Genomic DNA, 57,671 nt, shown 5'->3' on the forward strand with positions numbered 1-57,671 from the left:
CCTACCCCAGCCCCAACGACAGCTAGTGTTGCAATCAACCAAGCGATTCTAACCGCAACACCAGAAGCCACAACGCCCGCAATAAAGCCGCTCCCGCATACGCTTCATAGCGGTAACCGCTGGCTGAAACTATCACCAGCAACAATTAAATCCGTCAATGATGCGATTGTTGCAGGCGACTCCGCTAAAACAGCTAACAAAGACTCTATTGACCTATTGCTAGCACCTAAAAAAGAACGCATTAGAACGGTTATTTATAAAATTAAATCTAACTCTGGCCAAACAAGCGTCGCAGCGGCACATATACCGAATCCTGACCTCACGCTGCCTAAACAAGAACTGCCGCCTAATCCAACTAAAAGTCAGCTTTTACTGAAAAAAATCATTGCTAAAAAACAAAACAGCGCACAAGCAACCACGGCAAAAACCGTCGATACCACACTTAACGCACCGAAACTTAATAAACAGCCTTATGAACGCGTACAAGCGCAATTAGCGTGGTACGCACAACATAGTGATTACTTAAGCCGGGTTGCTGAACGTGCAACACCTTATCTTTTCCATATTGTCGAAACATTGCGTAAACATCAGTTACCCATGGATTTAGCGTTACTACCGATTGTAGAAAGCGCTTATCAAGCCAACGCAGTATCGCCCAAAAGCGCTGCGGGTATATGGCAATTTATCCCGACAACCGGCTTAGATTTCGCGCTTAACCAAGACGAAGTCTTCGATGCCCGTTATGATATTCCAGCCTCTACCCGTGCTGCTGCCGAATTTTTAGGTCGATTAAACAAGCATTTTAACGGTGACTGGCTTTTATCATTAGCCGCCTACAATTGCGGACAAGCCACTGTTGATAACGCCATAGCCCATAATAAAGCCAACGGTTTAGCCACCGATTATTGGTCACTGACATTGCCCCAAGAAACCCAAGATTATGTCCCCAAATTTCTTGCGGTAACAGCTCTGTTCGCAAATCCAGAGCACTATAAGCTCAGATTACCCAAAGTTAAAAACGAACCTTATTTCATTACCGTCACGTTAAAAGACGAAGCTACGCTGAATTATTTAGCTAAACAACCATTAACGGTCGTTTCAGAATTATCTGGCATAAACCCTCAACACCTGTTAACGCTGAATCCAGGCTATCAAAAACAAGAATTCCCCGAACACAAACCCATACAACTGCATCTACCTATTGCCCAGGCTAACCAACTGCAACAACGCTTACAGCGCATACAACACCCAGAACTCAAGCAAGAAGCGATTGAATTAGTCAAGCAAGTCGATAGACCTAACTTCAACCCCTGGTCTAACGCCAATGACACGCAATTAGATTGGTTAGCAACCATCAATCCAAGCCTACCTTTTTTAAGTTTAGACACCGATAACCCTGTGTCACCCCTCAATACCGCCCCTAAAGATAAAGTGTCAGACCGTGGCGTTATCATTCACTATGTAGACGCTAACGAAACCCTTAGCTCTATTGCGATTAAATTCGGTGTTAGTGAAAAAAGCATACGCTCAGCCAATCAGATACCGGCAAAACAAACCCCCATGATAGGCCAAGAGCTAGTTATCCCAAACGAAAAACAAGCATCTATTTTATTTAACAAACCGGCTAAATTAGACGGTTAAACAAACTCAGGCTATGCTCTTTAGACGGGATAATGCCAAGTAGGGACAGGGCGTTTAGAGAGCAGGTGTTGGCAGCAGGGACGCTGCCACCAAGCCTACAGGGATGTATTTACGGCGTCCTGCGCTCTGAATGCCCTGTTCCTACTTAAGTTGGTAACCCAAACTCATGATGGCTTAATTGCTCAATAAACCAACGTAACACTTTCCCTTTATTCGTTGTTTTCCACGCCATATAAATCGACTCCGGTGCAATCGATTCTTGCACCGGTTTTTCTATCAATAGTTTTTGCTCCAACAAAGCTTGTACTCTATGTCTAGGCACAAAACCTACCCCCAAACCTAACTGTATTGCCGCCACTTTTTCGCCAATACTAGGTACACGCAACATAGGTTTTTTACCGAATAACCTGCAATTTAACGGCGCTTGTTGTCTTGAAGAATCTCTGACCACGACAAACCGATGCAAAGCCATTTGCTCCTGCAAGATAGGACTGTTGAATTCGGCAAGTGGATGATTAGGTGCGCAAACAAACACCCATTCGATTTGCTTAATTAATTGATATTTAATACTAGGGCCGCCCGCATGATTATGCATACCAATACCAATGACTAAATCAGCTCGGTTTAGCAGTATCGCCTCTAGTGTTCCACCTAATACTTCCTCATAAACGTTAATTTCTATATCAGGCATCAACTGATAAAAATTCGCGATATAAGGATAAATAAAATCTAGCTTAAGTAATGAATCTATCGCTAAGGTAAATACCGGTTCGTAGCCTTTATGGGTTTTTTTAGCGGTAATCGCCAAACGCTCGGTAGCCGCTAAAATTTCCCGTCCTTGCTCTAGCAACACCTTACCGGCATCGGTTAATACCGCCTTGCGGCCTACTTTTTTAAATAAAACAATATCCAAATCCTGCTCTAATTTTTGCACAGAATAGGAAATCGCCGACGGTACTTTATATAACTCATTCGCCGCCGCCGCAAAACTGCCTTTGCGATCAATCGCATCGATAACTTCCAGCGCTTCTAGCGAAATTAAATGTTTCATTTCAAATCCCTACTATTATCAATACGTTCGCCTAGAAATCAGGTAGCTTTGTCGGACTGCTAACGTAAGAGACATAGTCTGTAAAACCGTCCCAAATTAATAATGCCAAAAAGCACTAAACCTAAGAAAACTAAAGGCGGCTAGCCAAGCGATTATCGTTGAAATAGCCCTAAGTGGCAAACAAAGTGTCCGCAAAGCGTGTGCTTAAACACGCTGTAATGCTTGATAAATACAAGTCAGCTTTCTATTACGAAACTAAATATGTTGTTAATTTGGGTTTTAAATTAAAACCGCTTAGCGCTTTAATCCCGCTTTGCCTGGCCGAATAACACAGTTTTTGATGGGGATTGGTCCGATAAGTACACAACATATGGGTACCAAGCGTCGGTAGGTAACAGCTATGCCAACGCCCCAGTAAAATAAGGAACGCCGGAGAATCTCATTTTTAGCGGCTTATAGGCATAAAAGTGTTAAATAATTTATGAGCAGTTACTTATTAAGTTTCACGGTTTAATGAAGCAAGTCACTTTATGCAAATGACAGCTAGGAAATAAATATCACTTATCGCCTATGCTGGAGCGAAAACCGGCTTAACTTAAAACCTCGCGATAACCACTCATTAGCTCTTAAAAAACTAGTTTTAACAACCGCTTTTAATATAGCCACATTAAGAGTACCTTACATTTGAATAGTAATTTGCTCATCCCTAAATAAATTTCTGGCAATCAATTCAGCTTTTGCCTCCGTAGGATTTTCAGCAAAAAGGATAATCCGCAAATCTTGTATCGCCCGTGAAAAGCACACATATGCAAGATTAAGACTTTTTTTGCTTTTGGCCTTCTGTCGGTTCCTTCCCCACTGTTCTTGGTGTTAGCAATTTGGAAAAACTGTAATTATGCCAATTTGCTTCGGTATCATCAAAAACCACAAGTACTTTTTTAAACTCATCGCCTTTTACACCATGCTGAGTGCTGTAAGGCGTTAAATCAAGGATGAATTTTCGGTATGCGACAAGCTCATTAGCTTTATGCTTGAAAAACTCATCCATCAGCCAGTCGCCTTTTTCTAACCCATGTTCTACATCATCGTAAACCTCTGAACGGGGTTCTCTCTGAAGATGCTCGGCAAGCGTTTCTGAAAGGCGGACTAATCCATGCTGATTTGCTACGTTTAGAATTTCTTTGATGGTTTCGTTAGGCCAGATAGCAACTAAGGCTTTAATTGCTGTTTGAGCTTTTTCTGTCACAGTTTTAATAGTTAAGTCTTTACTAACACCTTCTGGATCAAGCAAGGGGCTGTGTTCACGCATAACTTGAATGATGGCTGCATGGTCATCAATTCTATGGGCTTCAATCAAAGGTATCAGAACATCGATGAATGGCTTTAGTGCAAAGTGTTCGCCTTCTTTAAATGAATCTTCGACGGTTTGTGAAGCGTAGTTTCCGGTGAATAATTGATTAAGTTTAGAAAAGCCAAGACGATGCGCGATCATCTGCCTAGTCAGAAACAGTTGTTTAATACCATCAGCGTTTTCCCATTGAAAATGGACAAGTGCCATGTCAAATTGTTTTAGTGCATTGGAAAGCTGGTCATCTGTATAAGTATTACGATTGCCATTGCCTGATTCAGCTTGTATCAGCCTGATTTCCACACTACCTGTTACATTGCTTGTGCCCGGCATCTGTTGTAAATCTGGACGGATAGCATTCAGCAGCTTAATGACTTCGGTTGAACAACGATAATTTTCGGTTTTTTTGATTAACTTATAATCAGATGGGCCATTGAATTGTCCTGCGCGTTTTTCATAAATCTGTTGCATTGGATCGCCAAAGTAACCAATGATTGGCAAACCCTCTTCCGAAGCAATTTGATTTAGTGCCTCCATGATATTGCCAAAGGTATCCTGCGATTCATCAATAAAAATATATGGAAACTTTTGCCCGATAATTTTTTGCAAATTAGGCAGTCGCAAAATCATCATCGAAACTAAATCAACTATATCATCGTGATTTAAACTACCTGTTGAATAATCCCGTCTTCCACTGTCGTCATAGTTAAATTTGGACACAAGATGGATGTGATTAAGGTCATGTTCTAATTTAGCCACTTGTTCACGGGCTTGCTTTGCTTTTTGGCTATTCCCTTTAGTATCTGCTTGTTTTTTTGAGATTCGCTTTGGAATAAGTTCATTTTTCAGCGTATTACAAATATCTGATTGATAATTTTCTACCAAACTCCACAAAAAACCGTGAATCGTTGACACGGCAAACAAATCATCTAAATTCGTCCGGCGTTTAATGTTTTCAACCGCAACATTTGTATAAGTGATACAAGCTATCTGTTGATTTGCAGCACGAAGCGATTTTCCATATTTACAGCGAATGTATTCTAATGCCTTTATTAAAGAACCTGTCTTGCCAGAGCCTGCACCAGCAACGACAGCAAAAATTTTTATGCAGATTAATACAAGCTTTTATTTTCAAGTCTGCAAGCGTGTCCTTATGAGTTTTCATGACACGACCTCTGAAAAGATTGCGGACTGTTTTTCCAATTCCAACAAATCACATAGCCATTTTAAGCCCTCAACTATGTAGGCTGGCGTAATCCATTCTTCATCTGTATTTATTTGTTCCAATGCAAATTCAACTTTTTTGTACTCTTTGGCTTTAACGGTTTCATATACTTTTTGGTAATCGACCTCAAAATCAGGGACTGTTTCTAAAGCAACAAAGGCGTTGATTTTTCCTTCTCGAACCTTACTTATATTTTCGTAAATAAAAGCCTCTTCAAAACGTTCTTGGAATCATTTTGGCGTCACTGCCATAATCTGGAACGGGGATTTCCTGCTGAAAAGTGACATATCTATTACATGTGTCTGAACATATTTTGTCTTTTGACGTTAACTTTATAAGCGATGAAATTTTCTTTTCTTCTTTTGTTGACTTCTCTTTAATGCCCAACAGAAGTGATTTTATAGACGCATTGCTAGTTACGGCGTTATCTTCATTTGCTCTGCAAGCACTATGGTTGTTATTTGGATCAACGGAATCTAAATCGGTAATAACGAGCGTTGGCAGCTTTATGAAATCCAATAATTCAGCAAACCGATGTGCATAAGCTCCGCCCAATTCAAGGATAGTCAAATACGCTGACTGAAGTTCAGGTGTTACCTTCTTTATCATTGTTGGCATAAGCAATCTCTCAACCGTGCCTTCAACAAGAATCGCAGCATCTGCAAAAAAGAGATCGCAATGGGTCAGTTTCAAATATTTTTTTAGGAATGTAATATTTTCAGGTACGGCCTCATTTTGAAAATTAGCAATATTAAAAATTTCGCTTGCAATAGCTTTAGGTTTAACTGAGTTTGTATCGTATTTGGAAGGTGAACGGCGAAAATAACGAATATATTGAAAATCAGCCTCGGCAACTATATGGGAAGAATGAGTGGTAATGACTAATTGTGCTAAATGGTCTTTTAAGTCTGTATCAGCAAGCTGGTTTTTCATTACCTCCCTGATTTTACGGATGAATGTCTGTTGGACTTGGGCGTGTAAATGGGCTTCCGGCTCTTCAACAAAAATCAATTGGCACCATGGACGATTGGTTTCTGTATTGACCCACTGAATTTGAAAGTGGGCAATTTGAATTGCCAGATAAATCAAGTTCTTAAACCCCAAACCGTTATAAGCTTCTGGAAGCTCATGGTTCGTTTCATTATCCAGATACGCAATAGCGGTATTACCACTCAGAGCTTTCTCTGGGCTGAGATTAGAAATAACCTTAAGCCCACGATCATTTAAACCTGGAAACCCCAAACCAGCGATAATTTTTATAAGCGGCTTAAATTCCGTTTCATAATGCTGTGTTAGTTCTTCGTTATTTTTATCAATTGCTTGAGCAGAATTTACGTTGTGATTGCGTTGGTTTAGATTATGCGTATAAAACGCTGTAAAAACAGATGATAACCGATTGCTCTGAGCAGAATCCTTGTCATCAATATTGCGCTGTGCGTCCACATAATCGACACGTAATAACATGGATAAACTTTTAGGCCCATTAATTTGCTTATCCATTAACGTTGCTCTTGGTGCCTCTGTATCGGAGAACCTCTCAAGGACAAAATATTTTAATGAAAAATACTTTGTTAAGTTATTGGATTGCGACAAAAAATGAGATAACGGCTTTTGGTTACCGCTTTTCGGGTATATTGCTAAATAAGCATTATGTAATTCGACTGGATCATCCACGGAGAAACATATCCTTATCCCTACTTCTGAATAATTTTCCTGTAATGTAGGTAATAAATGAGCAACTAGACCATAGTTGATTGATGGAGAGACCGTAAACCACAAATCAAGCTGAATGCTGGGGAGTTTTTCACTTAGTTCTTCTTCATCTGGATTAATCTCGGTCTGGCCAAATTTATCAATCTCAGCAATTAATGGGGAAGAAAAATCATGGATTTTAAAACCACGGTCACGCGATACAAAAAGCCTAAATGCGGCTGTAGCGGATGTTTTACCAGCATTGTTGGCACCCACAAAAATTGTTTCAGTTTCTTCAAGATTAATGGTTACATCTTCAAGACGGCGGAAATTGCGTAAGCAATATCGATTTAGATGCATAAAATTTCCTTTAGAATATTTATTGGCAAATGTTTGTGTAGTTTGAAAAACGATAAAACCATATACAAAGTCTAGCATTTAAGCATAGTTTATTTATAAAATACAAACTATTAACTAACAAACTACTGGGACAATCTGTATGCAACTTGATTTATCAGCGTTACAAAATGCAATAGCCAAGTTAGACGAAGCATTGGCGTTTTGTCATTCAGAATTAGCTAACAGCCGCCGCCGAAGAAATGACATTTAACGAGTTGATTCGACGAGGCTATGCACTAGGCCTGTTACAAGCAGAAATTTCAACCTGGCAAGCGTTTCGTAAAGATCGTGGTACAACTAGCCACACTTATGATGAAACTAAAGCCGCCGAAATTTTTTTGCCGCACTACCCACTTTCCTTAATGAAGCGCGCTTTTTGCTGCAACAAATTCAAACACGACAAGAAGGTACAGTGTGACCGCATCACTTGCGATTCGCCCACAAGACTTAGCGATTGTTAATAAGATTTTGCAACAAACGTTACCTAAAGAAGCCAACGTTTGGGTCTTCGGCTCGCGCGCTAAAGGCACAAATAGAAAAGCCTCCGATTTAGACCTAGCTATTGATGCAGGTCGTCCGTTAACACGCATAGAGCGATACGCACTACACGAGGCTTTTGACGAATCTAACTTACCTTATAACGTCGATTGTGTTGATTTATGCAGCGTCAGTGAGGCATTTAAAGCTATTGTTAACCAAGAAAAAGTTTTGTTGTCAACGACTACCCCTGTAAAAGCTTAGTTATCCAAGCCACAGCCCATCATCAGAACCATGTTATACTCACACCGTTAACGCCGTGGCTGACGGGTGAGTGCATAAGGTACGCGTAGCGTACCCTACGAAAGTCGGAACAGCGGTAGCAGCAGGAGTGCAAACCTGGGTTTGCACGAATACAAGCCAAGGCTTGTACTGCAATCACCTAGCTAGCCCCACTACCGCTATAACTAAACGTTGAGAGTAATTGATGGCTTCTTATGACGACAACAGCTTAGACGCTGTGATGCAACAACTGATAGATGCAGAATTAATTCAAGCCGCGCGCGCAACGCTAGCGGCAGACGCGTTATTAAAGCCAAAGCCTAATCCCGCTTCACATTGTAGCTTAGGGGCTTGCGAACAAAGCCAAGCCCCGCTTTCGCCAAGCCACAAGGATGTGGTAAATGCAGAAAACGCATGGAGCGGTTTTTCTGCAACCGGTTCAGAACACCTAACGGAGTTTACTGCCTCGGTGGTCGAGATTGCCGCAACGGTGTTAAAAATCCCACTAGAGCGTATTGATCCTTATGAGAATATGGCGCGTTATGGCGTCGATTCCATCTTAGTGACAGAGATTATTAAACGCATTGCCGAGCTGTTAGACCGCCCCATCGCGCCGACGATTTTTTTTGAAGCTAAGCATTTACACGAACTGGCTGAAATTTTATACCAGCGTTTTCAAGCCTCGGTGTTAAAGCGCTATACCACAACGCCAAGCCAGACCGAACCAGTCGTTACGCATCAAGCACCGACTGAGCCAGACCCATTAGACCAAGAAGTACAATCTTGGCTAGACCGTTTTCAAGCTATTAGTAGCACCGGGCAAACGATTAGCGTCACGCCTGCCATTCATACCGAAGTTAATAGCAGCCTTTCTTATCCCACTGATTCCAGCCTTCACGATAACGAAACCCCAGCCCATTTAGCACCGCCAACCCACGCCGAAACGCTTTATCCACCCATTGCAATTATCGCCATGTCGGGCAGTTTTTGCCCAAAGCCAGACATTAGCCGAGTTCGAGCAGCATTTACAGAGCGGTGACGATTGTATGAGCGAAGTCCCTACCGAGCGTTGGGATTGGCGTTCGGTGTTTGGCGACCCAAAAACCGGTGAGTTTAGCAATGTCAAATATGGCGGTTTTATCCCTCACATAGACCAATTTGACCCGCAGTTTTTTGGCATGTCGCTAGAGAAGCGGAGTTAATGGATCCGCAGCATAGGCTATTTATAGAATGCGTTTGGCAGTTACTAGAAACAGCGGGCTACGCACCCGAATCGTTTTCGGGCAAAAAAAGTCGGTTTGTTTTTAGGTATTAATCTACAAGACTATGCACATTTAATCGACCGTGCCGGTGCGATAGAAGCGCTACATTTAACCAGTTTAGGGCATATGTTTTGTCCTAACCGAATCTCGTTTTTACTCAATATTCACGGGCCTAGCCAAGTCATTGATACGGCGTGTTCCAGCTCGCTAGTGGCTTTGCACAGGGCGGCGTTGAGCATTCAGCATGAAGGCTGTGAATACGCGATTGCCGGTGGTGCTAATTTAATGATTACGCCGGATATGCATATTATGTATAGCAAAGTCGGCATGATTTGTGAGGATGGTCGCTGTAAGACCTTTGCGAATACCGCCAATGGTTATGCGCGCGGCGATGGTATAGGCGCAGTGTTATTAAAACCCTTAGCTCAAGCAGAAGCCGATGGCGATACGATTATAGGCGTGTTGCGCGCCTCGGCAGAAAACCACGGCGGCTTGTCAACCTCACTCACCGCGCCTAACCCTAAAGCGCAAGCGCATTTAATCGTTGAAACGCAACGCTTAGCCGGTATCGATCCGCGCACGATAGGTTTTATCGAGTGTCATGGCACCGGTACGCCATTAGGCGACCCTATTGAAATCAATGGCTTAAAAATGGCCTTTACTGAGCATTTACAGCATTTAGGCGTAGCGTTTAATGGCCAAGCCTTTTGCGGCCTAGGCTCAGTAAAATCGAATATCGGTCATGCCGAAACCGCCGCCGGCATTGCGGGCGTGATTAAAACGCTGTTGTCGTTACAACATAAAACGCTTATATCAAAGCTTACATTGTGAGACGTTAAATCCGTTATTAGAGCTAGAACACAGTCCGTTTTATATTTTGCAACAAGGCTGCGACTGGCTTAAACCGGTTATCGATGGCGTTGAATATCCGCGCCGCGCTGGGGTTAGCTCGTTTGGTGCCGGTGGCTCCAATGCGCATGTGATTATCGAAGAGTATAGCGCCGAACCGTTACCCGTTATGAATGACGGCAAGCATGTAGTGGTGTTATCGGCTAAAACAGCTAATGCATTAAATGCACAGATTAAGCAGTTATACGAGTATTTAACCCAAACTAATCGGGATAATCTTCGCTTAATCGACTTGGCCTATACCTTACAAGTGGGCCGTAGCGAGTACGCTTATCGCTGGGCTACCGTCGTCAACAGCTTAGAACAATTAAGCCACGCGCTGAATGCTAGCTTGACCAATCACACGGCTGGCTACGCGATTTTCCAAGGCCAACGCCCAAAAACCAGCCCAACAGACACGCTATTAACCTTAACACCTCCTGACTCGCCTGAGTATTTAACTTCTTTGGCGCAACGCTGGGTACAAGGTATTCCGGTTGCTTGGCAAAGTTTGTACAGCAATGTTAACCCAAAACCTAGACGCATACCGTTACCGACTTACCCCTTTAATCATAAACGCTATTGGTTGCCTGACCTGTCATTAAGCCATAACCGTCATGCGCTTAAGTCAACGTCATGGCTACACCCGCTATTACAACAAAATACCTCACGCGTCGGCGAACTGCGCTTTAGCAGTCAATTTTCTGGTCATGAATGTTTTTTCACTGACCATGTGATAGCAAACGCCAACGTATTACCCGGTGTGGCCTACTTAGAAATGGCTAGAGCGGGTTATGTGTTAGCGGTTAATAATAGCCAACCCGTACCAGTACGCATTAAAAACACAGTGTGGATTAGCCCTTACCGCTTTAGCGCGAATGCCGCACCGTTACACATTAGCTTATTCACCGATATGGAGGATAGCTTACGTTTTCAAATTTATTCTGAAAACTCAGCCGATACTGAACGCGTGTTACATGGTCAAGGCGTGATCACATCATTAACGCCATGCCAGCCTGAAACGCTAGATTTAACCGCATTAATCTCAGGTTTTGACAGCACGCCGTTATCAAAATCTGTGTGCTATCAAGTATTTCAAACGTTAGGATTAAACTATGGCGCAACCCATCAAAGCATAGACTGGCTGTATTATCGTCAAGGCGACGCACCCGACGTACTCGCTAAACTCAGTCTTCCCAGCGCTATTCCATCGGATTTATCAGGATTTTATTGGCATCCAGGCGTCTTCGATGGCGTGTTACAAACCACGCTAGGCATGTTATTTGCGACAGGCCAGCTTAGCCCGGAACTGGATTTAACTGCGTTAACGGGCTTACCGGCTTCGCTGCCATTTGCGTTAACCGAGTTAGAGATACTCGCGCCTATGCCTAACGAGCTATGGGTTTGGTTACGGCGCACACCAGGCCATGCGGATAACGTTAATGTGCAAAAATTCGATATGGATGCTATTGATGAACAAGGCCAAGTTTGTCTGCGTCTGCGCGGATTTTCTTCACGCGTTATCAGCAATACCGATACTCGCGTAAACCAACCGGCAATGCTTGCTAATGAACACAGTCATCAGTTGTTGCTGTGCGCACCAGACTGGCAAACCGTTACATTAAACCAACCGATTACACCGCCAACGCTTACCCGACATCTCGTCTTATTATTAGGTTTTGCACCTGACCTAGCGCTCAACGGCTTAACAAGCTCAGCCACGCTAAAGCAACTAAAAACCGCAACAGGCTCACCCGCTGAAATGTATTTAGCGTATGCGTTAAATCTGTTTGCAGAAATTAAAACCTTAATGAGCCATGACCAACCTGGGACGCATTTATTACAACTGATTATTTACGAACCTGAACAAGCCTCACTTTATCGCGGTTTAACGGGTTTGTTGCAATCAGCCGCCAGAGAATACCCCAAATTACGTTGTCAATTGATTAGCTTGACCCAAACGCTGAGTACATCAAATTTAGCGGCGTTGATTCATCAAACACAAGCTCATTTTGAATACAGCCAGTTAGTATTTAATGGTCAGTCGTATCAAACCTTAAGCTGGCAACCGGCAACAACTCACCCTCCTGAGCACATTGCCTATCAAACCGGTGGTGTATATTTAATTACAGGTGGCGCCGGTGGTTTAGGTTTGTTATTCGCTGAAGCGATTGCTAATGCCGTACAACCGGTAACATTGGTGTTATTAGGCCGTTCGCCTTTAAGCAGTGCACAACACGCCAAAATATCGGCTATTGAACAAACAGGCGCTAAACTCATTTATCGCCAAGCCAATCTCGCTGATGCGGCGGCGCTCAAGGCCGCCATCACCGATCTTAACCAGTTAAATGGGGTGTTACATTGCGCCGGGGTGTTACGCGATAATTTTATTGCGCGTAAAACCGAAGCTGAATTTAACGCCGTGTTTGCAGCTAAAGTGCAAGGCACGCTTAACCTAGATTTAGCCACCGCTGACTATGATTTAGATTTTTTTGTGCTGTTTTCATCGGTCGCGAGTAGCTTAGGCAGCGCGGGACAAGCTGATTATGCTGCTGCCAATGGCTTTTTAGACGCATACGCAGCTATCGCCAACGCCTAGTCGCCAATGGTCAACGGCGTGGTAAATCGCTAGCCATTAACTGGCCGTTATGGCAAGACGGGGGTATGCAAATGCCTAAAGCCGCCGTCAAACTGATGCAAACGAATACTGGAATGCTGCCATTGCCAAGTTCAGCCGGTTTATCAGCGCTTAGCACGCTGTTAAATCAACCGGGTTGGCTATACTTAGTATTATTCGGCGACGCTGAGCGTATATGCTCGCAGTTATTAACGCCTGCCCCAACCGCTCACCCCCAAGCGCTTATGACTATGAACAATCCGCCAGAACCTAACCATAACGTGTTAAGCGATAAATTAATTAACGTGTTACTCGCACAAATCGCAACAATGATGAAGTTCGAGTTAGCCGACTTAGACCCCGATACCGACATCAGTGAATATGGCTATGATTCGATTTCATTTACTGAGCTAGCCAATCAACTTAATCAGCGTTATCAACTAGACTTAGCACCGACTGTCTTTTTTGAGCAAACCTCGGTTAAACAGCTTGCCCAGTATTTAAGCCAACATTATAGCGAGCGCTTAACCAGTCAATTAGGTATCACGCCAGCGCAGCCTATTACACGCCCTACCCCGTCTTTACCACCGCAACCTAAACAGGTAGTCAATCCCACGCCTAGCCGTGCTAGGCAACCTGAGACTCAAACAACTGCCGCCGATATTGCCATTATCGGCATGAGCGGCCGTTTTCCTATGGCGCAAGACTTAGACGAATTTTGGCAGAATTTATACCAAGGCCGGGATTGTATTAGCGAAATCCTGCCTCACGTTGGGATTGGCGTGAGTATTTTTGGCGACCCCAAAACGGAATCGAATAAGACGAACGCCAAATGGGGCGGTTTTATTGATGGCGTTGAGCAATTCGATGCGGAATTTTTTGGCATTTCGCCGCGCGAAGCCCGCATTATGGACCCGCAACAACGTTTATTAATGGAATATGTCTGGTTAGCATTAGAAGATGCTGGCTATTCGGCGCAAGCCTTAGCCGGTAGCCAAACTGCGTTATTTATCGCTACAGCGTCTAGCGGTTATGGCGATTTAATGGCAAAACATCATGTCGATATTGATGGTTACAGCGCTACGGGAGTCGTTGGTTCGGTCGGTCCTAACCGCATGAGTTATTTTTTAGATTTGCACGGCCCTAGCGAACCGATAGAAACGGCGTGTTCTAGTTCATTAGTCGCAATACATAGAGCGGTATTAGCACTCAAACAAGGCGATTGCGATTTAGCCATTGTCGGCGGCATTAATCTCATCTTAACGCCGGAAACCCATATTAGTTTTAACAAAGCCGGTATGTTATCGCCGGACGGACGTTGCAAAACCTTTTCGCAACACGCTAATGGCTATGTACGCGGCGAAGGTGTGGGCATGTTGGTGTTAAAAAAGCTTGCCGATGCCGAAACCGCAGGCGACCCTATTTATGCAGTGATTAAAAGCAGTGCAGAAAATCACGGCGGACGCGCTAATTCATTAACAGCGCCTAACCCTAAAGCGCAAACGGCGTTATTAAAAGATGCGTATCAACGCGCCGGCGTATCAGTCGATAGCATTAGCTATATCGAAGCGCACGGCACCGGTACTGAGTTAGGCGACCCTATCGAAGTCAGCGCGTTAAAATCCGCATTTAGCGAGTTAACCGGTTCTAGCCCAGAAAACCGTAGCGGCTATTGTGGTCTGGGCTCGGTGAAAACCAATATCGGACATTTAGAATTAGCCGCCGGTGTCGCTGGCGTTATAAAAGTCTTATTACAAATAAAACATAAAACCTTAGTTAAAACGTTACATGCCGAGCCAGTTAACCCGTATATTCGCTTAACCGATACGCCGTTTTATCTAGTCACTGAAAACCGCCCTTGGCTGCCAGACCTTAACCAACCTAGACGTGCGGGCATTAGTTCGTTTGGTTTTGGCGGCGTGAACGCGCATATCGTCTTAGAAGACTATCCAGAAGCCACGCCCACGCCTGATGACGGTCAAGATATTGTATTCGTGTTATCGGCGAAATCCGAAGCGTCGCTAAAAGCCTATGCCCAGCGCTGGCTAGCCTTTATTCAGCAGCAACAACAACTTGAAGCTACCAATACCGATACCGACACGCTCACGCAATCCATTAAGCACTGCGTCGCTGAACTGTTGCAAGTTGACACCGGTGATATTGCTTTAACCGATAGTTTTGCCGAATTAGGTTTAGATAATGTACAGAAAAACCTGTTAAGAACTCGTTTAGAACAGGTGTTAGAACAACCGCTTTCAGCGTACACGTTTGATAAAACCAATACACTCGCTGAGCTATTAGCTTTAATCGCACCGGACAACCTTCAGCATAAACCCATCCAAGCTCGTTTATCGCTAATTGATATGGCGTACTCGCTACAAATCGGGCGCGCCGCTTTGGATTATCGCCTAGGCTTTTATGCGCGTTCATTGACCGACATTGCCGATAAACTGACCACTTATATCCACAACGAAATCCATAACGAAACCGTCAGCAGCGGCATTTATACCGGCTATGCCAAAGCCAATAAAGAACTACTGGCGACATTTAGCAGCGATGACGAGTTACAAGAAGCACTGCAAAAATGGTTAATACGCAAAAAATTCGACCAACTGTTAAATTTATGGAGTAAAGGTTTAAACATTGATTGGCAATTACTTTATCCGACTCATAAACCTAATCGGGTTCGTATACCGACCTATCCTTTCGTGCGCGATAGCTATTGGTTTAGCACCGGTTCAACCACGCCGCTACCGGTCGTTAGCCAAACTAAGCTGCATGAACTACTGCATGAAAATGTATCTACGCTTAAACGCCATAGTTATAAAACCGTATTAACCGGTCAAGAAACCTTTTTACGCGATCATCGTATTAATGGTCAGGCCGTATTACCCGGCGTGGTCTATCCACAAATGGCATTAACCGCGCTTAACTTAGCCTTAGCCGATCAAGCAATAAGCCAAGGTATTGTGCAGTTTAGTAATATTACCTGGTTAAGCCCGTATATCGCGACTTCTAGCCAAGAACCGTTATTCACCGAAATTCAAAACATCATCAGCGGTGGTTTTGGTTATAGCATCAGCTCTAAAACCTCAGAACCTATCATACACAGCCAAGGCCGAATTAAATTATTAACTGAAACACCCGCTATTGAGCCGATACAGCTTGAGACCTTAATTAGCCAAGCACAACACGAGTTACCCGGTGCGGCTTGTTATCAGCGTTTTAATGAGTTTGGTATGGTCTATGGTGCATCGCATCAAGCCATTACCACGCTTTATTTAGCTCAAGACTGGGTACTGGCGAGGCTACAAGCCAACCCAAACGATGCCAAAACCTGGCAACTACCGCATGGTTTAGTCGATTCAGCCTTGCAAGCCGGTATTGGTTTTGCATTCATGACTAACACTGCATCAGCCTCGGTTGCGTTACCGTTTGCCTTAACCGAATTAACACTGCTCAACGCGTGTCCTGAGCAAGCCTGGGCTTGGTTACGTTATCAACCTGCCTCTATCAATGCCAAAATCAAACAGCTAGACATTGATATTTGCGATAACCACGGCGTGGTCTGTATTCGTTTACGCGGTTTACTAGCCCGCTCGCCGGACAAGGCAAAAGTAGACATAACGGCGATTAAACCTGCACCAGTAAGCCAACCGGCAAGCTCTGTACAACAGCAAGCGCAACAATGGCTAATTAACCTACTCGCTGCCACTATTAAGCAAACGCCTGAGCGCATTAAAGCCGATGCGCCGTTAGAAAAATACGGCATAGACTCCATCATGATTGTTGAGTTAACCCGGATCCTGGAAGGCTATTTTGGCACGTTTATCGAAAACCTTATTTTTTGAATACCAAACCTTAGCCGAACTGACCGATTATTTATTAAGCCAACATCGCGCGCGCTTTCAAACCTTGCTTAACACGCCGCCTAGCCTACCTGCGCTTAAACCCGTTGATAAAACACAAGCAGTTAGCACATTACCCCAACCCGCGCCTATACCCGTCAATACGCCACACAGCGGCTGTTTAGACATTGCTATCATAGGCTTAGCCGGTCGTTACCCCAAAGCGCTAGACGTTAACGAGTATTGGCAAAACTTACGCAACGGGCGTAACTGTATTAGCGAAATACCGCCAGAACGCTGGGCTTGGCAGCAGTTTTACAACGCTGACCGCAGTCAGCATCACGGTCACTACAGTAAATGGGGGGGGTTTATTGACGGCGTAGACCAATTTGATGCGCTGTTTTTTAATATCTCGCCACGCGAAGCCGAAGCCATAGACCCGCAAGAACGTCTGTTTTTACAACACGCCTGGTTAGCACTAGAAGATGCAGGCTATACGCCAAGCGATTTACAACAACTGGTTAATACCTTGCAACCTGAGCTACCGGCACAAGTTGGCGTTTATGCCGGTGTCATGTATAGCGAATATCAATTGCTGAGCATAAACCAACCGGATACCGTCGCTAGCGCTAGCTATGCCAGTATCGCTAATCGTGTATCGTATTTTTTGAACTTACACGGCCCAAGTTTAACAGTGGATACCATGTGTTCTAGCTCGTTAACAGCGATTCATCTAGCGTGTCAGGATTTAGCTCAGGGGCGTACCGACTTAGCCATTGCCGGTGGGGTTAATGTTAGCGTGCATCCAAATAAATATTCCATGCTAAGCCGAGGCCAGTTCATCTCAAGCTTAGGTCAATGCCAAAGCTTCGGCGTTGGCGGCGATGGTTATATACCCGGTGAAGGCGTAGGCGTGGTCGTGTTAAAACGCTTAGCCGAGGCTGAACGCGATGGCGATAACATTTATGGCGTGATTAAAGGCTCGGCACTGAATCACGGCGGTAAAACCAATGGCTATAGCGTGCCCAATCCTAAAGCACAAACCGCTGTGATTCGGCAAGCCATGCGACAAGCGCACGTTAAAGCCGATGCGATAAGTTATATCGAAGCGCATGGTACCGGTACGCAATTAGGCGATCCTATTGAAATCACCGGGTTAACAAAAGCGTTTCAACAAGACGGCGTTACCGGCTCTTGCCGTATTGGCTCTGCTAAATCCAATATCGGGCATTGTGAATCCGCCGCCGGTATTGCTGGATTAACCAAAGTGTTATTACAACTAAAACACCATGAAATCGCACCGTCACTACACGCAGAAACGTTAAATCCCAACATAGATTTTGCTGCAACGCCGTTTATCGTCAATCAACAATTAACGGCTTGGGAAAAACCGGTTGTTAACGGCGAAACCTTAACCCGCATCGCCGGGCTGTCGTCGTTCGGCGCAGGCGGTGCTAATGCTCATATCATTATTGCTGAATACGATAGCCCAACCGTAACGTCCGAACCCGTTGCTACACCTCAGCTCATCGTGTTATCGGCTAACACCGAAGCACAACGGACTGCTTATGCGCAAAGCCTACTGGCTTGGTTAGACAATAACGCTAACAACACTGCTTTAACCTTGGCTAATCTCGCTTATAGTTTAAGCACCGGCCGTATGGCTATGTCTAAACGCTTAGCCATCATCGCTGAGGATTTAACCGGCTTACGCCAACAACTACTCGATTTTCTAGCTCAACCAGAACAAGCTCAACCAATACAAGGTATTTATGTCGGTATAGACGATGACATAGAAACGGTTGCACACGAGCAAGTCAGCACTTGGTTTAACAGCCACGAACTCGCCTTATTGGCGGATTATTGGCGGCAAGGCGGTGTTATCGCCTGGCGTGAACTGTATTCGGGCAAACGCTTAACCCGGTTGAATGTGCCGACGTATCCGTTTGCCAACGAACGCCATTGGTTAAGCGTCGCTAACACAACGCCCGACAGCACGCCTATGCTTAGCGAACATGGTTTACTGTTGCTGACACCGATATGGCAAGCCACAGCACTCAACGAGTCTAGCCCTGTGCAACATTATGCTGCTCGCCTACTGGTCACCGTAGGCATCGCAGAATTTGCCGATAGCATTGAATTAAAGATTGATAGCACTGACTTAGTAACAAGCTATCAACAAACCGTCGTTGCATTATCATCTCAGTTACAAAATTTGCTAAAACACAACCCTAACGGCCAACTGTTATGCCAGGTGTTAATACCGGGCTTAGGTTATGCAGACTCACTACAGATTTTCGCAGGGCTAGCGGGTTTGTTAGCAACGGTTTCACAAGAAAATCCAAGGCTGACCACGCAACTTATCGCTTTAGAGCAACAGGCTAAGGCACACGATTTAGTATCGTTACTGGCGCAACACAGTAACTCTGGCTTTATCCGCTGTCAAAATAACCAATTCTTACGACAAACCTGGCAAGAAGCAGCATTAATCCCAAATACCACCCCGCTGTGGCGCCAAGGCGGCGTGTATTTAATCACCGGTGGCGCTGGCGGTTTAGGCTTAATTATCGCCGAAGCCATCGCTAAACAATGTCCTAATCTGGTATTGCTATTGACCGGGCGTCGCTCGCTAGACCACGATGACGCTTGTTTTAAATCGCTAGCCGATTTAGGTACTCATTTTGAATATCATGCCCTCGATGTCGCCGATGAACCCGCCGTAAGCGCGTTCATCGCTGAAATAAAACAACGCTACCAAACGATTAACGGCATTATTCACGCCGCTGGCATTACTCACGACCAAGCCTTCATCACTAAATCAGAGCAAACTCTACTCGCCGTATTAGCCCCTAAAGTGCAAGGCTTAGTGAATTTGGACTTAGCGACACGTGGCTTAGATTTAGACTGGCTGGTGTTATTCTCATCAGTGGCAGCTTTTGGTAATCCCGGCCAAGCCGATTATGCCGCCGCCAACGGCTTTATGGATGCTTATTGCCAATACCGTAACCAACTCAGCCAAGATGCGTCGTTAGCCAGTGAGCAAAAGCCTCACGGTATCACGTTAACGATTAATTGGCCGTTATGGGCCGACGGCGGCATGAGCGTGCCAGAAACCGTGAAACGGCAAATGTGGACGAGTGCGGGCATAACACCGCTTAGCACGGAACTAGGTTTACGCGCATTTAACCAAATAGTAGCGTCAGCACTTACGCAAACCCTAGTATTAGCCGGTGACTTAACCAAGTTACGCGCAGGGTTAGTAACACCAACGCCTAAACCGGTAAGCCCAGCGCCTATTAAACCCAGTACCGAAACACTGGAAAGCCAAGTAGTTAGCTATTTAAAAGCGTTGCTCAGCGAGCTGTTAAAACTACCTGCCCACCGTATTGATGAGCACAGCCCATTAGAGAGTTACGGCGTTAATTCGGTGGTCGCATTAAGCTTAACGAATGAACTGGAAAACCATTTAGGTAGCTTGCCTAAAACCTTATTCTTTGAATACCCAAGCTTAGCGCAAGTCAGCGCTTATCTGGCTAGCACATATCGCCAAGCGTTACACGATGGTTTAGGTTTAACCGACTACACGGAGGATAAGTCAACTATAGCTACGCCCACCGAACCTAAGCCATTAGCAACAGAACAAACGAACGCCGACATCGCCATTATCGGCTTAGGTGGACACTTGCCAAATGCCGACACGCTAGAACAATTTTGGCAACATTTGCTTAATGGCGAGAGTAGCATCACCGAAATACCCGCCAGCCGTTGGGATTGGCAAGTGCTAGCCGATACAGCGCATACCCGTTGTCATTGGGGTAGTTTTATCAATAATGTCGCAGCGTTCGACCCGTTATTTTTTAATATCACGCCTAAAGATGCGCCTTACATAGACCCTATGGAACGACTGTTCTTAGAAACCGTTTGGCAAGTGTTAGAGCGTTCCGGCCAATTAGGCGAGCGCTTAAGCCAGTGTTATCAACAGCAAGTCGGTGTCTTCGTGGGCGCGATGTATCAACATTATCGAGACTGGCTGGCGGATTCTGAGCAGCCTAGCAGCTTATTATCATCGTTTAGCGCTATCGCCAATCGTGTATCGTATTTTTTTAATTTTCAAGGCCCTAGCGTCGCAGTAGACACCATGTGTTCATCGACTGGTATTGCCTTGCACATGGCCTGTACCAGCTTGCTGAATGGTGAAATCAAGCTAGCTATTGTTGGTGGCGTTAATTTATCGTTACATCCAAATAAATACCAAGGCTTAAATCAAGCGCAATTAGCGGCGAGTCGCGCAGACAGTATCAGTTTTGCCGACGGTGATGGTTATATTCCAGCGGAAGCGGTCGGTGCAATCGTGTTAAAACCGTTAACAGCGGCCATAGCGGAAGGCGATGAGATATTAGCCGTGATTAAAGCCACTGCCGTTAATCATGCGGGACAAGGCTCAGGCTTTGCCACACCTAATCCAGCAGCACAAGCCGAGCTGATACAAGCGTGTTTGGACAAAGCCCAAGTTTCCGCCAACACGATAAGCTATGTCGAAGCTGCGGCTAATGGCATGGCCTTAGCGGATGCCTTGGAATTCAGCGCGTTGCGCAAAGTCTTTGCCAATACAACGACACCTTGCGCGCTAGGCTCAGTTAAAGCGCTAATCGGCCATGCTGAAGCGGCTTCGGGCTTTACCCAACTGGCTAAAACTGTATTGCAATTGCAACATCAACACATCACACCGATTCCTGAACCGACTCGCACTAACCCTGCGATAGCGTTAACTGATACGTGTTTTTATTGGCCGCGTCAATCAAGCCCTTGGCCATCTAATGGCACTGAGCCGAGGCGAGTATTAATCAATTCGTTTGGTGCCGGTGGCTCAAATGCCTGCATACTTGTTGAGGAATTCATTAAGCCAGAACATATAATCGCTAACGATGATACCCCCGCACTGTGCCTGTTCTCCGCTAAAACCCAAGCGCAACTCAGCGCAATTATTCAGCAGTTCATCGCTTATTTACAGAAAACAAAGGTTAATCTGGCCGATTTAGCTTATACCTTACAAGCAGCACGTCAGCACATGACGTTGCGCTTAGCCATTATTGCCAGCAATCAAGACGATTTATTAGCCCAATTACACGCGTATTTATCAGGACAAACCGAGGCGTTATTCATAGGCGATATGCATAACGACACGACAGCCATTAAACAAAATATTGCGGTTGACGATGGCTTGGAACGCTTAGCACAAGCGTTTCAACAACAAGACTGGTCAACCTTGGCGTATTACTGGGTGAATGGTGTGGCGCTGCCTTGGCTAAGCTATTACCGCGCTGAACCGCGTGGCTTGCTCACTTCGTTACCGGCTTATCCATTATCCACAGAATGCTATTGGCTAACGTTACCCCCGCCGATTAATGAGCTGTCAACCAATAACACGCCAGCATTACACCCGCGTTTTTGCCTCCCGAACTGCAAAGAAGTTCAGTCTGCATTCCCACGCAAAGCGTGGGAACGATGAAACCGATATTCACCAATTTTTAACCTCGTATTTAACCAGTGAATTACTGATTCCGGCCGAGCAAATACAACCGGCTAAACCTCTAGCAGACTATGGCATTCATTCTATAGCCGCCGTGCAATTATTAAAACGCCGTCAGTGGTTTTATTGGCGTCGCAATACCTGGACGGGCATTATTAGAGCACCCCACGCTAAACGCGTTAGCAGACTATATCGAAGGCTTGCTGCACACCTCTAGCGAAGCAATACAACCTGACGTTAATGAAACCCATGATATAGAGCAGACTGTTGAACAAGCCGCTGTCGATAACCTAACCACACGTCAGCCGTTATCAGAAGGTCAAAAAGGCTTATGGGTATTACAAAAAATGCATCCTGAATCCAGTGCTTACAATGTACCCATCGCATTTAGCTGGCGACAACCGGTAGATATAGCTGTTTTAGCGCAATGCTATCAGTATTTATTAACCACCTTCCCTATTTTGACCACGCGCATTATCGAAGAGCAAGGCGAACTGTATCAAATCACTCGCGCCCCTGATCTAAGCGCTTTCAGGCATGAAAATGCCGACGAACTCAGCGAAGCACACCTACAACAACGGCTACAAACGTTAAGCAAGCAAACGTTTAATCTGGAGCAAGAGTCATTGTTTAGAATGACAGTGTGGACGAGTCGGCAACAGCCAACTACGGTATTACTGGTGTTACACCATATTATTACTGACGGTCGTTCCTCGGCGCTGTTATTATCAGCGCTAGTTAATGCTTATCATGCCTTCATTAATGACGAGCTGCCACAAAGTTTACCGCAGCCGGTAAGCCGTTATTATGATTTCGTCAATGCCCAACAACAGATGCTAATCACTGCCGAGGGACAAGCGCATTTAACGTACTGGCAACAGCAGCTCAGCGAGCTACCACACCTAGACTTAGCCTACGATTATCCAATCACTGCCAACAAAACCAGCAAAGGCCAAAGCGTACATTCATCGGTTCCACCGTTGCTAACGCGCCAGCTAAAAGCGCTCGCCAACGAACATAAGACCTCGCTGTCCGACGTCTTACTAAGCGCCTTTTTTGTCTTATTATTCCGTTATACCGGACAAACCGATATGGGCTTAGGTATGCCTACCTTAGGACGCCACGATAAACGTTATGACGAGATATTAGGCTATTTTGTTAATATGATGGTGGTACGCGCTCAGCTTAAGCCACAACAAACGTTTAGTGAGTTAATCAAAGCGCTACAGCTCACCGTTATCGACGGTTTAGACCATGCAGCCTATCCATTCCCTGCGCTGGTTCGGACATTAACACATCAATCACCGTTGTATCAGGTGGCATTTGCTTACCAAAACTTTGCCCCAGGCCATGACAATGGCTGGTTACCAGAGCTTGAGTTTAATCCTGATATACGGCAAGAAGGCGCTGACGCACTCGGCCTGGAAATTTATGAGCAAGCCGGTGGCTTACAATTAAGCATGGATTTTGATGCGAATATCTTTAATGAATCTTCTGTCTTGGCACTCTTAAAACATTACACCATTCTATTAGCCGAACTGGTGAAAAATCCAGAGCGTGCGCTCAGCGACTACGACGTATTAACACAAGTCGAACAACGTTTAATTCTCAATGAATGGAATCATACGCCTAAACCGAATGACTTAAACGTTACCGAACAAACGCTGCCCGAACTGTTTCAGCAACAGGCCAAACACACGCCTAAGCGTATCGCACTCATCGCCGGCAAACAGTCTATTAGTTATAAAGAGCTACATCAGGCCGTTCGGCAGTTAACACGCCAATTACTAAAACTCACAGTAAAACCAGGCGATGTCGTTGCCGTCAGCCTTAACCGCTCACCTGAAGCCGTTATAAGCTTGCTCGCGGTCTTTCAAGCCGGTGCGATTTATTTACCGATAGACCCAGACTTACCGGCTGCACGCATTGAAGTCATGATAAACCCGTGCTGGCGCGCGCTTATTAGTGACTGATAGCCGTATCGATACCGCTAATGTATTAACGACGCCTATCGAAACGCTCTACTTAGACCTGATACGCTCTGGCATCAACACCGACTTATTCAAAAGCCCTCCGGCTATACAACCAGACCAGGTAGCCTATTTGCTGTATACCTCAGGGACTACCGGCGAACCTAAAGCCGTGGCCGTATCACACGCCGCCTTAAGTCAGCATTGCCAAACCGTCAAACACTATTATCAACTCACAGAGCAAGACCGCATCTTGCATTTTGCACCATTTAGCGTCGATGCCTCATTAGAACAACTACTACCCGGCTTAATCACAGGCGCGACGATTATTTTACGAGACGAAGACTTAGGCTCAGCCCAGCAGTTTTTACAACAACTTAATATACTCAGCGTCAGCGTGCTGGATTTACCACCAGCATTCTGGCATGAATTATTATCAACCAGCCAACCACCGGCATTACCCAAATTACGCTTAATTATCACCGGTGGCGAAGCACTTAAACGCGATACTTATGAGCGCTGGCGTCACAGCCCATACGCCAATATCCGTTGGCTAAACGCCTATGGCCCTACGGAAACCACGATTACGAGCACTCTGCACCAACTAGGCGATGCGCAAGACGAACGTGACACCAAAGCGTTTTTACCGATTGGTCGTCCACTACCTGGCGAAACCGTTTATATCTTAGATGCTTATGGCAATCCGGTTCCGCCTGGCGTCGCCGGTGAATTGCACATAGGCGGTCACAGTCTGGCTTTAGGCTATTGGCAGCAACCCGAGCTAACCGCAGAAAAATTCATCTCGCACCGCTTATGTGAACATGGCTTGTTATATAAAACCGGCGATTTAGCGCATTGGCGTCAAGACGGCGTCATCGTGTACTTAGGCCGTACTGACCAACAAGTCAAATTACGCGGCTATCGCATAGAGTGTGCAGAAATCGAAGCCCGATTAAGTCAGCACACAAGCATCGTAGAAAGCGCTGTCCTACTCGATACGGCTCACCAACTCAGCGCCTATTGTGTCGTCAAACCAGGATTTAACATTAATGCAACCGAGTTAACTGCGTTCTTAGCTGAAACGCTACCTAGCTACATGCTGCCAACTAATTTCATCACAGTAACAGAAATTGCTCGCACCGGCAGCGGCAAAATCAACCGTCAAGCCTTAAGCCAACTCGCCGCTAAGCGCCAAGAATCTACTGTTTTTATTGCGCCACAAACGGCAATGGAGCAACGTATCGCAGAGCTGTGGCAAGAGATACTCAACCTGCCTCAAATCAGCATACATGATGATTTTTTTGACTTAGGTGGTCATTCGTTGCTAGCCGTGCGCTTACTGACAGCCTTACAACAAACTTTCGGTGTTGAATTATCGCTGTCCAAACTCTTGCAAACACCGACCATAAGCGCGATGGCGAAAAAGCTCAATACACTCAAACCTGTAGCCTGGACACCTATCGTCAGCTTACAAAGCCAAGGCCAATATAGCCCAATCTTTTGCTTACACGCAGCGGGTGGTCATGTGTTAGCTTATCGCAAACTCGCTATGCAACTCGGCAAACACCAACCGGTATTTGGCTTAGAATCCCCAGGACTTAACAATCAAGCACTGCCAACCCGTTTTGAGCAACTTGCCAGCTTTCACCTAAATGCGATACGCGGGCAACAACCCCAAGGGCCTTATCATTTATTAGGCTGGTCATTAGGCGGTGTATTAGCGTATGAAATCGCCAGGCAACTACAAAGCCTAGGCGAAACCGTCGCTGTGCTGGCGTTAATCGACGCGTACACACCTAAGGCCTTGCAATTAATCGATACTGATATTAACCAACTACTTTCTGCGCAAGACGACCCGGAGTTAGTGCTCTTGCATCATTTCGCCAAAGAATTAAACGTAAACTTAAGCCTAGAACATTGGCAAAACATTATCTTAAGCGACAACCGCATCGATTGTTTTATCGACCAAATAAAAAGCAAAGACTCGCCAGTACAAGCGCTAAGCAAAAGCAAGCTCACCCAGCAAGTCCATGTTTATCAAGCCCATTGCCAATTACTAAACGCCTACCAACCTAAACCTTATGCCGGCAATGCCCTATTGTTTGGTAACGAACAGCATTTAGACAATCATTGGCTAGAACTCATTACAGGCAATGTCACTATCGTCAATATCAACGCTGACCACTATGCGATGATGTCGGCAGGCAATACCGCCATCATCGCCAGTAAACTCAATGCTATAACGCATAATCGATAATAAGTGGCGCATGATCGGAAAAAACGTTGCTCTTTATAAATCGAGCTAGCTAACACTTTATCTTTTAACGAAGCACTAATCAGATGATAATCAATACGCCACCCCACATTCTTGGCCCACGCTTGACCTCGATTAGACCACCACGTGTATTGCTCAGCATCTTGGTTAACCAATCTAAACGCGTCATACCAAAGCCCGGTGGCAAACAACTGTGTTAACCACTCGCGTTCTTCAGGTAAAAAACCAGAATTTTTTTGATTGCTACGCCAGTTTTTTAAATCGATTTCTTTATGGGCAATATTAATATCCCCGCAGATAATCACATCGCGCCCAGATTGCCCGCGTTGTTGCAAATACGGCGTAAACCTATCCATATATTGATATTTAATCGCTTGACGCTCGTCGCCTGACGTACCTGATGGTAAATACAGCGAAACCACACTGAGATTACCAAAATTTTGCCTCGATAAAACGACCTTCATAATCAAAATCATCCCAACCTATACCGTATTGAACGTCATCAGGTTGCTGTAAACAATATAACGCGACGCCGCTATAACCTTTTTTTTGTGCGCGTCATGATAAAAACAGTGATAACCACGGGGATGAAAACATTCGGCACTGAGTTGGTCGATTTGAGCTTTGGTTTCTTGAATACACACCACATCGGCATGTTGTGCCAACATCCAAGAAAAAAATCCTTTGCGTTCGGCTGAGCGAATGCCGTTTGCATTTAACGTAATAATGCGCATAGTAAAATAAGTTGCGAAAATGTAAGGGAAACCTTATTATACCTGGCTTTTTAAAGCTAAAGCCCGCAGGTAGTGATAACACTATGAAACCAGATATTCATCCTAACTATAAACAAATTACCGTGACTTGCGGCTGTGGTAACACCTTCGTCACTGGTTCTGTCATCGGCAAAGATTTGTTAGTCGAAGTATGCTCCGCTTGCCATCCATTTTATACCGGCAAACAACGCGTTGTTGATACCGCTGGCCGAGTTGATAAATTCCGTAAGAAATACGGTCGTTAATACGCTAACAAGCATTGCTTTCCCTCTCCCTATCGGAGAGGGTTGCTATCAAAACCTCCTCCTGATAGACGGACAACGTCACCTCGCAGAGTAGCCATCAAGGCAGACTCTTGCAACTAATACACGCGGAACAATCATGTTCGGTTAAGTCGTTTGTTTTCGTTGCTATACCATTTACACCGATTCTCGCGTCGTATAAAGCATCACAGTTATATCTTTAATGCTAACATTGAAGCCATAGCTAAACCGATTCAACTGTCTTATTGAAAAATCATCTGAATAGATTAAATTCAGTTAGAATAGCGTTCGGCAATCTTATCACTCTTGCTCCAGCCTTTTTTCAATCCACTGCTAACCTGATGTGTTAATAAACAAGATGCTGGGAAAAAAGCAAGATAGCCATCGCTGTCAACAATAACTTAATCTCTGTAGAAGAGAAGTTTTAGACTTGCAGGAAATGTAATGAACACAAGCAAAATTGGATTTATCGGAGGCGGCAATATGGCCTCTAGCTTAATTAACGGCTTATGCCAAAGTGGTCATAAACCTGAAAATATATGGGTTTCAGACATTAACGCTAATGTTTTAACCACGTTAAACAGCTCTTTAAACGTTAATACGCTAACAGATAATATTGAATTATTGAATAATGTCGATGTTGTCGTCTTAGCGGTAAAGCCACAAGTACTTAAACAAGTAGCACTCACGCTAGCATCGGCGTTATCACAGAAACCTATTTTGGTTATTTCAATCGCAGCCGGAATTTCGCAAGCTAGCCTAAGTCACTGGTTAGGCGAATCTTTGGCTATTGTGCGTTGTATGCCTAATACGCCCGCGTTAGTCCTAACCGGAGCGACAGCGTTACATGCTAATTCAAATGTCACCGCTACACAGCGGGATTTAGCGGAAAATATTATGCGCGCCGTTGGCATCGCATTATGGGTAGAGCAAGAAAGCGCACTGGATGCAGTCACAGCATTATCTGGCAGCGGACCTGCCTACTTTTTCTTAATGATGGAAGCAATGGAAAATGCCGCGTTATCCTTCGGTTTAAGCCATGATATAGCGCGTTTACTGATACAACAAACAGCGTTAGGTGCCGCAAAAATAGCCTTAGAATCAGAAGAGTCACCGGAACAATTACGCTTTCGAGTCACATCGCCAGGCGGTACCACAGAACAAGCCATTGCCGCATTCCAACAAGGTGGTTTTAACGAGTTAGTCGGCACAGCACTGACTGCGGCAAAATAGGCAAATCGAGTTATCCAAACAAATGGAGCAAAGCTAATGGCTAGCAATTATTTCACCGACCCGCTAGTACTGGTTATCGACAGCGTCGCATCGCTGTACATTTTAGCTGTTTTATTAAGGTTTCTGCTGCAATGGTGTAGCGCACCTTACTATAACTCTATCTCACAATTTTTAATTACGCTTACTCATCCGCCATTAAAAATCTTACGCAGATTTATTCCGCCTATTGGCAAAGATAGACAGTGCGTCGTTAGTCTTGGTGTTAAGCTTGCAAATGCTTACTAATGTTTTAATATTGTTATTAAATAAGCATACGATTAATATCGGCGCGCTTGCGGTCTTATCGTTAGCCGACTTAATCTCGTTATCATTTAATATTTTTATCTTTGCCGTGTTTGCCAGAGCTATTTTAAGCTGGATAAACCCAGGCAGTTATGATGCTGTCAGTTCAGTATTAACAAGCTTAACAGACCCTGTGTTGAACTTATGCCGAAATTTTATACCTGTCGTGGGCGGTTTTGACTTATCACCGTTAGCGGCGTTATTAATGTTACAACTTGCTAGAATGATGATTCTTCCACCGTTTCAACAACTAGCGGCAATACTTAGTTAACTAGTAAATAGCTCTAATCGCTCATCTTTACTTTGATTAACCTATGTGCTTAGCAAACAACTTCCACTTTTCGATGACTGCTAAAACCTTTTCACTATTCTTGCTTTTAAGCTGTTTGACCGGGATGCTATTCAGCGAAACTGTATTTGCTAAGCGCATGTACCGCTTAGTTGACCAATACGGTAACACCTTATTCTCTGATCAAGTTCCCGTTGAACAAAGCAAAGATCGTCGAGAATTGCTTAGCCCGTCTGCGCGTATTTTGGAAGTAACAGAAAAAGCTAAAACAAAAGAGCAAATTGAGATAGACAAACACTTAGCAGAATTACGCAAAGAAGAAGAAAAACTGATTGCAAGGCAAAAAGTTAACGATAACGCCTTATTACTCACTTATCATTCAAAAGAAGAGTTATATACGGCGTTAAAATTAAAAATGCAAGTCTTTGAAAATCAAAAGAAATCCTTATTAACTAGTTTAAAAGCGTTGAATAAGCAATTACAAGATCAACAAAAGCTAGCCGCATCCTACGAACGGGATGGCGATAAAATACCGCCAAAATTACTTGAAGACATTAAATCTAGCCAAGACCAAATTCAACGCTTAAACAATAGTTTAATTGCAAACTCTGACAAACAAATTTTAGTTAGAAACGAATTTAATGCCGACATTGAGCGCTATTTATTTTTAACCCAGTCTACAAAAAAACCAGTCCCTTCAAGCAAAGTTCCCAGCATCAGACAAGCAAATGCTCTGGGGTTATTTTATTGTGAAAATGACCATCAATGTAATAAAGCTTGGGAACTTGCAAGAACCTTTGTCAATTTACATTCGACAACGAAACCCGATGTCTACAACGATAAACTTATCATGAACCGGCCACCGGCTGTAGACACCGATATTAGTTTGTCGTTATCACGAATTGCTATTAGCGAAAACGACTATCAATTGTTTTTGGATATTCATTGCCACGATTCATCTGTGGGCGAAGAATTATGTTCTAGCCAGAAAGTTAAAGAGCTACGCTATTCATTTAGATCTTATGTTAATGACGCGTTATCGCGCTCGACTCAACAGTAGCGTACCTACACCTTGATCGGTGAATAGCTCTAACAGCACAGCATGTTCAACACGACCATCGATAATATGCACACTGTTAACACCGCCATTGATCGCATCGACAGCGCATTTTGTCTTAGGAATCATGCCTCCTGAAATCGTACCGTCAGCGATTAACTTATCGATGTCGTGTACGGTTAACCCAGTTAACAACTCACCTTGTTTATTTAAAATACCGGCCGTATTGGTTAACAGCATTAATTTCTCCGCTTTTAAAACCTCGGCAATTTTACCCGCGACTAAATCAGCATTAATATTATACGAATAACCGTCATCACCGACGCCTATAGGTGCAATGACAGGTATGAAGTCACTACGCCCTAGCATGTCCACAACGCTGGCATCAATACTACTCACTTCGCCAACATGACCTAAATCGATAATTTCTGACGCATCGGCATCCACGGCAGACTTTTTCAAATGAATTTTTCTGGCTCGAATAAAATCGCCATCTTTACCCGTTAAACCAATCGCTTTACCGCCATGACGGTTAATCAACGTGACAATTTCTTTATTAACCAAGCCACCTAGCACCATTTCAACCACGTCCATGGTTTCGCTATCGGTAATACGCATACCGTCAACAAATCCTGTTGTTTTACCTAAGCGGCCTAATAACTGACCAATTTGAGGACCGCCGCCATGCACAACAATGGGATTCAAACCCACTAATTTCATTAACACAATATCGCGAGCAAAACTATGTTTTAACTCTTCATCGACCATGGCATTACCGCCATATTTAACAACGACAGTTTTATTTTTAAACCGTTGAATATAAGGCAATGCCTCAGTTAAAACGCTTGCAATTTGATGGGCTGTTGAAGACTGCATGTGTATCACTTTCATTAATTAATTATTACTATAATTTTTTATCGTTAAAAAAACCGTCTAAATTAAAATCCTCATCGTCGGTTACGATGATATTCATATCGGTGTCAAACACATCATTACCGATGCCAAACGCCTGGGCTTTATTTTGATTTTCTAATACGCGCTTAAATTGGATTAGCGTAGAAATAATCGAACTCATTTCAGCCATTTGCACAGGATAATTGCCAGACATACTATTCGTCATCATATCCTTAACAGCTCTGACCAAGCTTTGTAAATCTAGCGTTAAAATCTCCGATGTCTTTCGATAACCCACGAAAAAAGTTAATAGCATAAATAACATCGGAACCGCTATGACGCTTAATATCATAACCATATCGACGATTGAGCCGCCTCCTCTATACTGATAATAAACTTCCCAATCAGTATCGGAAACTTTAACTTTTTCTTCGGTAAACGTACCTGAAATAGGTTTATTGCCTAACGCGCCAACCACAAGGTTAGCTTGACGCAACTCCAAATACACATCGGTTACTGAAATCGCTTTCAGGGTTTTAAGCACTAACGCTTCATCTAAACTGGCTAAAATAACACCCGAGGGCTGGTTATTAAGCATAATTCGTCTAGCTATCGCAAGATGACGATCTAATCCCTTATCGCCTTGTATGCCTGGAGATTGATTTTTAGCCAATGTCTCCCTAACTAAGTCTAAGTCAGCAAATCCCATGCGAGGAGTTGATTTTTCATCAATTTCGTTAACACCAGGTAGTAAGATTCTGATTTTCAAAACGTTAGGCACATGCTTTTCTAATTTTTCTGCCACTAGTGCTAAAAGCTCAGGTTTAGCTAACGTAATCGCAGCTAATACCTCAGGATCTGCCGCCATTTTATCTAAGATGGTATTTAACAAATTAACTTGCGCAGACAATGCCATTGCAGCGCTTTTTGCTTGTGCCGATGCAGCATCATGTTTTGCCTTTGCAATTTCAACATCTGTCAACCAATAAAACGCCTGCGCCTGCGCCAAATACCATTAATAGCGCAATCACCGATAACCAAGAAAACACCCGTGCCATGTTTTACCTCACTGATTTAAATTTAATGCCGCCCCGTGTGACCAAAACCTTGTTCGCCTCTTTCACTAGCTGAAAACTCATCAACCAGCGTAAACTGAGCTTGAACAATAGGCACAAATACAAGCTGCGCAACACGGTCACCGACATGAATAGTGAATGGCTGCTGGCTACGATTCCAACATGAAACCAATAATTGGCCTTGGTAATCCGAGTCTATTAAACCAACCAAGTTACCTAACACAATACCGTGATTATGACCTAATCCAGAGCGAGGCAAAATCAAACCGGCATACTCTGAATCGATATGTATGGCAATGCCTGTAGGAATTAACTGCGTTTCACCTGGATTAAGGGTCAGTTCTTGATTCAAACACGCTCTTAAATCCAAACCAGCCGCACCTAACGTTGCATAAGTGGGTAATGGAATGCTAGTGCCTAAACGTGTATCGAGTATTTTAAGTTGAACATTCATTCTTATTGTCTTGCCATTGTTGATAAATCAATTCTATAAGCTGTTTTGCTATCTCAAGCTTATCGGCCATACTGAAATGCGTTTGACATAGCTTCGCTTTATCGCGCCAAAATACAGTTAACGCATTGTATTCACTATCAAAACCGCCTATCCCATCTCCTACATGATTTGCAGCAATCATATCGGCATTTTTCTCTATAAGTTTAGCTTGCGCATACTGCTCAAGCTCGTGGGTTTCAGCAGCAAAGCCAACGGTAAATGGGCGATGCTCCGTTAATCCGGCAACAGCCGCTAAAATATCCTTTGTTTTTTGTAAAACAATACTCGAAGAGTCAGCTTGCTTTTTTATCTTACGCGGCGCGACTGTCACGGGCGTATAATCTGCTACAGCGGCTGCGCCTATGTATATCTGATGGCTGATAGCTTCTGCGATAACCGCATCATACATTTGCTGAGCCGTCTCAACATGGATAACTCGCATATTTGATGGAACTCTTAACGACACCGGCCCTGTTATTAACGTCACATCGGCACCTAAACGAGAAGCGGCTATTGCCAGAGCAAAGCCCATCTTGCCAGAACTTCTATTACTGATAAAACGAACGGGGTCTAAAGGTTCTCGGGTAGGCCCGGCGCTGATTAAAAAACGCAATCCAGCTAAGCTTTGCGCGTCTATTGGTGTAGACTTAAAAAACGCCGCTATATAATCAAACAAAACCTCTGGCTCTAATAATCGCCCTTGCCCTACTTCACCACACGCTTGCTCACCACTATCAGGCCCTAATATTTTTATGCCATAACGAGTTAAACGTGCCACGTTTTCCTGCAGCACGGGTTTACGCCACATCGCTTGATTCATCGCTGGAGCAATGAAAACCGGGCATTCAGCCGCTAAACAGAGGTTGATAATAAGTCATCAGCTAAACCTACACTAAGTTTAGCAATAAAATTGGCAGTTGCTGGTGCAATCAAAACGACATCCGCCCAGCGAGCTAAACTAATATGATCCATCGCGGCTTCAGTTTCTGAATCTAATCGCTCGCTCAGCACAGGATGACCTGACAACGCCTGTAACGTTAACGGGGTGATAAATTGAGTTGCCGCAGACGTCATCACCACCCGAACGTCTGCACCTTGTTTACGCAATAGCCGAATTAACTCACAGATTTTATAAGCCGCAATTCCACCGCATAGGCCTAGCAAAATATGTTTATCGGTAAAAATCATAGAGAATTAATTGTCGGTAGGATGTGTAGGCGATATATGAATACGAAATTGAACGTCATAGTTAAACAATCTATACTAGGTCGACGCGTTGCCTCTCAATGTTATCATAACCAGAAATGATAATGCGAAACCCACAACTTATTAACGCAGAAAAATCATGATACAAGTTGCTTCATTGCGTTATGGCGTAATTTTTAAAAAAGCCTTTTCTCAGCCCGATATTTTTAAGGCCTTTGTTAAAGCTATTTTAGGTATAGATTTAGAAATAGAGCGGGTTGAAACTGAAAAATCATTTGATCCTTTAATTGGTAAAGTCGATTTGCGTTTCGACTTATTTGCCGAAGATGTTAAAAACCGTATCATCGTCGATATTCAACACGCGCGCTATGAAGACCATTATGACAGATTTTTGCATTATCATTGCGCTGCGTTATTAGATTTAATCGATAGCTCTAAAAGTTATCGCCCTGACACGCGTGTGTTCACAATCGTCGTACTAACCTCAGGCGATAGACACAAAAAAGATGTCTTAACCATAGACTTTGACCCTAAAGATGCAGACGGCCAAGGCATTAACGAAATAGAGCATAAAATCATTTACTTATGCCCCAAATATGTCAATGAACAAACCCCTAAAGCTTACCGCGAATGGCTACAAGCTATCGACGACACCTTAGACGAACAAGTCGATGAGACTCGTTATCGTCAAGCCGCTATCAAAAAAGTCATTACGCTAATTACCAAAGAGTTGATAACGCCTAAAGAACGAGCTGATATGATAGAAGAATACAATCGCGCCGAATTAGCACGTAAAGAAGCGATGGAAAGTTGGTTGCAAGGATTAGAGAAAGGTATAGAGCAAGGCCTTAAACAAGGTATTGAAAAAGGCATCGATGAAGGCATAAAAAAAAGGTAAACTAGCCATCGCTCAAAGCATGTTAGAAAAAGGCTTTGATGTAAATACAATTAAAGAAATTACCGGCTTATCGGAATTTTAGCCCTACCATAACGACACATTGCGCAACATTTAATACCAATCTAAAAGCGATGCCATTGATATTCACTAATAGGTTATTTTCATCAGGCAAAAAGTACTTTACTGCTGCTAAGTATCACTTAGCTTCATAATTAATCAAAATGATAGACAAATTAAACTCTCCATTAGTATCTGTTGTCATAGCCACTTACAACGGCGAACGCTTTATCCGAGAGCAACTCGATAGCGTACTACACCAAAGTTACTCAAACTTAGAAATTATTATTGTTGATGATTGTTCTTCAGATAATACAAGGGCGATTCTTGACGATTATGCAGAGAAGTATCCGCAGATTAAGCTGTTCAAAAACGAATCGAATTTGGGCTATCAAAAAAACTTTGAAAAGGGATTTCTATTAGCAACAGGAGACTATGTAGCCCCCTGTGACCAAGATGATATTTGGCTACCTACAAAAATTGAAGTCTTGCTAAAAAATAGCAACGATTATGCGATAGTTTATTGCGACTCAGCGTTTATCGATAAAAACGGCTTATCGCTTGGCCGAAAAATGAGTGATATTAAGGGCCTAACCGATTTTGACGACCCAATTATGTTCGCGTTAGGTGGTTCTGTTGCAGGCCATGCCATGTTAATAAAAAGACAGCTGATTTTAGATACGTTACCTTTCCCTGATGAATTAATGCCACACGATTACTGGCTAGGTTTTGTTGCAACGTTTAACAGCAAAATTAAATTCATTAATGAAGCACTCGTTCTATACCGGCGTCATGATAAAAATATTTTTGGTGCCATTGACAAAAAAAACAAACAGCGCGAAACAGCAGCTCAGCGCGTAAAAAATGCCCGACAACGTGTGTTTTTACTTTACCAAAAAGTGCCCAGATTATTTACCAGATTCCAAACAAGCTTATCTTCAGCTCCATCAGTGTTATGAAAACTATTCGTTCAACAATAATATGGCAAGAATGTGCTTTTTCTTTAAGCACCAAAAAAAAATCCTTGCCTTTAAAAAAAGGAACGAATTTAGACGTCACCTATTTTGTTTAAAAACCTTTTTTAAAATCCTCTAAGGATATGCAAATTCCTAAAAACGTTATTATCAGTCGCACTGATAGCATCGGTGATATGGTTTTGACATTGCCTATGGCCGCTGTGTTAAAAAGCCACTTTCCAGAGCTAATTATCGGCGTGATGGGCAACGAATACACGCGCCCTGTTGTTCAAGCCTGTTCTTTTGTCGATGTTTTCATTGATAAAAATGATTTCTTAACTAAAAAAATCTTACTTAAAGGGCACTCACCTGAAAGTATTATTCATGTCTTACCACGCCGAGAACTAGCAAAACGCGCGCACGAGCTAAAAATTAACTGGCGTATTGGCACACGCAACCGAGTTTATCATTGGCTTACTTGTAATAAATTAATAGCGCTTAGCCGCAATCAATCGCCTTTACACGAAGCGCAACTCAATCTTAGCTTACTTAAACCTTTTCAAATAAAATCAGACTGGTCTTTAGCCGAAATTGCGCATTTAACAACACTCAACCAACTACCGCTATTATCTAATCAGTGGCGTCAATATCTTGAGCCTAGTAAATTCAAGCTAATTTTGCATCCAAAATCACGCGGTAGCGCCAGGGAATGGGACTTAAGCTATTTTTCTGAGCTAATTAAAATGCTAGATGCCGATAAGTTTCAAATTTTTATTAGCGGTACTGATAATGAAAAGCAAGCCTTACAACCTTTATTACAAGATGTCGGCGACCGAGTAACGGATATATCAGGTCAACTCAATTTAACTGAATTCATTGCCTTTCTTGCCGCATGTGATGGCATTATTGCCTGTAGCACAGGGCCATTGCACCTAGGCGCAGCGTTACAAAAACACGCTTTAGGTATTTACCCACCTATGCACCCTATTCACCCTGGACGCTGGCAACCGATAGGAACTAAAGCGCGGGTTTTTGTCCTAGATAAAACCTGTAATACATGTCGCAACACCCCATCGGCCTGTGCGTGTATGCGAGCGATTAAACCGATAGAGTTAAAACTGGCGCTAGACCAAATCTATAGCGAAGAATTTGTCCGTTAACCCTGATGCCGACCTCAGAAAACAGCCTAAATCAATTGAAGACCCATATTTTAAGATTCTCTACTGAGTCAATCCTGCTACTGCTGATTTCGATTTATTTTTCAACGGCTGTTTCAAGTATCTTATCAATAATCGTCATCCTCGTTTGGCTAGTATTGGGATACTACAAACATTTACCAAACCTATTAAAAACTCATCCTCCAGCGCTATGGGCAACCTTGGTTTATGGCTATTTTTTATTCGCAATAACATACAGCCACGCGACTATTGCTGACATCAGTTATACGTTGACTAAATATATAGAATTATTATTTATCCCGATTTTTATTCCCTTTCTAACCACCCCAAAAACACATCGTCTTGCCTGGCGCGTATTCGTTGCAGCGTCGGTGTTAACATTGCTTGCCTCTTACCTTATGGCTTTTGGCTGCTTTGGCGAAGTCTTAATGCTCAACGCATCCCCTAAGAGTCGAATTACTCATGGCATTCTCATCGCCTATTTTGCGTTTTATTGTTTACATAAGACATCACGCACCAACCTAACCCAAAAAATAGTTTTTGGTGGATTATTTATCCTCTGCTGGCATAATCTGTTTTTTATTGTTAATGGTCGCACAGGTCAGTTTGTATTGGTTGTCTTAGTCTTGTTATTCGTCAATCAAAAATTAAGTTTAAAACAAGGCGGCATAACCGTTCTTACACTCGTAGTGTTTATCAGTCTGTTTTATTGTTATTCGGAAAAAGCACAACGTCTGCACGAAGGCGTCATTAACACGCAAGCCTTTTTTCAACCCATACCCACACAAACCGATTCTTCTATGGGGTTACGTTATACGTTTTGGCGTAATTCATTAAAACTGATTGCGGAGAGGCCTTGGTTTGGCTATGGAACTGGGGGGTTTGTTGAAGCCTATAATCAAGTCAAAGGCATAAGTCCGGTTACTAAAAATCCACATAACGAATTTTTAAGAATTACCGTAGAAACCGGATTAATTGGGCTCACGGTTTATTTAGCTTTTCTGCTCAGTTACATTAAAACAGCATTCAGGTTGCCTGAACCGGAAAAATTACTGGCTCAAGGACTCATCACCTGTTTAGTCATTAGCAGTATTTTTAATAGTCCTATTATGGATCATACCGAAGGCCATTGGTTTGCTTTATTATTCGCCTTAACAAGCTCTGCATTACCTCAACATTCCAGCAAGCTCGCCTTGCCACATTGAACTCATCTTACTACCTCAATGAAAATCAGCTCTTCTCAAGGTGTTCATGCTTATAAGCGCTTATTAGCTTATGTCATGCCTTATCGCCATTTATTCATCATTAGCCTGCTGGGCTTCTTGCTGTACTCCAGCACGCAGCCGATGTTCGCATCACTCATTCAACAAATCATCGATTCGCTGCAAGCAAAATCACGCGAGCAAATGCTGTACTTACCACTGCTATTCAGCGGTCTTGTTATCGTGCGTGGTATAGGCAATTACTTAGGCAATTATTTTTCTAGCGAAAGTGTCCTTAAGCGTCGTGCATAATCTACGCTGTGAAATTTTTTGCCAAATATACTGAATTGCCGACGTCGTTGTTTGACGATAATAACAGCGGTCACATGATTGCCCGTATCACACATAATGTTGGGCAAGTCGCCCAAGCCACTACCGATGCCGTACGCAAAGTCGTGCAAGAAGGCTTTACTGCACTGGGCTTGTTGGTTTATTTGTTTTATATGAATTGGCAGTTATCGCTAGTGTTTTTAATCGTTGCACCTATTATCGCTTTATTAGTGCAATATGTGAGCAAGCGCTTACGCCTATTAAGTCAGCGTATTCAAAACTCGGTAGGTGATATGACGCATATCACGTCAGAACTCGTTAACGGTCACCGTATTGTTAGAAGTTATGGCGGTGAAGCCTATGAAAATCAGCGCTTTATTGAAAGCAGTTTATATAACCGTAGGCAATCGCTAAAACTCATCACCACTGGCGCGGTACATAACCAAGCCATGCAATTCATCATCGCTGTAGCCTTAGCGTTTCTAATGTATATGGCAATGTTTTTAATGGAACAAGCCAGTGTCGGCTCATTTGTCGGCTATTTAACAGCCGCATTTTTACTGCCTAGACCGTTTCGCCAGCTCAGTGATGCCAATAGCGACATACAGCGCGGCATCGTAGCGGCAGAGTCCTTGTTTGAAATATTAGATACTGCTAGCGAACCCGATTTAGGGCACTATGAAAAACCGCGTTGCCAAGGACACATAGAGTTCAAAAACCTCAGTTTTCAATACCCAAATGCTGAAGACTACGCGTTAACGGATATTAGTTTCACGGCTAAACCTGGGCAAACCATTGCGTTAGTCGGTGCTTCAGGCGGTGGCAAAAGTACCTTAGTTAATTTAGTCTCACGCTTTTACCCGCATCAACACGGAGAGATACGCTTAGATGACGTCGAAATTAACGACTATAAACTTGCCAATCTCAGACAACACATCGCCTTAGTTAACCAAAATGTTATTTTATTTAACGATACTATTGCCAATAACATCGCCTATGGTGGCCTAGCTAACGCAAGCCGAGACGCTATTATCAAAGCCGCGACCGATGCTTATGCGATAGAATTCATTAATAAATTAGAGCACGGCTTAGACACACTCATCGGCGAAAACGGCGTAAAACTCTCTGGTGGTCAACGTCAACGCCTAGCCTTAGCACGTGCTTTGTTGAAAGATGCACCGTTATTAATTCTCGATGAAGCCACATCAGCACTCGATACTGAATCTGAACGCTATATTCAAGCGGCTTTACAAACCATTATGAAAAACCGCACCACTTTAGTGATTGCTCACCGCTTATCGACAATAGAAAACGCCGACTTAATCTTAGTCATGGCGCATGGTCGCATCATTGAACGCGGGACACATAACGAACTGCTAGCGCAAAACGGTGCTTATGCCCGCTTACATGCGTTACAATTCAAAGAAAACGAAGCAATAGCTTTTTAAACCTGGTTACACACTTTAGTAGGGGACAGGGCAGGTGTTGGCACCACCAAGCCTACAGGAATGTATTCACGGCGCCCTGAACCCTGAATATCCTGTCCCGTCTTACGTTGGTAGCCATAAACCTTTCTGGAGTACTCTTGAGAACTTTTTTAGCGACGCTAGCTCAGCATCAAACCCTGATAGAGCAGCTCAAATCCGATGCAGAGCAGATTACGCAAGCCGGTCAAGTCATCGCAAACTGTTTAGCACAAAACGGGAAAATTTTATTTTGTGGCAATGGCGGCAGTGCTGCTGATTGTCAACATATCGCCGCCGAGTTAGTCGTGCGCTATGAACAACACCGTAAAGCACTTGCCGCTATTGCAATGACCACTGATACATCGATTTTAACCGCACACAGCAACGACTACGATTTTAGCAGCGTTTTTTCACGCCAAATTGAAGCTTTAGGGCAAACTAATGATGTGTTATGTGCAATTTCAACCTCAGGTCACAGCAAAAACATTATCAGCGCAGCGACTACCGCTAAAGCACAAGGTCTTACCGTCGTCGCGCTGACAGGCGGTGACGGTGGTGAGTTAAAACACCATGCCGACATTGCGATTATTGTGCCCTCATCTATTACTGCCCGCATTCAAGAAGCACATATCCTAATTGGCCACTGGTGGTGCGGTTATATTGAAGATTTACTGACGGAACGCTCGTGTTTCAATCCACATTCGACCTCATCTGTCGAATGACAAAGCCATCGACAGATAGAGGTCGGTGGGTTGCCTCGCCCTCAAGGACGAGGCTACTATAAAACATAACGAGGCTAAACCCTCATTGTCAATTTCAAATCCCCCTGAAGAGGGAGATTTCAACCAGCAAGGAATTTTGATGAAATTACCCAATATCGATTTCAGCGAAACCCATATTCTTGTCGTTGGCGATGTCATGTTAGATCGCTATTGGTCAGGCACAGCTTCGCGCATTTCACCGGAAGCCCCGGTACCCGTCGTGCGTGTTAAAGCACTAGAAGATCGTATTGGTGGTGCCGCCAATGTCGCGTTAAATATCGCTCACTTAGGTGGACAAGTCACGCTAATAGGTGTGATTGGCAACGACCCAGAAGGGCAGATTTTACAAGAATTGCTTGAAGAGCATGGTGTGGCTTGCGATTTTGTCCAAGATAAAAAACGTGCGCAGTATTTGCAAGCTACGCGTCATGGCACAACATCAGCAACTCATTCGTTTAGACTTTGAAGATACGCCGTTACAGTTCAATCAAGACGCATTGATTAAAAAACTCAAACAACACACAGCCAAGCATAGTGTGGTTGTATTTTCTGATTACGGTAAAGGTACATTAGCCAATATTGCGGCACATATTAGTATCGCTAAGCACGCAGGACTCAAAATTCTGTGTGACCCCAAAGGACAAAACTACCAGCCTTATAACGGTGCTGACATCATCACGCCTAATTTATCAGAATTCCAAGCCGTAGTTGGCGCTTGTAGTGATGAAAACGAACTGTTAAGCAAAGGCCGCAGTTTGCTTAACCAACATGCGATTGGTGTGTTATTACTGACACGCGGCGAGGCCGGTATGACGCTGATTCAACCAGAATTCAGCCAATCACTACCGGCCCAAGCCAAAGATGTTTTCGATGTTACCGGCGCAGGCGACACCGTCATCGCCGTGATGGCCGCCGCCGTTGCGTTGAAAATGCCGCTACCTGAAGCCATGTATTTAGCCAACTTAGCCGGGGGCATCGTCGTGGGCAAACTAGGTACATCGACGGTTAGCATAGAAGAGCTGCTACATGCCATGCACGGCGACCGCGACTCGCAATACGGCATTGTTAGCGAAGAACAATTAGTACAGTTAATCGCCGCCGCTAAAGCGCATGATGAAAAAATCGTGATGACCAATGGCTGTTTTGACATTTTACACGCTGGTCACATCGCGTATTTACAAGAAGCCAAAGCCTTAGGCGACCGTTTAATCGTAGCCGTCAACTCGGACGCGTCGGTCAAGCAGCTTAAAGGCGACACTCGACCGATTAACAGCTTACAGCAACGCATGACAGTATTAGCAGCATTAGCCTGTGTTGATTGGGTCGTTGCTTTTGAAGAACAAACGCCTGAACGCTTATATTGCAAGCTGTTACCTGATGTCTTAGTCAAAGGCGGCGATTATTTACCCGAGCAAGTCGCCGGGGGGGATTGCGTCATTAAAGCTGGTGGCGAAGTCAAAATTTTACAATTTATCGAAGGCGTATCCACCACAACCATCATCAACAAAGCAAAAGGTGAAGCATGATAGTCGTAACAGGAGGAGCCGGTTTCATCGGCAGTAACATCATCCGAGGCTTAAACCAACGCGGAGAAAAAAACATATTACTCGTCGATAATTTAGTCAACGGCCATAAAATGAAAAATATCGCCGACTTAGATATTGCCGATTATATGGACAAAAACCAATTTATAGAAAAAATCGACTCACCGCATTTTTTTGATGGTATACGCGCCATTTTTCACCAAGGCGCATGTTCGGCAACGACAGAGTGGAATGGTCAATACGTCATGAGTAACAATTACGACTATTCCAAGCGCTTATTGCATAATTGCATTGCCAGAAATGCCGCGTTTTTATATGCGTCGTCCGCGTCGGTTTACGGTACAGGTGCGAATGGCTTTCGCGTGGATAGAGCCTCTGAGCGCCCGATTAACATGTATGCGTATTCAAAATTCCAATTTGACCAATATGTGCGTGGCTTAATCGCTAAAACCGACATACCCATCGCGGGTTTTCGCTATTTCAATGTCTATGGCCCACGAGAACAGCATAAAGGCAGCATGAGCAGTACAGCCTACCATTTTAACCAGCAAATCATAGCGCAAGGCGTTGCTAAATTATTTCAAGGCAGTGACGGCTATAGCGACGGCGAACAACGTCGGGATTTTGTTTATATTGATGATGTTGTTGATGTCAATTTATGGTTTTTAGACCATCCTGAGCAACGAGGTATTTACAACGTCGGAACCGGACGCGCCGAAAGCTTTAATGCAATGGCTAACGCCGTAATAGCTTGGCATGGTAGAGGTCAAATTGACTACATCCCCTTCCCTGAGCATTTGATTGGTGCGTATCAAAGCTTCACCGAAGCCGATATTAGTGGCCTTCGGGACGCAGGTTATCACAAGGCTTTTTTAACCGTAGCCGAAGGTGTGAAACGCTATTTGGACTGGTTAAATACTCCTTAACGACAGCCTCTTTCGTAAATCAACTTAACAACACAAAATATTTTTCGACGCTTCAAAGCGGCCAAGCTAAACTGTTATAGCGCGTTTGCCAAGATACTAGTTCACACAAAACTTACGCGCCTTTACTGTAACTTTATGACTTAGCCACTTAGAGGTAGCCTAATGAAAACATCTGCATTCTTGCTTTACAGTGTCATCGCCACGATGGGTGTATTATTCAACCCTAATGCGCTTGCTGGCACACCGGTAAAATACTTACGTTCAGTTCATGACGCATCTATCGCGCAAGCTTCTGAAATTGTCACGACGTTAGATGCAATTACTCCTGACAATACCAGCTTAGTCTGGAATCAAGATAAAACACAACTCAAAGTGGTGACGTGGAAATCCCAATCGTCATACCAAAACTATCTGCTACCTTACACACAAACATCAAGTAGCGAAAAAAACGTCGTTTGGGTAACGCTAGCCCCTAAAATGCAAGAATTTTGCCGCGACTATTTGCAAACACACCCTAATGCAACACCATCAAGTCTTGACTATCGCCTCAAACAACGCTTAGGTTTAAATCCAGATTGGCAATATGACGTCTTTGTAGAAATGTGGGTAGCACCTGAAGATATTTTCCGCCCGTGCGTCGACCCTGATACCAGCGACAGCCAATGCGAGCTAGATTTCACTACGCAACTGCCTGTAGTTAAAAACATTCAAGATTACAAGGCGTTTTTATCAGGCTATTTACTACCAAAGTTTTCGTTCTACGCCAGGCGTACCCTGGACCGGGTTAGGCTACACGTACGACTGGCGTAATCTTCATACTGAGCAAGGAGCTAGTGAATTTATCTTATCGCCAAGCACGCCTTATATCATTGACCAAGCAGTCCCTACTTGGGAATATTGTCAACCTTAATGAAAACCGTCATTGATAATAAGACGCAGATAGCCCACATACACTACTAAGACTGATTTTGTAGAAAACGCTATGTGAGATACAAACATCCCTTGCATAGCGAACCTATTGCACTGATAGGTTCGAACAACCAAACTTTAGTGTTGTACTTATAACTTGAATCTGCGCGTATTAAAAGACGATAGCGAAAACAAATAACGCCTCTTAAAAATTTTAATCTGTAAAGCAGCGAGTTATTGTGACTATGGAATTATCGTACCAGCAATTCCGGCCCAAACCATTCCACTATCATGTGGCGATAATGCTCAGCTTTAGCCGTTTGCAAATGTTCTAACGGATTTAAATTATCGGTAAATATAATGCCGTTGGTATCATCCACATTAAACACGCGTTGCTTTAGCCAATCTGTTTGTCCTGGCAATAAGGTCGCTGCTGTTAAATTCACCGATTTATGACCGGCTAAGAAAATAAAGTCATTAAAGTCTTTATCAGGCTCAGAGATAAACACGGTTAACTCAGGGAAAACTTGATGAACGGTTTTTGCTACTGCGGCTAATGCTTTACTCGGCTCACCGTGGGCAAAACCGACAAAATTTAACGCTAACATCCCTTGTTCCGACATTAACCCGCGTAGCTGAGTCAGTGTTTCTACCGTTAATAAATGCGAAGGCTCCGAACCACCGGTAAAGCAATCATGAATAATCAAATCATACGGCCCGGTTAAATGTCTGATTTCATAACGCGCATCACCGACGATGGCACGCCCAGTTGGGTAAAAGCCAAAATAACGGCTTGCGGCATCGGCAACAGCCGGGTCGATTTCCAAGGTGTCGGTTTCAATACCATAGCGGTTGCGCAATACTTTCGCCATGTGTCCGGCACCTAAGCCTATCACTAACGCTTTGGTCATTTTCTTTTCCGCCAATGCTGGCATTAAGCTCACAATATCTTGATAACTCATACGCGTCATGCCATCGTTAATACCTGCAGCACCAATCATAGACGCGTCCGAGGTTAACATGCGTAAATCACGGCCTGGCTCATCAATAACACGCACCCAGCCGTATAGGCTTTCTTGTTCGGATTGAATACGGAACTTGTCGTTGTGTCCATAAGCATGACCCGCGCTGATAATTTTAGGCGTTATTAATAAACCGATTAGCGCTAAAACTAAACTTGGTGCTAACGCTAATGAGCGCTTCACAACTTTTTGCTCATAAATTCCGACTAAAATAGCCCATGCGAGTAAGATTAAGCCCGTATCGACTAAAATCTGCCTAGAACCTACTGCAGGAAACAGAAAAAACCCTAATGTTAATGTACCAATAACACTGCCAATGGTACTTACAGCATAAATCGTGCCCGCGCTATTACCTACGCCGTCCAATTTGTCAGTAATACGCTTAATCGCAAACGGCCCAACCATACCTAATAGGGTTAGTGCGGGGAAAAACAGCACTAAAGCACTGGTAAACGCTCCCATTCTTAAACCTAACGGATCGGTCGCTAATAAAACCGGTCGCGTCAACCAAGGGATGATTAACGTAAACACGCCAGCCAACGCGATAATAACCGACAAACCAATACGCTCGCTGTTGTCTGCTAAACGTCCACCGATAAAATACCCGACGGCTAATGCAATCATGGTGACGGAAATCAACGAGGACCAGACATAAAGACTGGCACCATAAAATGGCGCAATCATTCGCGTTCCCAACAATTCAATGACCATAACCGCAGCGCCCGTCGTAAACACCGTTGCTAATAAACCCATTCGGCCAATCTTGGTCGCTGTTTCATTCATAACCTTATTCCTCGTCATTAAGCCAGTCAGCGCTTAAATGTTGTTTTAAAATGTTAGATATACCAAGATTTAGGCATTTCTTCTTGCGGTAAAGGTTTTACAGTAATGACCCTCGCCATGCCATCGGTACCCACCACTTCAACATCGACTTGCTCGGCTAAGCGACCTTGTCCGAAACGGGCGGTAATACGCGCTGCTAAATGAATATCTTGTGCGTCGGCCTCGCCATCTAGCAATACTAAAGGCCCGTTATGGCTGACTGAAGCTAAATTCACAAATGTATTGGTATACCCTTGCAGAAACCGATTCTCGCCTTCTTCGCGCGCGACAATAAGCTTAAAATGAGGTGCGGGTCTTATGTGTCTGCCTACTTTTAACAACATCACATCATCAAACTCATAATCTTTTTTGCCTTGAGCTTGCCATAAATCGACTAACTTAGCACTATAGTTTTTATCAACTAAAAAACAACAGCCACCTGCCGGTTGCGAATAATCATGTAAGCCAAATTGCTCGGCCATTTCCATTTGCTGTTTACGTGAACGTCCAGTAATGTCATGCAGCTTTTCCCTATCGACCCAACCTTCTCGTTCTGGCAATGTCGGCGCTAAGTTTTTAGCGCATAAAGGCCGCAACAATAAATCATCAGCACCGGATTGTTTAGCAATAATAGGCATGGTGTCTTTGCGTTGCGACATAGGCCGTTGCCCAATCACTTCACCCGTGATAATAAAATCGAAATCGTTTTCCGCCAGCCATTGCTTGGCTTTATTCACCATAAAAATTTTACAATCTAAACAAGGATTTAAATGCGCACCATAGCCGTGTTTAGGATTGATTAATACATTTTTATATTCTTCTATCACATCAATGATATGTAAGCGAATACCTAGCTGCTCAGCCACCCATAAAGCATTATTGCGTTTTGGTTTAGCTTGGTCTTTGGCTCGAATCGCATGAGTATGGCCTTCTACGCAAAAACCGGTAAAAAAAATTGATACCTTCGACGTGTATGCCTTGTGCCATAACGGTTTTAGCGGCTAACATCGAATCTAAACCGCCTGAAATTAATGCGACGGCTTTACGTTGTTTGTTCATGTTTAAAGTAATAGCTCTTAAAAATCGCTATTATACCTAAGCTTAACTGCAGATGGGGTTAGTAAAATTTTGCTTTGAGTGCTAAGGCTTGCTGATAAGCATTGGTTGCTGACGTACCTAATGCAATAGCCGCTTCGGTGCTATGCCGTGCTTGCTCAGAACGCTGGCGTAATAGTGGCAAAATGGTAACCAACATATCGGTGGCAGCCCGCTTATCCTGTGCCGATAAGCTTATTTGGGCGCGTTTATCAACTATCCAGAATAAAGCTTGCATACGATAATCCTGTGACTGTGCAGAATACTGTTCATCGACTTGCTTAGCTGAGGCTAATAATGCTGAAACACTACCTTGACGCACTGATTGCTGTCGCACTTGATAAACAGCGCGTACCGCATCAAATAGCAGGCCTTGATGCGATGTTAACGCCGACATTTGATTAGCCGCTGCCTGTAATGTGTTTAACGCATTATAGTAAGTTGGGTCGTCAGCGATGCGCAAAACAGCATAATCATTTCGTTGAAGCAAGGTATTGAAAAGATAACGTAAGCATTCCAAACGCCGTTCAGGTACAGACACTTGCTGACATTGCTGCACGGCTAACAACAACGCATCGGCACTAGGAATTTTTAAGACTTGCTCTAGCCACGGCAGCACATGGCTATATAGCTCTGTAGGCGATGCTTGCATACTCGCTGTCATTGTTGCCACCCAAGCCGATAAATGTTGGCGCAAAGTGTTCGCTTGCTCATGCCAATCGAAACGGGTTTGTAAAATGTTTAAGGTTGCTTCTGTTGCCAGTAACTCCAACGTCACGTGGCCTGGCCAGTCAGTAAAAATCTGCGTGACAGATTGAGTGAGTAATGCATCCTGAATTAACCAGTTCCGCCAAAACTGTAATTCAGCTACCGGAAACTCAAGCGTGTTCTTTGCATAGTGATGAATGTGTTCAGCCAACACCGTCTTATCACGTTGATTGAAGGCTTGCTTAGGCATTAGCTGCGTTGTATTGCTTGCTATCAAATCCAGAACAGCTCGACCACACTGAATATGTTGGTAGCTTGATAAACGCGAGCAACGTATTAATAAATCAGCCAAATTACCAGGCTGCCAATTCCTTAACGCATACCAAACCGCCGCTTTAATAGTGATTAAGCTTGGAGGACTGCTTTCTATCGCTTGCGCTATTGCATTTAAATCGTCTGAACTGAGCGACAAAGATTGTAACTGCTTAAGGCCAGGCTCAGAAAATAATACAGGTAGCAACCAAGTGCTTGGCCAATCCTGTATTAACTGCATAATCGACCACTGAGATAATGTCGCTAATAACCAGTCACGAAACAGTGGCTGCACAACACCTGAGTTTTCAGACGATACTGTCAATGCCTCTCGTAAAAGCGTTTCAATGACTAATAAATCTTCTGCCGAAAACGAACTGGATACGGTTCGTTGTGCATACTGCTCTAAAAACGCACGCTTTCGAATCTCTCGTGACCCTGATTCAAAATAATTCGATAACGTCTCTGGCGGGATTAACGCGGCTTGTACTAATGCCTGTTGATACAGTGCTTTCTCACTATACGTTGATTGGTAAACTTGATTACCGACCGGGAAGGTTAACAAGGACAGTATTACAAGGCCGCTGACAATACAATAAGCCATGCGCGGTAATACATAGTTTAGCCAAGCTAAAATCCAATACACGACTAGCGCAACAACACCCGACGGAAGCCACCCCATATATAATGCCAATTCTATTGCCGAAGGGGCGATAACATCAGAATGTCTGACGGGTTGATTAAGTCCCCAAATAAGCAAAGAGCAATAACTAGCAATAAATGCCAATGTTGCAACCGAATTAGGTGCGCCGATTCGCCGAGCTTGCATGTACTCGCCTATTTTGACCTACTCGACTGGGTCACTGAATTTCTACTAACCAACCGGCATCAGCCTTACACCGGTTAACACTTTCGGCATTGATTACAATGCGAGCAAATTCTTTACTCAGCTCAGCTGGTAACTGCCCTGATATCAACAAACCTTTATTCTGAACTGTCTGGGTGACTTCTACAGGTCGGCCTTTTACAGTTACTTGTATAGACTCAGCATAAGTATTAGGTGAAGCAAAAAATGAAAAACGCCGCACCTGGTTCTACTTTTGCGTTAGGAGCCGGTTTAAATTCGCTAAACGTGGGTTTTAAACAATCAGTAGCGTTACTACCACTGCTGCTGCCATAAGCCCATACTTGACTAACTGGCAACAACATTAATGCTATTAAAAAAATTTTTTTGTTAATCATAACCTTATCCTTTTATTTAACTTGATGCACCATTAAACTACCAGCAAAACGTATTAAGTAAAGCACATAAATTAATCGTAGTGCATGAATTTGCCTTCCATACTCAATATGTTGTGATAATATATGAGTCATATAACAATATATTGTGTTTATAGTGCACTTTTACGCATTGCGCTAGCGGTATTACAACTCAACTAAACGACAAATCTAAGTGAAAGCCATGGCTTATAAAATCGACCGAAAAATTACCGGCTACAAAGTCTTAAACAACAATACCCCTCTTGTTCCGGTAGATGCAAATACCGCAAAGCAAAATGACGTAGAAAGTATGCATGAAAAAAGTCGAACGCCCTGAGGTTTTATTGGGCTCGACTTATAAAATCAAAACACCTCATTCGGAACATGCGCTTTATATTACGATTAACGATATGATTTTAAACGAAGGCACTGAACATGAAGAACGGCGCCCGTATGAAATCTTCATTAATTCTAAAAACATGGAGCATTTTCAATGGGTGTTAGCACTCACTCGCGTCATCTCTGCCGTATTTCGAAAAGGCGGTGATGCTTGCTTTTTAGTTGAAGAGTTAAAAGCCGTATTCGACCCTCGTGGTGGCTATTTTAAGAAAGGCGGTGTGTTCATGCCCTCGCTGGTTGCCGAGATTGGTTATGCCATAGAATCTCATCTTAAAAGCATAGGCATGATTAAAACCGAAGATTTAAGCGATCAACACAAACTTTTTCTAGCACAAAAAACGCCGTGAATTTGAATCGTTACACGGTCATGCGTCTAACGATAGTGAATTCCCTGAACAAGCCGTGTTATGCGCTAAATGTAGCACAAAGGCTATGGTATTAATGGATGGTTGCATGACCTGCTTAAACTGTGGCGAAAGCAAATGCGGTTAGCCTCTTGTTAGATTTGCCGCGAATAGCGTCGATAAATCTTGCGAAACAAATTTCAATTGGTATAATACACAGCTCGAAGTTACTAAGACTTCAGGCGCGTAGCTCAGTTGGTTAGAGCACCACCTTGACATGGTGGGGGTCGTTGGTTCGAGTCCAATCGCGCCTACCAGATTCAAAGCACTGCATCGCAGTGCTTTTTTTATTGTGCAACCTAAAAACATCTGCCAAACATGCCAGTAATTACCTTGCCGGATGGCTCTCAGCGCGTTTTTGACCAAGCAGTTTCTATTATGGATATCGCTAAATCCATTGGTACGGGCTTGGCTAAAGCTACGCTAGCCGGAAAAGTCAATGGTCAATTGCTAGATGCCAGCACAATAATCGAGCATGACGCAACGATAGAAATCATTACAGCAAAAAGCAACGAAGGCATAGACGTTATTCGCCACTCTTGTGCACATTTATTAGCACAAGCAGTAAAGCAATTATTCCCAGAAGCGCAAGTCACTATTGGCCCAGTGGTCGAAAATGGCTTTTATTATGATTTTTCTTATCATAAATCCTTTAGCCCGGATGATTTAATCGCGATTGAAAACACTATGCAACAACTGGCTGAGCAAGACTTGCCTGTCATACGCTCAGTAATGTCCAGAAACGATGCGGTCAGCTTTTTCAAAGCCCAAGGCGAACTTTACAAAGCCGAAATTATCGCCTCTATTCCTGAAGACCAAGAAATATCGCTATACCAACAAGGCAACTTTATTGACTTATGCCGCGGCCCACATGTGCCTAGTACTGGCAAATTAACAGCCTTTAAAATCATGAAAATTGCTGGCGCATACTGGCGCGGCAATTCAGATAACGAAATGTTACAGCGTATTTACGGTACTGCTTGGGCTGATAAAAAGGAGTTACAAGCCTATTTGCATAGATTAGAAGAGGCAGAAAAGCGCGATCATCGTAAGCTAGCTAAAACACTGGATTTATTTCATACCCAAGAAGAAGCACCTGGCATGGTGTTTTGGCATGAAAAAGGCTGGATTATTTATCAGCAAATCGAACAATATATTCGGCAAAAATTACGTCAAAATGGCTATGCCGAAGTAAAAACACCGCAAGTGGTTGATCGTAGTTTATGGGAGAAATCGGGACATTGGGACAAATTTGGCTCAATGATTTTCACCACCCATTCCGAACATAAAGATTATGCTATTAAGCCAATGAACTGCCCTTGCCATGTGCAGATTTACAACCAAGGGATTAAAAGCTACCGCGATTTACCTATACGCTTAGCAGAATTCGGCTCTTGCCATAGAAATGAACCGTCTGGCACGTTACATGGCTTAATGCGTGTTAGAAATTTTGTGCAAGATGACGCACATATCTTTTGTACAGAAGATCAAATTCAACAAGAAGTCGCCAACTTTATTGACATGCTCTATGCTGTTTATAAAGATTTCGGCTTTGAAGACGTCATTGTCAAATTATCAACCCGACCAGTTAACCGTGTCGGCGATGATGCGGTCTGGGATAAAGCTGAAGCGGCATTAGAGTTAGCCCTGAATAACAAAGGGTTGGACTGGGAATTACAACCGGGTGAAGGCGCATTTTATGGCCCTAAAATCGAATTCTCTTTGAAAGACTGTATTGGTCGAGTCTGGCAATGCGGCACAATACAAGTGGATTTTTCTATGCCTAATCGCTTAGAAGCCACCTATATTGCAGAAGATGGCTCAAGACAAATTCCGGTTATGTTGCACAGAGCCATTTTAGGCTCTCTTGAGCGCTTCATCGGCATTTTAATAGAGGAATTTGCCGGAACATTTCCTTTATGGCTGGCGCCTGTGCAAGTCGTTGTCTTAACCATTACCGACAAACAAACAGAGTATGCACGAGAAGTTTTGCTACACCTTGAAAAACAAGGTATTCGTGCAAAAATTGACTTGAGAAATGAAAAAATCGGATTTAAAATCCGCGAGCACTCAATGCAGCGCGTGCCTTATTTGGTAATTATTGGTGATAAAGAACTAGAACAAAAAACCATTACCGCACGTACGCAAAAAGGTGACGACTTAGGTAGCCTTTCAATCGATGACTTTATCTTGCGCTTACGCACTGAGATTGAAAGCAAAAAATAATTACAAGGTGGAGGATTAAGGTATCGCTGCTAAAAAAGATGAAACGCGCTTAAATGACGCCATTACCGCGCGCAGAATAAGAGTCATTGGACCTGAAGGTGACGCACTAGGGATTATGCCGCTGGATGAAGCCAAGAAAATTGCTTATGAGGCAGATTTGGATTTAGTAGAAATATCTCCTAATGCTGACCCTCCTGTTTGCAAAGTCATGAACTATGGCAAATACCAGTTTGAACAAAATAAAAAACTGGCTATTGCAAAGAAAAAGCAAAAGCAGATTCAAGTCAAAGAAATCAAATTCAGACCGGGTACGGATGAAGGTGATTATCAAGTCAAGCTTAAGAGCTTAATCAAATTTCTTAATGACGGCGACAAAACGAAAATTACCGTAAGGTATCGCGGTCGTGAACTTGCGCATAGAGAAATTGGTATGGATCAGCTCAAGCGTATTGAAAAAGACTTAGAGGAAATCGCTGTTGTCGAGCAATTCCCGAAAATGGAAGGCCGACAAATGATTATGGTGATGGCACCTAAGAAGAAAAAACAATAAGTTAAGCACAACGAACACGATGTATTTTGACTGAATACATCAATTAACAGCTGAAAAGCTGTAGCATCATAATGATGCAAAACTCTTCCGGGCCGTGCATTTTGCCTTGTTGAGTTTTTCCTCAAGGACCTTTAATTATCTTTGGAGCAAAACAAATGCCTAAAATAAAGACTAACCGTGGTGCCGCTAAGCGTTTCCGACGCACCGGCAATGGCGGTTTTAAATGCGGACAGTCGTTCCGTCGTCATATCTTGACTAAAAAAGTCGACTAAAAGAAAAAGACAGTTGCGTAGGCCAGCAGCTGTTCATCCATCAGATTTGCGTATGGCTTTACGCATGATGCCATATAGTTAAGGAGCCGTCATGCCAAGAGTAAAACGCGGTGTTACAGCAAGAGCGAGACACAAAAAAATTCTTAAGCAAGCAAAAGGTTACTACGGTGCGCGCAGTCGCATTTATCGCGTTGCTAAACAAGCGGTTATTAAAGCCGGACAATATGCTTACCGTGACCGTAAACAGAAAAAACGCCAATTCCGCGCCTTATGGATTGCTCGTATTAATGCTGCGGCACGCATGTACGATACATCTTACAGCCGCCTAATAAATGGCTTATCTAACGCAAACGTCAAAATAGACCGTAAAGTTCTGGCCGACATAGCTGTTAGAGACATAGCTGCATTTGGTGAAATTGCCGCTATTGCAAAAGCAAACCAAAGTCCATTATAGGCTTTACCACTCCCTGGCTTGTTATAAGCCAGGGAGTTTATCTTTAGTATTAGAGCCCATTGCTTTTAAACGTTGGTTACTAACTTAAGATGGGACAGGGCGTTTAGAGCGCAGGTGTCCGGCAGCAGGGATGCTGCCGTCAAGCCTACAGGGACGTATTTACGGCGTCCTGTGCTCTGAATGCCCTGTCCGGTCTTAACTGTGTAGCCTAAAGTTAACACATTATTAATTCCCCCATTACAGCGAGTTCTGCCGTGTCCGCAACTTTAGAAGAAATTCTCGCGCAAGGCTTACAAGAACTTGCGCACATTGAAGAGTTAAACCAGCTTGAACAAGTGCGAGTGCACTATTTAGGCAAAAAAGGCATATTTACTCTGCAAATGAAGGAATTAGGTACGCTTCCGCCAGAGCAAAGGAAAGCGTACGGTCAAATCATTAATGATGCTAAAGATAAATTTCAGCTTGAATTAGAAACAAAAAAAGCAGCATTAGAGCAAGCCGCATTGTCTGCGCGTTTAGCCAGTGAACGTATCGATGTGACCTTACCAGGACGCGGTCAAGCCACTGCAGGCCTGCACCCTGTTACGACGACGCTTAGACGCATTAATAAAATCTTTGCCAGCGCAGGTTTTAAAGTCGTTGAAGGCCCGGAAATCGAAGATGATTATCACAATTTTGAAGCATTAAATATCCCGGCTCACCATCCCGCGCGGGCTATGCATGATACGTTTTACTTCGACGCGCATACCGTATTAAGAACCCATACCTCACCTGTACAAATTCGCGTCATGGAGTCATCAACGCCTCCGCTAAAAGTGATAGCACCTGGCCGCGTATATCGCTGTGATTCTGATTTAACCCATACCCCAATGTTTCATCAGGTCGAAGGCTTTTTAGTCGATAACGATGTCAGCTTTGCTGATTTAAAAGGTATTGTCTACGATTTTCTACGCGCATTTTTTTGAAAAAGACATACAAGTCCGCTTCAGACCCTCTTACTTTCCCTTTACCGAACCTTCAGCAGAAGTAGATATAGAATGTGTCATGTGCAATGGTGAAGGTTGTCGCGTATGTGGATTTAGTGGTTGGCTAGAAGTCATGGGCTGCGGATTAATCCACCCTGAAGTCTTCAAATCAGTAGGCATTGATAGCGAGCTTTATAGCGGCTATGCTTTCGGCATGGGTGTTGAGCGATTAACGATGTTACGCTACGGCATTAATGACCTAAGACTGTTTTTTGAAAACGACTTAAAATTTTTACAGCAATTTAACTAAGCAGAGAACCAAAATTATGCAAATCAGCGAAGCTTGGTTACGCGAATATGTAAATCCGCCCATTAGCACGCAAGAATTAGTTGCGCAACTGACCATGGCAGGTTTAGAAATCGATGCAACAACACCTGCTGCTGCCGTATTTAATCACGTTGTCGTCGGCCAAGTACTTACAATAGAACAACATCCTGATGCTGACCGACTCAAAGTATGCCAAGTTGAAGTTGGCGCTGAACAGCCTTTGCAAATCGTTTGCGGTGCAACTAACGTCAGGCCAGGCTTGAAAATTCCAGCTGCACTTATTGGTGCAGAGCTACCTGGTGACTTTAAAATTAAACGCTCCAAGTTACGTGGCGTAGAGTCTATGGGCATGTTATGCTCGGCAAAAGAGCTCGGTTTAGCCCAAGACGCCCAAGGCTTGCTAGAACTACCCGAAACGGCGCCTGTAGGTATTGACATCAGAGAATACTTAGCGCTTAACGACACGCTTATCGAGCTTGATTTAACACCTAATCGCGCTGATTGTTTAAGCATGGAAGGTATTGCACGCGAGCTAGCCGTATTAAACCGCATGGCTTGGACGCCTACACAGTTCACAGCACATACAGCAACACACACAGAGGTTATCGCTGTAGACGTTGAAACGCCTGCTGCTTGCCCTCGTTATTTAGGGCGCTTAATCAAAAATGTTAACGCTAAAGCTGAAACGCCAATGTGGATGCAAGAACGTCTGCGTCGCTCTGGCTTAAGAAGCTTAGGCCCATTAATTGATGTAACCAACTATGTGTTAATTGAATTAGGCCAGCCTTTACACGCTTTTGATGCTGATAAATTACATCAAGGCATTTCTGTACGCAAAGCCCAGCCAGGCGAACAGCTTGCCTTATTAAATGGCCAAACTATTACTTTAGATAGTGACACCTTAGTCATCGCCGATCAACAGAAACCATTAGCATTAGCGGGCATTATGGGCGGTAATGACAGCGCAGTGAGTGATGAAACGTGCACTGTATTTTTAGAATGCGCATTTTTTTACCCCACAAGAAATTGCCGGGAAAGCACGGCGCTATGGTTTACACACAGATTCATCGCACCGCTTTGAGCGCGGCGTCGATCCAAGCTTACAAACTCGCGCTATCGAACGCGCCACCCAGCTAATCGTAGACATTGCTGGCGGTAGCGTAGGTTCGATAATCGAGCAAACCAGCGCAGCTCATTTGCCTGTACGTCCTACGATAAGTTTACGGAAAGCGCGTTTAGCCAAATTGCTAGGCGTTACCATTGACGATGCGTTAGTTGAAGACATTTTGCAACGTCTAGGCATGAAAGTAACAGCGAACGCAGGCAACTGGGACGTTACGGCGCCTGGCGCACGTTTTGATATTGCTATAGAAGCTGATTTAATTGAAGAAATTGCCCGAATTTACGGCTATAACCAATTACCAAAATCAGGCTCACTGATGCGTAGCGAATTACAATCCGCTACCGAATCAGTGTTAGAACTAAACCGGGTTGCCGACACCTTAGTTGACCGAGGCTATCAAGAAACGATTACCTATAGCTTTGTAGACGAGGCTATACAAAAAGCCATAGCCCCCGATGCTGAATTGATTCGCCTACAAAACCCAATATCTTCGGAACTGTCTATTATGCGCACCAGTTTATGGTGCGGATTATTAAAAGCAGCACTGTATAACTTAAATAGACAGCAAAACCGAGTGCGCTTGTTTGAAACAGGTTTACGTTTTGTCAAAGAAAATAACGTAACATTACAACAAAAATCCATAGCGGGACTTATTACGGGCAACACCTATCCAGAACAATGGGGGCTATCCAGTAAACCAGCAGATTTTTACGATATAAAAGCCGATGTACAGGCTTTATTCGCGTTAACAGGTGTTAACGTAAATTATCTAGCGGACACACACCCCGCTTTACATCCAGGGCAAACCGCTAAAATAACGAGTGCAACAGGCGAAACCATAGGCTACGTCGGTATGCTGCACCCTGTTTTAGAGAAGCAACTCGGTTTTGATAATCGAGTCTTTTTATTTGAATTAGACCAAACTCTATTATTGAATAAAAAAATCCCTAAATTTAAACCGCTATCTAAATTTCCATCGGTGCGCAGAGACTTAGCGCTTATCGTTAAAGAAACCATAAACGCAGAACAAATTGTTGCTTGTGTTCATGAAATCAATGAGCCTATATTACAAGACGTTGTAATATTTGACGTTTATAGAGGCAAAGGTGTCACAGAAGATTCAAAAAGTATAGCGTTAGGCTTGTTTTTACAAAATGACAACCAAACTCTGACGGATTCTGAAATTGATGCTATAGTAAATAGAGTGTTAGAAAATTTGACCAACAAAATTAGTGCAAAGCTGAGGGATTAATAAATGGCGTTAACAAAAGCTGATTTTGCCGAAAGTTTGTTCGAGGAATTAGGACTAAACAAACGCGAAGCTAAAGAGATTATTGAATTTATTTTTGAAGAAATAAAAACCTCTTTAGAAC

General features: G+C 43.7%; 39 protein-coding genes, 1 tRNA gene and 10 pseudogenes (1 of these 50 running past the window's edge). 37 read left to right on the plus strand and 13 right to left on the minus strand.

Annotation, left to right across the window (positions count from 1 at the left end):
* Positions 1-1,641: transglycosylase SLT domain-containing protein (locus tag VZ94_RS22180; protein ID WP_052700194.1), on the plus strand; the 1,641-nt coding region annotated here is incomplete at its 5' end.
* Between the two features lie 145 nt (positions 1,642-1,786).
* On the opposite strand, the gene VZ94_RS03930 is transcribed toward VZ94_RS22180, so the two are convergent.
* The 3 genes from VZ94_RS03930 to VZ94_RS03940 all read right to left on the minus strand — a co-directional run bounded on the left by VZ94_RS03930 (position 1,787) and on the right by VZ94_RS03940 (position 7,395).
* On the minus strand, positions 1,787-2,692 hold the full coding sequence (locus VZ94_RS03930; protein WP_045778245.1) for a LysR substrate-binding domain-containing protein: 906 nt from the start codon (positions 2,690-2,692) through the stop codon (positions 1,787-1,789).
* Positions 2,693-3,506: 814 nt separating this feature from the next.
* Complete coding sequence (locus VZ94_RS03935; protein ID WP_082081360.1) at positions 3,507-5,153, minus strand: UvrD-helicase domain-containing protein; 1,647 nt, start codon at positions 5,151-5,153, stop codon at positions 3,507-3,509.
* A gap of 325 nt (positions 5,154-5,478) precedes the next feature.
* Positions 5,479-7,395: an ATP-dependent nuclease gene (locus tag VZ94_RS03940; protein WP_052700197.1), complete on the minus strand. Its 1,917-nt coding sequence runs from the start codon at positions 7,393-7,395 to the stop codon at positions 5,479-5,481.
* Positions 7,396-7,556: 161 nt separating this feature from the next.
* Between VZ94_RS03940 and VZ94_RS32645 the strand changes: the two genes are divergently transcribed.
* From VZ94_RS32645 to VZ94_RS03975, 12 genes and pseudogenes are all read left to right on the plus strand, one after another.
* The gene (locus VZ94_RS32645) at positions 7,557-7,817 is read left to right on the plus strand and encodes a nucleotidyltransferase substrate binding protein (protein ID WP_082081361.1); all 261 of its coding nucleotides are present in this window, start codon (positions 7,557-7,559) and stop codon (positions 7,815-7,817) included.
* A complete protein-coding gene (locus tag VZ94_RS03945) occupies positions 7,771-8,097 on the plus strand; it encodes a nucleotidyltransferase family protein (RefSeq protein ID WP_045778246.1) in 327 nt (108 codons plus the stop codon). The genes VZ94_RS32645 and VZ94_RS03945 overlap by 47 nt, the downstream gene beginning before the upstream one ends.
* A gap of 223 nt (positions 8,098-8,320) precedes the next feature.
* Complete coding sequence (locus VZ94_RS03950) at positions 8,321-9,154, plus strand: acyl carrier protein (protein ID WP_045778247.1); 834 nt, start codon at positions 8,321-8,323, stop codon at positions 9,152-9,154.
* Positions 9,075-9,430: pseudogene (locus VZ94_RS32650) on the plus strand (beta-ketoacyl synthase N-terminal-like domain-containing protein). Before VZ94_RS03950 ends, VZ94_RS32650 begins: the two are co-directional and overlap by 80 nt.
* Positions 9,396-9,797, plus strand: a pseudogene (locus VZ94_RS30165) (beta-ketoacyl [acyl carrier protein] synthase domain-containing protein); the annotation flags it as partial. The pseudogenes VZ94_RS32650 and VZ94_RS30165, both read left to right, overlap by 35 nt.
* A 39-nt stretch (positions 9,798-9,836) precedes the next feature.
* Positions 9,837-10,208, plus strand: a complete 372-nt coding sequence (locus VZ94_RS27940; protein ID WP_239649626.1) for a polyketide synthase — start codon at positions 9,837-9,839, stop codon at positions 10,206-10,208.
* A 46-nt stretch (positions 10,209-10,254) separates the two neighbouring features.
* On the plus strand, positions 10,255-12,864 hold the full coding sequence (locus tag VZ94_RS22195) for an SDR family oxidoreductase (protein ID WP_052700199.1): 2,610 nt from the start codon (positions 10,255-10,257) through the stop codon (positions 12,862-12,864).
* Between the two features lie 65 nt (positions 12,865-12,929).
* The gene (locus VZ94_RS22200) at positions 12,930-16,733 is read left to right on the plus strand and encodes a beta-ketoacyl synthase N-terminal-like domain-containing protein (RefSeq protein WP_052700200.1); all 3,804 of its coding nucleotides are present in this window, start codon (positions 12,930-12,932) and stop codon (positions 16,731-16,733) included.
* Positions 16,702-22,239 carry an SDR family NAD(P)-dependent oxidoreductase gene (locus VZ94_RS03965; RefSeq protein WP_052700201.1) on the plus strand — a complete coding sequence of 1,846 codons (5,538 nt, stop codon included), beginning with the start codon at positions 16,702-16,704 and terminating at the stop codon, positions 22,237-22,239. Before VZ94_RS22200 ends, VZ94_RS03965 begins: the two co-directional genes overlap by 32 nt.
* The gene (locus VZ94_RS32655; RefSeq protein ID WP_109867650.1) at positions 22,136-22,477 is read left to right on the plus strand and encodes an acyl carrier protein; all 342 of its coding nucleotides are present in this window, start codon (positions 22,136-22,138) and stop codon (positions 22,475-22,477) included. Before VZ94_RS03965 ends, VZ94_RS32655 begins: the two co-directional genes overlap by 104 nt.
* Positions 22,461-24,233: a condensation domain-containing protein gene (locus VZ94_RS03970; protein ID WP_045778248.1), complete on the plus strand. Its 1,773-nt coding sequence runs from the start codon at positions 22,461-22,463 to the stop codon at positions 24,231-24,233. The genes VZ94_RS32655 and VZ94_RS03970 overlap by 17 nt, the downstream gene beginning before the upstream one ends.
* The gene (locus VZ94_RS03975; RefSeq protein ID WP_052700202.1) at positions 24,226-26,487 is read left to right on the plus strand and encodes an AMP-binding protein; all 2,262 of its coding nucleotides are present in this window, start codon (positions 24,226-24,228) and stop codon (positions 26,485-26,487) included. Before VZ94_RS03970 ends, VZ94_RS03975 begins: the two co-directional genes overlap by 8 nt.
* Here the strand turns inward: VZ94_RS03975 and VZ94_RS27945 are convergent.
* Positions 26,415-27,239 (minus strand): annotated as a pseudogene (locus tag VZ94_RS27945) (exodeoxyribonuclease III). The gene VZ94_RS03975 and the pseudogene VZ94_RS27945 overlap by 73 nt on opposite strands.
* 83 nt (positions 27,240-27,322) lie before the next feature.
* Between VZ94_RS27945 and rpmE the strand changes: the two are divergent.
* The 5 genes and pseudogenes from rpmE to VZ94_RS04000 all read left to right on the plus strand — a co-directional run bounded on the left by rpmE (position 27,323) and on the right by VZ94_RS04000 (position 30,465).
* Entirely contained in the window at positions 27,323-27,523 is a 201-nt protein-coding gene (gene rpmE / locus VZ94_RS03985) for a 50S ribosomal protein L31 (protein ID WP_045778249.1), read from the plus strand.
* Positions 27,524-27,985: 462 nt separating this feature from the next.
* A pseudogene (gene proC, locus VZ94_RS03990) lies at positions 27,986-28,811 on the plus strand (pyrroline-5-carboxylate reductase).
* Complete coding sequence (locus tag VZ94_RS31575) at positions 28,811-29,059, plus strand: YggT family protein (protein ID WP_338040225.1); 249 nt, start codon at positions 28,811-28,813, stop codon at positions 29,057-29,059. Before proC ends, VZ94_RS31575 begins: the two are co-directional and overlap by 1 nt.
* Positions 29,049-29,387: a YggT family protein gene (locus VZ94_RS31580; protein WP_338040226.1), complete on the plus strand. Its 339-nt coding sequence runs from the start codon at positions 29,049-29,051 to the stop codon at positions 29,385-29,387. The genes VZ94_RS31575 and VZ94_RS31580 overlap by 11 nt, the downstream gene beginning before the upstream one ends.
* 73 nt (positions 29,388-29,460) lie before the next feature.
* Entirely contained in the window at positions 29,461-30,465 is a 1,005-nt protein-coding gene (locus tag VZ94_RS04000; protein ID WP_239649620.1) for a hypothetical protein, read from the plus strand.
* On the opposite strand, the gene argB is transcribed toward VZ94_RS04000, so the two are convergent.
* From argB to coaBC, 4 genes and pseudogenes are all read right to left on the minus strand, one after another.
* Positions 30,442-31,338, minus strand: coding sequence for an acetylglutamate kinase (argB, locus tag VZ94_RS04005; protein ID WP_045778251.1), 897 nt, complete (start codon positions 31,336-31,338; stop codon positions 30,442-30,444). The genes VZ94_RS04000 and argB overlap by 24 nt on opposite strands.
* Before the next feature lie 28 nt (positions 31,339-31,366).
* Positions 31,367-32,338: a hypothetical protein gene (locus VZ94_RS04010; protein WP_052700203.1), complete on the minus strand. Its 972-nt coding sequence runs from the start codon at positions 32,336-32,338 to the stop codon at positions 31,367-31,369.
* Between the two features lie 98 nt (positions 32,339-32,436).
* The gene (gene dut, locus VZ94_RS04015; RefSeq protein ID WP_338040228.1) at positions 32,437-32,886 is read right to left on the minus strand and encodes a dUTP diphosphatase; all 450 of its coding nucleotides are present in this window, start codon (positions 32,884-32,886) and stop codon (positions 32,437-32,439) included.
* Positions 32,870-34,113, minus strand: a pseudogene (gene coaBC / locus VZ94_RS04020) (bifunctional phosphopantothenoylcysteine decarboxylase/phosphopantothenate--cysteine ligase CoaBC). Before coaBC ends, dut begins: the two are co-directional and overlap by 17 nt.
* 157 nt (positions 34,114-34,270) lie before the next feature.
* Between coaBC and VZ94_RS04025 the strand changes: the two are divergent.
* The 10 genes and pseudogenes from VZ94_RS04025 (at position 34,271) to VZ94_RS04065 (ending at position 44,259) form a co-directional block, all read left to right on the plus strand.
* A complete protein-coding gene (locus VZ94_RS04025; protein ID WP_045778253.1) occupies positions 34,271-35,029 on the plus strand; it encodes a PD-(D/E)XK nuclease family transposase in 759 nt (252 codons plus the stop codon).
* A 19-nt stretch (positions 35,030-35,048) separates the two neighbouring features.
* On the plus strand, positions 35,049-35,111 hold the full coding sequence (locus VZ94_RS33450) for an Rpn/YhgA-type helix-turn-helix domain-containing protein (protein WP_500684249.1): 63 nt from the start codon (positions 35,049-35,051) through the stop codon (positions 35,109-35,111).
* 139 nt (positions 35,112-35,250) lie between these two features.
* Positions 35,251-36,045, plus strand: coding sequence for a glycosyltransferase family 2 protein (locus VZ94_RS04030; RefSeq protein ID WP_052700204.1), 795 nt, complete (start codon positions 35,251-35,253; stop codon positions 36,043-36,045).
* Between the two features lie 140 nt (positions 36,046-36,185).
* Positions 36,186-37,202, plus strand: a complete 1,017-nt coding sequence (locus VZ94_RS04035; RefSeq protein ID WP_045778254.1) for a glycosyltransferase family 9 protein — start codon at positions 36,186-36,188, stop codon at positions 37,200-37,202.
* 5 nt (positions 37,203-37,207) lie between these two features.
* Positions 37,208-38,425: an O-antigen ligase family protein gene (locus tag VZ94_RS04040; RefSeq protein WP_082081367.1), complete on the plus strand. Its 1,218-nt coding sequence runs from the start codon at positions 37,208-37,210 to the stop codon at positions 38,423-38,425.
* Between the two features lie 18 nt (positions 38,426-38,443).
* Positions 38,444-40,200, plus strand: a pseudogene (msbA, locus tag VZ94_RS04045) (lipid A export permease/ATP-binding protein MsbA).
* A 137-nt stretch (positions 40,201-40,337) separates the two neighbouring features.
* The gene (locus VZ94_RS04050; RefSeq protein ID WP_045778255.1) at positions 40,338-40,940 is read left to right on the plus strand and encodes a D-sedoheptulose-7-phosphate isomerase; all 603 of its coding nucleotides are present in this window, start codon (positions 40,338-40,340) and stop codon (positions 40,938-40,940) included.
* Positions 40,941-41,079: 139 nt separating this feature from the next.
* A pseudogene (gene hldE / locus VZ94_RS04055) lies at positions 41,080-42,505 on the plus strand (bifunctional D-glycero-beta-D-manno-heptose-7-phosphate kinase/D-glycero-beta-D-manno-heptose 1-phosphate adenylyltransferase HldE).
* The gene (rfaD, locus tag VZ94_RS04060) at positions 42,502-43,449 is read left to right on the plus strand and encodes an ADP-glyceromanno-heptose 6-epimerase (protein WP_045778256.1); all 948 of its coding nucleotides are present in this window, start codon (positions 42,502-42,504) and stop codon (positions 43,447-43,449) included. Before hldE ends, rfaD begins: the two are co-directional and overlap by 4 nt.
* A gap of 162 nt (positions 43,450-43,611) precedes the next feature.
* Positions 43,612-44,259: a hypothetical protein gene (locus VZ94_RS04065; protein ID WP_052700206.1), complete on the plus strand. Its 648-nt coding sequence runs from the start codon at positions 43,612-43,614 to the stop codon at positions 44,257-44,259.
* A 350-nt stretch (positions 44,260-44,609) separates the two neighbouring features.
* Here VZ94_RS04065 and VZ94_RS04070 read toward each other — a convergent pair whose 3' ends face one another.
* The 5 genes from VZ94_RS04070 to VZ94_RS22205 form a co-directional block, all read right to left on the minus strand.
* The gene (locus tag VZ94_RS04070; protein WP_045778257.1) at positions 44,610-46,163 is read right to left on the minus strand and encodes a fused MFS/spermidine synthase; all 1,554 of its coding nucleotides are present in this window, start codon (positions 46,161-46,163) and stop codon (positions 44,610-44,612) included.
* A gap of 53 nt (positions 46,164-46,216) precedes the next feature.
* Positions 46,217-47,068 (minus strand): tRNA (5-methylaminomethyl-2-thiouridylate)-methyltransferase, encoded by an 852-nt coding sequence (locus VZ94_RS04075; protein WP_338040229.1) that lies wholly within the window; start codon positions 47,066-47,068, stop codon positions 46,217-46,219.
* 25 nt (positions 47,069-47,093) lie between these two features.
* Positions 47,094-47,261 (minus strand): hypothetical protein, encoded by a 168-nt coding sequence (locus tag VZ94_RS31585; RefSeq protein ID WP_338040230.1) that lies wholly within the window; start codon positions 47,259-47,261, stop codon positions 47,094-47,096.
* 58 nt (positions 47,262-47,319) lie between these two features.
* Positions 47,320-49,146 carry a hypothetical protein gene (locus VZ94_RS04080; protein WP_045778258.1) on the minus strand — a complete coding sequence of 609 codons (1,827 nt, stop codon included), beginning with the start codon at positions 49,144-49,146 and terminating at the stop codon, positions 47,320-47,322.
* A 227-nt stretch (positions 49,147-49,373) separates the two neighbouring features.
* Positions 49,374-49,559 carry a hypothetical protein gene (locus VZ94_RS22205; RefSeq protein ID WP_052700207.1) on the minus strand — a complete coding sequence of 62 codons (186 nt, stop codon included), beginning with the start codon at positions 49,557-49,559 and terminating at the stop codon, positions 49,374-49,376.
* Positions 49,560-49,779: 220 nt separating this feature from the next.
* Here VZ94_RS22205 and VZ94_RS04090 point away from each other — a divergent pair.
* From VZ94_RS04090 to ihfA, 9 genes and pseudogenes are all read left to right on the plus strand, one after another.
* Positions 49,780-50,468 (plus strand): annotated as a pseudogene (locus VZ94_RS04090) (TSCPD domain-containing protein).
* Between the two features lie 92 nt (positions 50,469-50,560).
* Positions 50,561-50,637 (plus strand) — tRNA-Val (locus VZ94_RS04095).
* Positions 50,638-50,698: 61 nt separating this feature from the next.
* A complete protein-coding gene (thrS, locus tag VZ94_RS04100) occupies positions 50,699-52,606 on the plus strand; it encodes a threonine--tRNA ligase (RefSeq protein ID WP_045778259.1) in 1,908 nt (635 codons plus the stop codon).
* Positions 52,607-52,628: 22 nt separating this feature from the next.
* Positions 52,629-53,156: a translation initiation factor IF-3 gene (gene infC, locus VZ94_RS04105; protein WP_082081369.1), complete on the plus strand. Its 528-nt coding sequence runs from the start codon at positions 52,629-52,631 to the stop codon at positions 53,154-53,156.
* Between the two features lie 155 nt (positions 53,157-53,311).
* Entirely contained in the window at positions 53,312-53,428 is a 117-nt protein-coding gene (gene rpmI / locus VZ94_RS33055; protein ID WP_439097693.1) for a 50S ribosomal protein L35, read from the plus strand.
* Between the two features lie 91 nt (positions 53,429-53,519).
* A complete protein-coding gene (gene rplT / locus VZ94_RS04110; protein ID WP_045778261.1) occupies positions 53,520-53,882 on the plus strand; it encodes a 50S ribosomal protein L20 in 363 nt (120 codons plus the stop codon).
* A 275-nt stretch (positions 53,883-54,157) separates the two neighbouring features.
* Positions 54,158-55,157, plus strand: a pseudogene (pheS, locus tag VZ94_RS04115) (phenylalanine--tRNA ligase subunit alpha).
* 16 nt (positions 55,158-55,173) lie between these two features.
* Positions 55,174-57,550: pseudogene (pheT, locus tag VZ94_RS04120) on the plus strand (phenylalanine--tRNA ligase subunit beta).
* Between the two features lie 3 nt (positions 57,551-57,553).
* A protein-coding gene (gene ihfA, locus VZ94_RS04125) for an integration host factor subunit alpha (RefSeq protein WP_045778262.1) crosses the window boundary here: on the plus strand, positions 57,554-57,671 show its 5' portion. Its footprint extends 188 nt past the window's final position; the window shows 118 of its 306 coding nt (coding positions 1-118); it begins with the start codon at positions 57,554-57,556; the stop codon falls past the right edge of the window.

Source organism: Methylocucumis oryzae, from assembly GCF_000963695.1.
Lineage (GTDB): Bacteria > Pseudomonadota > Gammaproteobacteria > Methylococcales > Methylomonadaceae > Methylovulum > Methylovulum oryzae.

Coding starts and splice junctions, on each gene's coding strand:
- VZ94_RS03930 (WP_045778245.1), bottom strand. CDS start 2,692: ATGAAACATTTAATTTCGCTAGAAGCGCTGGAAGTTATCGATGCGATT.
- VZ94_RS03940 (WP_052700197.1), bottom strand. CDS start 7,395: ATGCTAGACTTTGTATATGGTTTTATCGTTTTTCAAACTACACAAACA.
- VZ94_RS32645 (WP_082081361.1), top strand. CDS start 7,557: ATGACATTTAACGAGTTGATTCGACGAGGCTATGCACTAGGCCTGTTA.
- VZ94_RS03950 (WP_045778247.1), top strand. CDS start 8,321: ATGGCTTCTTATGACGACAACAGCTTAGACGCTGTGATGCAACAACTG.
- VZ94_RS22200 (WP_052700200.1), top strand. CDS start 12,930: ATGCAAATGCCTAAAGCCGCCGTCAAACTGATGCAAACGAATACTGGA.
- VZ94_RS32655 (WP_109867650.1), top strand. CDS start 22,136: ATGAGCTGTCAACCAATAACACGCCAGCATTACACCCGCGTTTTTGCC.
- rpmE (WP_045778249.1), top strand. CDS start 27,323: ATGAAACCAGATATTCATCCTAACTATAAACAAATTACCGTGACTTGC.
- VZ94_RS31575 (WP_338040225.1), top strand. CDS start 28,811: ATGGCTAGCAATTATTTCACCGACCCGCTAGTACTGGTTATCGACAGC.
- VZ94_RS31580 (WP_338040226.1), top strand. CDS start 29,049: ATGCTTACTAATGTTTTAATATTGTTATTAAATAAGCATACGATTAAT.
- VZ94_RS04000 (WP_239649620.1), top strand. CDS start 29,461: ATGACTGCTAAAACCTTTTCACTATTCTTGCTTTTAAGCTGTTTGACC.
- argB (WP_045778251.1), bottom strand. CDS start 31,338: ATGCAGTCTTCAACAGCCCATCAAATTGCAAGCGTTTTAACTGAGGCA.
- dut (WP_338040228.1), bottom strand. CDS start 32,886: ATGAATGTTCAACTTAAAATACTCGATACACGTTTAGGCACTAGCATT.
- VZ94_RS04025 (WP_045778253.1), top strand. CDS start 34,271: ATGATACAAGTTGCTTCATTGCGTTATGGCGTAATTTTTAAAAAAGCC.
- VZ94_RS04030 (WP_052700204.1), top strand. CDS start 35,251: ATGATAGACAAATTAAACTCTCCATTAGTATCTGTTGTCATAGCCACT.
- VZ94_RS04035 (WP_045778254.1), top strand. CDS start 36,186: ATGCAAATTCCTAAAAACGTTATTATCAGTCGCACTGATAGCATCGGT.
- VZ94_RS04040 (WP_082081367.1), top strand. CDS start 37,208: ATGCCGACCTCAGAAAACAGCCTAAATCAATTGAAGACCCATATTTTA.
- rfaD (WP_045778256.1), top strand. CDS start 42,502: ATGATAGTCGTAACAGGAGGAGCCGGTTTCATCGGCAGTAACATCATC.
- VZ94_RS04065 (WP_052700206.1), top strand. CDS start 43,612: ATGAAAACATCTGCATTCTTGCTTTACAGTGTCATCGCCACGATGGGT.
- VZ94_RS04070 (WP_045778257.1), bottom strand. CDS start 46,163: ATGAATGAAACAGCGACCAAGATTGGCCGAATGGGTTTATTAGCAACG.
- VZ94_RS31585 (WP_338040230.1), bottom strand. CDS start 47,261: ATGAACAAACAACGTAAAGCCGTCGCATTAATTTCAGGCGGTTTAGAT.
- VZ94_RS04080 (WP_045778258.1), bottom strand. CDS start 49,146: ATGCAAGCTCGGCGAATCGGCGCACCTAATTCGGTTGCAACATTGGCA.
- VZ94_RS22205 (WP_052700207.1), bottom strand. CDS start 49,559: ATGATTAACAAAAAAATTTTTTTAATAGCATTAATGTTGTTGCCAGTT.
- thrS (WP_045778259.1), top strand. CDS start 50,699: ATGCCAGTAATTACCTTGCCGGATGGCTCTCAGCGCGTTTTTGACCAA.
- rpmI (WP_439097693.1), top strand. CDS start 53,312: ATGCCTAAAATAAAGACTAACCGTGGTGCCGCTAAGCGTTTCCGACGC.
- rplT (WP_045778261.1), top strand. CDS start 53,520: ATGCCAAGAGTAAAACGCGGTGTTACAGCAAGAGCGAGACACAAAAAA.